We start from the raw sequence: 56,712 nt of genomic DNA, 5'->3' as shown, positions 1-56,712 counted from the left end.
AGAGCTGTTGGCTGGATTGAAAGCTGAAAATATTCAGTTGGATGCTGTCAAACGCAAAGAGGGTGCAAGCGGGATCGCAAATATTTTACTATCGGAAGGCGATAACCGGATTATAGTTGTACCGGGGGCCAACCATAAAGTAATGCCGGAAGAAATAGATGCTTCTAAAGATCAATTATCCACTAGCTCTATCGTCATCATGCAGCTGGAAATGCCGATTCCAGTCATCCAAAGAACATTAGAGCTTTGCCATGAGAACGGAGTTCCGACCATTTTAAATCCCGCTCCTGCAAGCGGTTTCAATAGAGAACTTTTAAAATATTGCACATATCTAACACCTAATGAAACAGAAGCAGAAGAAATTTTCGGAGAAGATTGGCTGCAGGCGCTCGAACAATATCCAAACCGGTTGGTCGTGACTTTAGGTGGAAAAGGAGCTCAATTTTACGACGGTGAAAAACTAGTCACCGTGAAGGGCTTTCCGACAAAAGCTGTAGACACGACTGGTGCAGGAGATACTTTCAATGGAGCGCTCGGAGTTGCGTTATCTGAAAAAATGCCATTTGCAGAAGCGGTGCGTTTTGCGAATGCAGCAGCTTCTTTATCGGTAGAAAAGTTTGGGGCACAAGGTGGAATGCCAACCCGAGAAGCAGTAATGAACAGGATGGAAGGTGAACTTCAATGAAAAAGCATGGCATGATCAATCGCGATATTGCAGCTTCCCTCGCTTCTTTTGGCCATACGGATTTGCTGGTCATTGCAGACTGCGGTTTGCCAATTCCTTCAAATGTGCCATGCATTGATTTATCTTATCAACTGGGAGAACCGGCATTTTTAACCATATTAAGAGCAGTGCTGGATGACTTTCAAGCAGAAAAGGCTTTCATTGCTTCAGAGATAAAAACACAGAATCCCGAAATCGAAGCTGATGTTCTGACTCTTACTAACACTGATTACATATCACATAATGAACTAAAAGAACTTAGCAAAAAAGCGAAGTTGATTATACGTACAGGAGAAGCGACCCCCTATGCGAACATTGTCCTTCAGTCTGGCGTAATTTTTTAATAGGCAGGTGAATCGAAGTGATCAAAATGACCGGCATATCTAAATCATTCAGCAGCAATCAGGTATTGAAAAACGTTCAGTTTTCACTGGGAAAAGGTGAGATTCATGCATTAATGGGTGAAAATGGCGCTGGCAAATCGACTTTAATGAAAATAATGGCCGGTATTTACTCCCGTGATTCCGGGACAGTTGAAGTAAAGGGAGAACCGGTGGAATTTACTTCTCCGAAACAAGCAGAGGAAGCGGGTATTTCAGTTATCCACCAAGAGCTGAATATCCTGCCTTACCTCTCTATTGCGGAAAACTTGTTTCTGGGAAGAGAGGAAACGTTTGGTCGGACTGGAATATTAAAAACAAAAGAGATGGAAAAGAAAACACAAAAGATATTAGCGGATCTTGGATTGGATATCGATCCGGCATCTCCTGCGAGCACTCTTTCAGTTGGCAAGCAGCAAATTGTAGAAATTGCGAAAGCGCTATCAGTAGATGCTGAAGTAATTATCATGGACGAACCGACCGCAGCATTAACGGATCGCGAAATTGATACTTTGTTTGCGACAATTCGGCAATTGCAAAAACAGGGCGTATCATTTATATACATCTCTCATCGTATGGAAGAAATTTTTTCGTTATGCGATCGTATTACAATTTTAAGAGATGGCGAATATGTTGGCGAACGAAAAATCAGTGAAACATCTTTTGAGGAAATTGTACAGATGATGGTTGGCCGGGAATTAGGCGAGCGCTTCCCTGAACGTAAGTCTGCTATTGGAGAAGTAAAGCTGGCAGTAAAAGGCCTTAGCCGGAAAGATTGCTTTGAAAATGTATCGTTTGAGCTTCGCAAGGGAGAAATTTTGTCTATCGCAGGCTTGATGGGCGCTGGGCGTACGGAAGTTGTTCAATCGTTGTTTGGCTATAAAAAATTGGATGGGGGAACCATCGAATTCGATGGCCTTCCGATTAAAATTGATAGTCCTAAAAAAGCGAAAGAAATTGGCATCGGCTACGTGACTGAAGATCGGAAATCCGAAGGGTTAATTGTCGATTTTACAGTCGAAGAAAATGTCAGTATGACCAATTTTTCCGCCATTTCCAAAAATGGCCTGATTTCTAAAAAGAAAGAACGCACTCTCTACGATGATATGGTTAAGCGGCTTGGTATTCGGACTTCTGGACCCGAGCAAAGCGCCAAATCATTAAGTGGAGGAAACCAGCAAAAAGTGGTTATTGCGAAATGGCTTGGCATTGAACCCGAATTGTTGATTCTAGATGAGCCGACACGTGGGGTTGACGTCGGGGCGAAAAAAGAGATTTATTCGATTATCAATGAATTGGCAGAACGTGGCGTGGCGATATTGATGATTTCGTCTGAATTGCCTGAAGTGATTGGCATGGCGGACCGTGTATTGGTTATGCACGAGGGGAAAGTGACAGCTGATTTACCAAAAAACGAAATGACACAAGAACGTATTATGCATTTTGCCACAGGAGGCGGAAATATTGCAGTTAAAGAAAAGTAATCAATCGGTGTTCCAAAAAATCGCACCATTTATTGGCTTGATTGTTATTATCGCGATCATTACCATTTTGAATCCAGGGTTTTTAGCAATAAGCAACTTGATGAACGTTTTGCGCCAAGTGTCAATCAATGCATTGATCGCATTCGGTATGACCTTCGTTATTTTAACAGGGGGCATTGATTTATCGGTAGGTTCTATCCTTGCGCTGACAGGGGCATTGACAGCCGGCATGATGGCGAGCGGTGTTGATCCTATTTTAGCGATGCTTGTCGGATTATTGCTCGGTGCGGTTCTCGGCGCTATCAACGGGATCATCATTGCCAAAGGGAAAGTGGCGCCATTTATCGCGACCCTTGCAACTATGACAATTTATCGGGGCTTGACGTTGGTGTACACGGAAGGCCGCCCGGTTTCTGGGTTAGGCGATAGCGTGCCATTCCAAATGCTTGGAAAAGGTTATTTGTTTGGAATTCCAGTGCCAGTTGTAACAATGCTGATCAGTTTCGGCATTTTGTATTTCATTTTAAAGAAAACTACATTTGGCCGTAGAGTCTATGCAGTAGGCGGAAATGAAGAAGCATCTATTCTTTCAGGCATCAACACAACCCGGATTAAAATTTACGTTTATTCACTTGTAGGATTATTATCGGCGTTGGCTGCGATTATTTTAACTTCACGTTTGAACTCTGCACAACCTACTGCTGGTCAAATGTTCGAGCTTGATGCTATTGCAGCTGTTGTCTTAGGTGGTACAAGCTTAACCGGCGGACGCGGATGGATTGTCGGAACATTAATCGGTGCATTGATCATTGGCGTATTAAATAATGGATTGAATTTAATTGGGGTTTCTTCCTTCTTCCAGCAAGTGGTGAAGGGTGCAGTCATATTGTTAGCAGTTCTTTTAGACCGAAAAAAAACAGCATAAGGGGTGTAGTAAAATGAAGAAAATGAAATTAGTATCAATGTTAATGGCAATGATGACGTTGGCAGCTTGCTCTATGGAAGCTCCTGGCTCAAGTTCCGAAGAGAAAAGTGGAAGCGGCGGGGAAGGATCTGAGGATTACACAATTGGTTTTTCAATTTCAACATTGAATAATCCCTTCTTCGTTACTTTAAATGAAGGAGCAGAAGCGAAGGCGGAAGAACTAGGTGCTACACTTTCAGTAGTAGATGCACAGGACAACGCTTCAAAACAAGCAAGTGACGTAGAAGATTTGATCCAGCAAGGCGTTGATTTGATCATGATCAACCCAGTTGATTCTGAGGCGGTTGCAGCAGCAGTCGAATCAGCAAATTCGGCAAATATTCCTGTAATCACAGTTGACCGCAGTTCTGCAGGCGGCGAGGTTGTTTCTCACATTGCTTCAGATAACGTAGCCGGCGGTGAAATGGCTGGTGAACATTTAGTATCGTTGGTTGGCGAAGGGGCTCTAGTAGCGGAGTTAGAAGGGGTGCCAGGGTCTTCGGCAGCACGCGAACGCGGTGAAGGATTCAACAATGTCGCAGAAGGAAAAGTAGAAGTGGCTGCAAAACAAACAGCTAACTTTAACCGTTCAGAAGGCTTATCGGTTATGGAAAACATCTTGCAAGCAAACCCGGACATCAAAGGTGTATTTGCCCATAATGACGAAATGGCATTGGGCGCTCTTGAAGCAATTGAAGCTTCTGGAAAAGACATCATAGTTGTTGGATTTGATGCGACTGATGATGCGGTAAAAGCGGTAGAAGCTGGTCGTTTAGCAGGGACAGTTGCTCAAAAACCGGCAATGATCGGTGAAACTTCGCTTGAAACAGCTGTCAAAGCTCTTAAAGGTGAAAAAGTGGAAACATCAATTCCAGTAGAATTGGAACTGGTGAAACAATAAGTAGAAAACGCGAAGCACTGTGGAAAACACAGTGCTTTTTTTGCAGGAGGCATTAGAAAGCAGCTAAATCGTGCCGGTATATTAAGTCGGTTCTGCTATACTGTCAGTAAAGAACAGTGCGGGAGGCGACAATATGAAGGACGTTTGGAAGTTGAAGTATGGGTCGCATAGTATACAGATTGAGAATCGTTTAACGGGCAGCCGGCTCTATGTGGATGGTGTGCTGCAAGACGAGTTAGTGGGGATTCATCTTAGTTCCCGGATGTTTGGAAAAGTGAAAAATGATGAAGGCGAAGATGAAGACATCAAAGTGTCAATCGGTTGCAATTTGCTGAAAACAGATTGCCGTGTTTTCATCGGTGAACGGCTGGCTTATTCGACTGATCTGCAATGGGAAATGTAATAGAAGGAGAATGCCGGATGCGGAGTGCATCCGGTATTTTTTATAGTGTGATATTTAAAGGGATAAAATGGCTCTGGTAATTAGTCGGTAAATTCTGTATGTTTAATATATTCGACCTTTGTAAAATCTTAAAGGCGCTATCACAGGATTCTGAAAGAGGAGGGGTCTATTGAAAATCATTGACACGCATTGCGATGCACTGCTGAAACTGCAGCTCACAAATAGAAAGTTCATGTTTCAGGAAAGCCCATTAAAATACATAGATTCTGACAAACTTGATGCCAACTTTCAACGTCTGCAACAAGGCAAGGTGAAAGTACAGTTTTTCGCCATTTTTGTTTATCCGGATATACCGGCTGATGAAAAGTGGCAGCATGCGCTTGAGCAGGTCGATTTGTTCTATACACAAGTGATCGGCAAAAACCCTGTCATGAAACATATCCGGAAATGGGAAGATATCGACGCCTTGAAAGAAGAGGAAATTGGAGCCGTTCTGACGCTTGAGGGAGCGGATGCTTTCGGCAATGATTTGGCAAAGCTTCGACATCTGTACCGCATGGGGGTTCTATCAATCGGATTGACCTGGAATAACGCTAATTTATGCGCTGATGGGGCGGGGGAACCGCGTGGGGGCGGCTTGACGCTGCTAGGCAAAGAAGTGGTCGGTTTGAATAACGAACACCGGATCTTCACTGACGTTTCCCATTTGTCCGAAAAGGGTTTCTGGGATGTGATGGAGCTTGCCGATTACCCGATTGCCAGCCATTCCAATGCACGGGCATTGTGCGACCATCCCCGTAATCTATATGATGGGCAGATCGAGGCGATGATTGCGAAAAACGGCTTGATTGATGTGGTCTTTTGTTTGGATTTTATCAAAAAAGACACATCAAACGTGACGATACCGGATTTGGTCAAACACGTCGACCATATTTGCTCGCTTGGGGGAGTTAAGCATATCGGCATCGGATCGGACTTTGACGGCATCTCCGCTCATATCAAGGAGCTGGAAAACGCCTCAAAATTCCAAAATTTAATCACTGAATTGCAAAAGCATTATACAGAAACGGAAGTAGAAGGCTTTGCTTACCGTAACTTTTTAGAACACCGACCGGGCATCGTGGTTGCCAAATAATCAAAAAGGATGGGAGCGGATAGATTGATGGAAGAGTCAATAAAGGAAAAAGTAAAAGAGGTTTTCGGTAAAAACGCCGATAAATACATAACAAGCGATCTTCATGCAAAGGGGGATGATCTTCCTTTGCTCGCGGAATGGCTGGAGCCCCAAAACACATGGACCGTATTGGACATTGCAACAGGCGGCGGGCATGTGTCAAAAGCGCTTGCTCCTCATGTGAAAAGCGTCTTTTCAACGGATTTGACAGAGAAAATGCTGGAAAACACAGCGAACTTCTTGGATACGCTGTTCGAGAATATATCATACGTAATTGCCGATGCCGAAGCTTTGCCTTTTTTAAAAAATCGATTTGACGCAGTTATTTGCCGAATAGCTCCGCATCATTTTCCAAACCCCGAGAAATTCGTTCAAGAGGCGGCAAGAGTGTTAAAACCCGGCGGCAAATTCATCCTAATCGACAATGTTGCGCCGGAAGATCCCAAACTTGCCGAATTCATGAACAAAACAGAAAAATTGCGTGATAACAGCCATGTCCGCTGTCTGAGCAAACTGGAATGGAGCAGCCTTTTTCGCCAATATGGCCTGGTGGAAACCCAAGTGCTAGACCGGAAGAAAACATTCCAATATCCTGTCTGGGTTGCCCGCACTACCGAAAGCGAAGAGCAGATTGAACAAGTGACCGAGCATTTACTGGCAGCTGACCAGGAAACAGCAAACTATTTTTCATTGAACGTTGAAGGGCATAGCGTTCAAAGTTTCGTTATTGATGAATGGATGGTTATGTGTACAAAAGAAGATGCATAAAAAGAGCCCCTTCTGCGAGCAAGACTCGTTGAAGGGGCTCTGCTATTTATTATTGAACTTTTGCAGGAGAGTTTTTAACGTTTTTCCGTCTGTGACGCAAGGCGTTTATTTCACCGCCGATAACGAGAATCAGCCCAGTAAGGAAGAACCAAAGCATCAATACGATGAGTCCTCCAAGACTGCCATACGTGTTGGAGTAGCTGCTGAAGTTTGATACATAGAATGAAAAACCAAGCGAAACGACTTGCCATAAAACAGTGGCAATAACGGCACCGATGATAACTTCTTTAAATGGAAATTGCTTGTTTGGGGCAAATTTGTACAAGAAAGCAAGCACAACACTCATTACTGCAATGGAAATCACCCAGCGAAGCACTTGGAATAGAATTTCTGTTGATGGCGGCAATCTTAAAAATTGAGTGACCATATCGATGATTGCTCCACCAAAAATTGGCAAGATAAGTGCTACGATAACCGCGACTAACATAAAAAGAGTCAAGACAATCGCTACAAGCTTCAATTTGATGAACGAGCGTGTTTCTTCTACATCATATGCCTGGTTGATAGCTTCAATAAATGCAGTCATGGCATTTGAAGCTGACCAGAGTGTACCGAGAATACCAAAAGTCAACAAACCGCCACGTGGTGTCGTCACCACACTGACAATGGTGTCCTGGAAAGTGGTGGCCATTTCCCCGGGAAGGATTGTGCCGATGAAATCAACTGCCCGCTGTGGATCGATTTGCAAGTAAGGCAGAATGGAAAGCAACAAGATCAATAAAGGCACGATAGCTAATAAATAATAATAGGCCTGTGCTGCAGCAAGCGTTGTGGCGTGATCGTTTTTGATTTCGGCCATAAGGTCTTTCGTCATAGATTGTTGTTTTGCCATATTGTAACCTCCAATGTTTCGTATAGTTATTCTATATATGCCCAAATGGAAGGGAAATTAATCCTTAAAACGCAAAAGCCAGCATGAAGTCTATTTCATGCTGGCTTTTGCTGGTCCTTATTCCAATGTTTTTGCGCCGATAATGTCGGCGAAAGGAATGATTTTTCCCTGGTCCGCTTGTAATAAGCAAAGTGTTTTTTTGTTTGGATTGATGGCGCTAATCCGTCCAGTCATCTTGCGGTTTTCATTTTGCCAGAGGCAAAGTTCGATTTCACATTGCCGCATATAAGCCAAATGGATTTCTTCATGAATAGTTTCTAAATCGAAATCGTCTAAAATTGGCTTATCGTTATAGCGGTCCTCTTTTTTTAGTTCTCTTAACAATTGGACGTGCTCGGTGAGCATCATTGCGGTCCATTTGATTTGGCCTCGGTCTTTGATTTGGCCTTTTACAATCATGTGCTTGTTTCTCTTCATTAGGCGCACCTCCCTTTCAAGAATAAGAACACTTGTTCTTATTCTAAAGAAGGAAAGAGAATGGGTCAACAAAAAAAAGAAGGGCCCAAGTTTTTGGCCCCTTCTTTTATTGTTCAAGCGCTTCTGGCAAGACTTCCATAGCAACTTTCAGAATGTGATGGTTTTCCATTTCAATAATGGACCATCGGTATTTTCCTTTTTCAAACGTACTGCCAAACTCAGCTTCAATGAGCTGATGCTGAATCCAACCGGCAATCGTGTCGATATCATCGCTGTCTTCGAACTCGATGTTAAACCGTTCTTCTAAATCTTTCAAGAGGACACGACCGTTTAAGAGATAACGAGTATCACTTTCTTTTATAATTTCAGCTTCTTCTTCTTCGTCAAATTCATCACGGATTTCACCGACGATTTCTTCCAAAATGTCTTCCATGGTGATAATGCCCGATGTCCCGCCATATTCATCGATGACCAAAGCAATGTGCGTACGGTCTTTTTGCATTTTCACAAGTGCCGTTTGAAGTGGCGTTGTTTCGTGAAAATACGGCAGATCGTGAATGAACTCGGACAAATTGATTTGTCCAGTCAACGCATAATGCGTCAAAATCTCTTTTGCGTTGATAAATCCAATCAAATCGTCCTTATTGCCTTCTTTGGCAATCGGATAGCGCGTAAACTGATGTTCGCGAATTTCAGCAAGCAATTCTTCAGTATTTAAACCGTCCGCAATTGCTATCATCTGAGTACGGGGAACCATAACGTCTTTTGCGCTCCGCTCATCGAAAGCGAAAATGTTTTGCATATAAGACAATTCGGTTTGATTGATTTCACCGCTTTGGAAACTTTGCGCCATGATGATTTTCAATTCGTCTTCGGAATGGGCCTGTTCTTCTTGTGTATTCTGTACACCGAACAGGCGCAAGAAAACACGGGCAGATCCGTTCAACAGGAAGATGAACGGAGACATTATCTTGCCGAACCAATAAAGGGGCGGCGACAAGAACAAAGTCATACGTTCGGCAAACTGAAGAGCCAGTGATTTTGGCGCAAGTTCGCCAAGGACTACGTGCAAGAAAGTCACAAGAGAAAAGGCGAAAATGAACGAGACGATAATTGAAATAGAATCGGGAACTCCGATTGCATGAAACAACGGATGCAGCAACCGTTCAACAGTCGGTTCTCCAAGCCACCCGAGCCCGAGGGCGGTGACGGTAATGCCGAGCTGACAAGCAGACAAGTAATAATCCAAGTCACTGACGACTTTTTTTACCAGTACAGCTTTTTTGTTGCCTTCTTCAATCAGTTGCTCGATGCGCGATATACGGACTTTGACGACGGCAAATTCGGCGCCGACGAAAAACGCAGTTAACGCGATCAATAAAACGAGTAAAGCTAAATTCACTAAAAGTATGGGGTCCAATAAATTCCCTTAAATAAGGGATTCACCTCCGAGAAATTTTATAACACTAAGATTACCATAATTTTAAGGTAAAGTGAAACTGCGGTCAGCGGGAATGTCTTAACCCGCTGGCAGCTAGTTGAACCAATCGGGCTTTTAGGGCCAGTGGCCTCCCGGCGAAAGCGGGAGCCATACTGGGCGTTGAAGCGGGACAAAGTGAAACTGGTGTCAGCAGAAGCCAACCTATATATGCTGGTTACCTAACCGAAATTTCAGGAAAGCAGTCTGTGGTGAAAGAGATGGCTTTATTTGTCCCCTAATACTTGACGTGTGATTTCCTGTACATCGATTGCAGTTTCTTCACTCATCACATCATGTAACATCACATTTTTGAAGTAGTCAACACTTGCTTTCAGTGGAATATTAAGCAATTTCGTCAAGGCGATGCGGTACATTTTGGCGAATTCCGGATCGGAATTTCCGCGTTTCAACTCAGCGAACGACTCGTAAAACTGGTCAAGCTTGTCAGCCAGCTCCAAAAGCCGTCCTTCAACCGTATCGTCTTTTCCTTCTTTCATGCGGTCAAAGAAAACTTCTTGGAACTCCTCAGGGATTTCTGTCAAAATGAACTTTTCCATCATTCCTTCTTCCACTTTTGCAATCATTTCCTTCAATTCAGGAGAAGAATGTTTGACTGGTGTTTTAATATCGCCGATAAAAACTTCAGCAAAATCGTGATTGATGGTTTTTTCATAAAGCGATTTCCAATTGATCGTTTGTCCTGCGCGTTCCTCAATTGTCGCAAACAACATCGCGTACTGGCTCACTTTCCAAGAATGCGCTGCGACATTATGTTCTTCAAACTTAAATCTTCCGGGGGCGCGGATAATCCGCTCCAAATCGTTCAACGATGTAAAAAATGTATGAATTCCCATGAAAACGACTCCTTTTACTAAATATCTCTATCTTCACCATACCCGAAATTAGTATAATTAAATAGAGACTTGAAAGAAAAGTGAAGGCGCCTCACGCCTTTACAAGAAAGCAGAAGGAGAAAAGCATGACAGGAAAAACACATATTGTAGGCGGTATTACAGCAAGCTTGGCCTTCGCACAAATTACAAATTACGATCCATTCATTTTAGTAGGGGCAGGCGTTATTGGGGCCATTTTGCCTGATATTTGCCACGGCGGCAGTAAAATAGGCCGTACACTGCCCATGCTCTCGAAAGTGATCAATACTCTTTTTGGACACCGCACATTCACGCACAGTCTGCTGTTTTTGGTGCTTATGGCTATTTTGATGAATAACTTTGTACAGAATGAAGCATTTACAGCAGGCATATTAGTAGGGATGGCCAGCCATTTACTATTGGATATGGCAACGAAAAATGGCATCAAATTGCTGTTTCCAATTAAAGTTACCGTACGTTTTCCAATTACAGCTACAACTGGGGGATCGGCAGAATATGCTGTATTTGCCGTACTGTCCTTGTTCACGGTGTATTTTGGATATGGTGTTTTTATTTCTTAGACCAAAAGATAAAGACAGCCTAAAGTTTACTTTAGGCTGTCTTTTTTGTGCAGATAAAAATAAAAAGCCATTTGCTTAGCTGCAAATAGCTTCCTTTTTCTTCAGTCCGTTACATTTTTCTTGAAAAAAGAAATGATTTGTTTTTTTGTCGGTTCTTGCAAACGATAGCGAAGTTCTTTGTTTTGCGTATTGACGATATGATATGCCGGATTTTCAGCAACCGTGAACTTCCAGTGCGGCTTTATGTTTTTCTTTGTAATCAAGAGCTCCGGAGGCATCATTTTTTCTTTGAAACTTTCCAGTTTTGCCATTAAAAAGGTATCCATATACCGTACGATCAAGAATCCTTGCTGGCGTTCAGAATCAAATTTAGCCAAATTAAATTCGCTGATATCAAAGCCTTTTTCATACTGCTGAACCGAAGGGGATAACACAAAACAATCTTCATTCGTAAAGACGGTCGAGTTTCCTTGTTGTTTCAGCCCAAGTTCTTCTACCAGAAAATCCTTATTTACCAGACTCATTTCTCGTGCAGTAGCCATGTCATTCCTCCTAATAGAAATCGTTATATCTCTATTATACCACTCTTTTGCAGTTAAAGGGCTGATAAAGGTACCTCCTGAAATCGAGCAGTTTGATCGAATAGATAGGCAGGAGAGAAGAGGGGAAGGGAGAACTACTATTAAGAGCAGAAAAAAGAAAGGCGGTGCTCCACAATATGAAAACAATTGGCCTATTGGGCGGAATGAGCTGGGAGTCTTCAGCTGAGTATTACCGGGTTGTAAACGAAGAAGTCCGTCAGAAATTAGGTGGGCTGCATTCTGCAAAGTGTGTTCTTTTTAGCGTGGATTTTGAAGAAATTGAATATTTGCAGCGGCAAGATAAATGGACAGAAGCCGGACATCTGCTGGCTGAAGCAGGCAGAGCACTTGAAAAAGCGGGTGCAGAACTGATTGTCTTGTGCACTAACACGATGCATAAGGTAATTGAGGAACTTGAGAAGGGCGTTACCGTTCCTGTCATTCATATTGCGAACGCAACAGCGCAAAAGGTTCAGAGTGAAAATTTAGCCACAGTAGGCTTATTGGGAACTAAATATACGATGGAGATGGAATTTTACAAATCACGCCTAATAAAGAATGGGTTAGCTGTTTTAATACCTGAGGAGGCGGACAGGAACCAGATCAATCAAATTATTTTTGAGGAGCTGTGTTTAGGAAGAATCCGTCAGCCTTCAAAAGAATATTATCAAGCGGTCATCAACAAACTGGTCGAAGACGGTGCCGAAGGAATAATTTTGGGCTGTACAGAAATAGGATTGTTGATCAAACCGGAAGATTCGCCAGTTCCTATTTTTGATACGGCAGAGATCCACGCAAAAGCAGCTGTTGAAATTGCGTTGGAAGAAAAGTAAGGGAATTCGGGTATATTAAAGAAAAAACAATCGGAGGGGTGGACAGTATGTGTGGAAGATATTCTTTATTTGCGGACTATTCGGCCATCTTGGAACGCTTTGGCATTGAAGAAATCAGTATAGATGAAAGTGATTATTCTCCAAGTTATAACATTGCTCCGTCACAACAAGTAGTGGCCGTGGTGAATGATGGCACAAAAAACAGGTTGGGGCTTTTAAGGTGGGGGCTTATCCCGCCTTGGACGAAAGACTCGAAAATCGGTTATAAAATGATCAATGCACGTGCTGAAACAGCAGCGGAAAAACCGAGTTTTCGAAATGCATTCAAGAAAAAGCGCTGCTTGATTGTAGCGGACTCTTTCTATGAATGGCGGCGCACGGATGACCAGAAAACCCCTATGCGCATTAAGATGAAGTCGGGGGAACCTTTCGCTTTTGCCGGGCTATGGGAGTCATGGAAATCACCGGAAGGAAAAACCATCAATACCTGTTCTATTTTAACCACAATTCCCAACGATTTAATGGCAACGATTCATGACCGGATGCCGGTAGTGCTGTCAAAAGAGGCGGAAAAAGTTTGGTTGGACCCACGCGTCGAGGATCCAGAAGTTCTCGGCGAACTATTAAAACCCTTTGATGCAAAGGAAATGGAAGCGTACGAAGTGTCGCCAGCAGTCAATTCACCGAAAAACAACGGTCCGGAGTTGATTGAGAAAGTAGGATGATAAAAGCTGGCGATTTTCTGCCAGCTTTTTTGAACGCGACTCGGTCCAATTGATCAATTCACACAATCAAGGCGATCATGACGCTGAAGCAGCATTGAAGAAAGCGAAAAGGTTAATTAAAAAGAACAAAAAACCGCTGAATAGCGGTTTTTAGCTGTTTATACACGTTTCACAGTCAAACTCCCATTGTCGGTTCTCAGTCGAACGTTGTTGCGTCCATCACCAAAAATGAAGCGTTTACCTTTTTCGTTGAAGATATTGGCTTTGCCGTGATCACGGTCTGCTTCAATAGTGACATTGGCAGGATCACTCATTGTTTCGACAACAATACTGCCGTTGTCAGTTTTTAGATCAATATTGCGTTCAATATCGATTGATAGTAAAGTAATGCGTCCGTTATCGGTCTCAGCTTGAATATTTCCGGTAACATTAGTCATCGTAATACTTCCATTATCGGTTTCAAGTTCTACGTCTTTTGTTTGAATATCTTGCAAGTCAATTTTTCCGTTATCCGATTTCGCGGCAATCACATCTGCTTGCACAGTTCGAAGTTCCAACGCGCCGTTATCAGATTCGGCAATCAATCGATTTGCTGTAATCCGGCTAAACTGAATATCGCCATTTTCAGATTTGGCCTTAACTTCTGTGCTTTGGAGTTCGCGTCCCACAATGCGCCCATTATCTGTGTAAAGCTTAATTTGCTCATAAGTTTTGGAGGGCAACTGGATAGTGACAACCGGTGATTTCATATTGGCATTAAAATTGAAGAAACCCCATTTTTTTTCGTTTTTTAAGGCTACGACAAGGGTGCGGTCTAAAATATCAACAGATAATTTTTGCTTGTAATGTTTATCTTCCACATCCACATGTATTTCGTTGTCAGCGGATGGCAGGATAACGAGAGAACCCGAATCGATTTCCGCATCCACTTGATCAAAGTTGCTTTTTGATAGATTCACCGCTTTTGAAGAATTTTCAGGTTGGGAAAAATCGTACGATTCCATCAATTCATCGGCAATGGTTTGGGGAGAACCGAGTTCTGAGGCGATATCCATTTCCGATTTCTCGTCCTGCAGACCATTAATAAAATATTCACTAATATCTTGAAGGATGTCGTTGCGTTCTTCTTCTGGAAGTCTCGCCAAAGCTTGTTCAAGTTCATTCAAAAAATGGTTTTTAGTCATTTTGCACACCCTCTTCAATTAGTTGATTGACTCCTGTAGTAAAGCTTTTCCACTCGGCCAGTTGTTCACGGAGATAAGTTCGGCCAGCTTCTGTTAATTTATAGTACTTGCGCGGCGGTCCTTCGGTTGATTCTTGCAAATATGTTGTAAAATACCCTTCTTTCGTCAATCGGCGCAATAATGGATATACCGATCCTTCTGATATGGCAATCTGATCAGAAATTTTTTGGACTAATTCATAACCATAGCGGTCCTTTTTTTCCAATAAAACGAGGACGCATAAATTAAGAACGCCTTTTTTGAATTGAATATTCATAACAAATCCAATCTCCTTTCTTAGCTAGTATTTAATGAATAGTACTGTTTTATGATTACTATATCATTTAGAACTATAGACCACAATAGAATGGCGAAAAATTTTGACTTTTAATTTAAAATGTAATACTTTGGAAATTGGAGGGTGAAAGAAGCACCAAGATAAAAGAAGTAGGAGGAAGTCCAGTGATTCAGCAACTCAACAATAGACAAGAACAAACAGCACAAGCTATGTGGGCCATTCAAATTCCTGCTTACAAAATAGAGGCTGAGCTGATTGATTTTAAAGAGATTCCGCCATTGAAGGAAACAGTTGAAGATATCCAAAATAGCGATGAAACGTTTATTGGTTTTTTTGATGAGGAACTGAAAGGATTTATTTCGTACAAAAAAGAGGGGGAGCTTGTTGATATTCATCGGCTTGTCATAAATCCTCAGTCTTTTCGCCAAGGGATTGCTACCCAACTGATCGCTTTTCTAATATCAGAATTTCCTAATCATAAATTTATCGTAAATACTGGTAAAGCCAATATTCCTGCAAAAAAACTTTACATTTCTTTAGGTTTTAATGAGCATAAAGATTTTGAAGTTGCACCTGGAATTTGGTGTACAGAACTTCTATTGAATAATTAAAAAGTTCTAAAAATTCTACTGGAATTTCCGAAACGGAAAAAAATATAATATTTTTCTTTCAAAACGGAAGAAGAAGTCATATAATCGATACAAGACTATGGTTTAGAGGTGCTTTTATGAAACTAGATGATATTGATAAAAAAATTCTCGAACTATTAACGGTCAATGGACGCTGCTCATATGTAGATATTGGAAAAGAATTGAATCTGTCTCGGGTAGCTGTTCGGGAAAGGGTTCATAACTTATCGGAAGAAGGAGTTATTGAAAAGTTTACTGTCGTGATCAACAGTGAAAAAGTTGGAAAGAAAGTTTCTGGATTTTTTGAAGTGGATTGTGAGCCTTCTTCGCTTGTAGAAGTGGCACAAGCACTGGCTGATAATCCAAGCGTGGCTAGCTGTTATCAAATGACGGGACCATCTACTTTGCACATGCATGTTCTAGTGGATGACTTTATTGATTTAGAGAAATTTATCAACGAAGAACTGTATGCACTAGAAGGAATCACGCGTGTCGAAAGTCATATTCTGCTTCGGCGATTTAAAAGCAGAAATGGCCTTAAACTTTAAAAGCTTGCAGCAAATTTATGCTGCAAGCTTTTTTATTTTAAGAAAAGTAGAGCTCATATGAAATACAAGTATCTATAGGTTAGAATAAACAGCTGGCTGAAAGTCGTTTCTTCTGGTTCAGCCTAACGCTTAAGGACGTTTTATTTGTAATATGTTCTAATGCTTTATCCTAGTGAACCTTGGCAGTGTTTATATACTTAATAGGAAAGCAAACAATAGCTAAAAGAAAAGAATAAGATAAAGCCTGCAGCATTTACATATGTTGCAGGCTCTTCTTGTTTCTTTACAGAATGTTATAAGGCTGATTGCTGTGTAAATTGACGAAAAATGAAATAAGAATAGTTAAATTAGACAAAAAGTAAGAAATCGGATTAGTTCCTTATCGAATTGTAAATTAAAATACGGAATTTGATACTTTTTTGAAAATTCATATAGATTTTTATATAACGTTACTCTATAATCAGATTTATCAAACAAATTACTTTTGTTAAGTGAATTTAAATAATTGGTTAACAAATGATACGGAGGTGTAAATTTGGTTTCTTTAATTATTCGCCGAGCGTTGCAACTAGTTTTTTTGCTTCTAGGCATCTCTTTCTTAGTGTTTTCTTCCATGTATATAGCTCCAGGCGATCCAGCGGCTATTATCGGTGGACCGACGGCAACAGAGTCTGACATTGCCGCTATTCGAGCGAACTTGGGATTGGATGATCCATTTCTTGCACAGTATGCACGCTATATCGGCAACGCTATCCAAGGGGACTTCGGCTATTCTTACCAAACGACCCAACCGGTAGCCGATGCTATCACCGTCCGTTTTCCGAATACATTAAAGCTTGCAATCGCCAGTATGATTGTAGCGGTGATTATTGGAATTCTGACAGGGCTTGTCTCGGCATTGAAGCAGAATTCCTGGTTGGACGTTTCGGCTACTACTTTCGCGCTTGCAGGAATTTCTATACCGAATTTTTGGCTGGGCGCTTTGCTTATCCTTGTCTTTGCCGTCAACCTTCAATGGCTGCCGGTCGGGGGAATGTCAAATCCATTTTATACGGTTGCCGGCATTAAAGAATTGATTTTGCCAGCAATTACGCTAGGAACAGGATCTGCAGCGATGATTGCCCGCATGGCCAGAAGTTCGATGCTTGAGGTGATCCGTGCTGATTACGTACGGACCGCGCGGGCTAAAGGGGTTAAAGAAAGCAGCGTTATTTGGATTCATACATTGAAAAATGCCATGATTCCAATCATTACGGTTATCGGTTTGAACTTTGGATTCCTGCTTGGCGGCACCATCATTACAGAAAAGGTTTTTGCTATTAATGGAGTCGGCCGTTTGATGATCGATGCAATTGCAGCACGCGACTTCCCAATGGTCCAAGGATCCGTCTTGCTTGTCGCTTCGTTGTTCGTTCTCGTCAATTTGGTCGTTGATATTGTATATACCTACATCGATCCTCGGATCAAATATGACTAAAAGGGGGGGAATGCTATGACAACGGTAGAGACAGTAGGACTGAAAGAAAAAAAGAGGGAAAAATACATTGTCACCACATTGAGGCGCCTGTTCAAAAATAAATTGGCCATTGTCGGACTGGTGATTGTCTTGCTGCAAATCCTAATGGCAGTTTTTGCACCGATGATTACAACGCATGACCCCATCAAGCAAACGTTAGCCGATAGTGAGCTGCCGATGTTCAGTCCGGGGCATTGGCTGGGCACCGATAATTACGGCCGGGATGTTTGGAGCCGGATTGTATACGGAGCACGCATTTCTCTAGTGGTCGGCAGCATTGCCGTTGCACTTGGACTCATCGGAGGAGTTATCCTCGGCATGCTGGCCGGGTACTACCGGAAACTCGATGCCATCATCATGCGTTTCGTTGACTTGCTCTTTTCTTTTCCGGGAATCTTGCTTGCGATGTTGATCATTGCAATTCTTGGCACAAGCCTAGTAAACGTTGCAATTGCCATCAGCATTTGGTCAATCCCGACATGTGCGCGGATTGTCCGCGGTTCAGTTCTTTCTATTAAAGAGAAGGAATATATCATGGCGATGCGCTCAATGGGCGCTTCGGACCTTCGGATTATGGTTCGGCATATCTTGCCGAATGCTTCCGCTCCCATAATTGTTTTTGCAACCATGCGGATGGCAACTGCCATTCTTTCTACTGCTTCACTTAGTTACTTGGGCCTTGGAGCACAGCCGCCGACGCCTGAATGGGGCGCGATGATTTCTCAAGGGCAAGCGTTCATGTGGTCGTCGCCGCATTTGACGATTGTTCCGGGCATAGCCATCATGCTGACGGTATTCGCTTTCAACGTTCTGGGGGACGGCTTGCGCGATGCACTTGATCCAAACATGGATTTACAAGACTAAAACATATGGAGGAATATAAATGAAAAAATATTGGTTGGTTTTCTTAGCGGTAATCGGCATCATTCTTTTAAGCGCTTGTTCACAAAGCACAATCCCTGAGGGAGCGGAGACTTCGGATTCCGGTTCATCAGGTTCAGCTCCAAGCGGAGAAGGACAGGAAGTTATCTACGCATCGACAACAGATGCAGTCGGCCTTTCGCCAATCTTAACGAATGACTCAGTATCTTCAAGCGTTATTGGCCAAGTATATGAAACCTTATTTGAGCGTGATCCTAAAACTTTGGAACTTGTACCTAAACTTGCGGAATCTTTCGAGAACCCGGATGAATTGACTTGGACGATCAAATTAAAAGAGGACATTACTTTCCAGGACGGCACGCCTTTTAATGCAGAAGCCGTAAAATACACATTCGACAAATTGCGCGACCCGGCAACTGCGGCACCACGTGCTTCATTATTAGAGCCGGTGGAAGAAATTACAGCTGTTGACGATCAAACTGTAGAAATCAAAACGAAATATCCTTACGGTTCAATGATCGCCGCTTTGTCACATTCAAATGCATCTATCGTTTCTCCAACTGCTGATGAAAAACAAGATCTGATGAAAGAACCGGTAGGAACTGGACCTTTCAAATTTGTCAGCTGGTCAACAGGTGACCAAATCGTTCTTGAAAAGAATGAAGATTATTGGGGCGGTGCACCTGCTTTAAGCAAAGTGACATTCAAAGTAGTTCCTGAAACTTCAACTGCTATCTCAATGCTGCAAACAGGTGAAGTCAATTTCCTGGATATGCTTCCAGCAGATCAATTATCGCGTATTGAAGCAATTGAAAACGTCGAAGTAACAAAACAAGAAGGAACACCGGTTTACTGGTTATCGCCTAACCATGCAACAGAGCGCGGTCAAAACCCTGAATTCCGTAAAGCGGTAGCTGCGGCTGTAGACCGTGATGCCATCGTTAACCAATTGAACGGTTTAGGTGTAAGAAACGACAGCATTATTGGACCAAAAGTGTTCGGTTATAATGAAGCTGCTGCAAATGGTGCAACTGCATATGATCTTGAAGCGGCAAAACAATTGGTGGAAGAAAACGGTTTTGGAGATGAGCCGATCAAATTGCTGGCTGCTAACCGTGGAACTTTCGTTCAAATGGCTGAAATAGTTCAGTCCCAGTTAACAGAAGCTGGATTCGATGTGCAAATCGAAACAATGGAATGGGCTACATTCTTGGATACAGCACGCGCTGGGGATTACGACCTTACTTTCTTGAGCTGGTCAAACGTAACGGGTGATGGTTCTGAAATGCTTTACCCGAACTTCCACTCAAACAATGTTGGGGTTTCCAACATGTCTCAGTACAACAATCCGGAATTCGACAAACTGGTTGAACAATCCCGTACTACTGTCGATCAGGAGGAACGTGAAAAATTCCTTAACGAAGCGAACGAATTATTGCTTAACGAAGATGTTGGAGTTGTTATGTACCACGGTGTCGTAACTTCTGCCACTAATAAATCGATCAAAGGTTTGCAAATGGACCCGAATGGCCAGTGGAGCCTTTACAACGTAACAAGAGAGTAGGAGAAAATATGGGAGAGGCATTACTTGAAGTGAAAAATTTAGTGACGTCGTTTCGTACAGCTGAGGGTTCATTGCAAGCGGTCAAAGATGTCTCGTTTCATGTTGATAAAGGAGAAACGCTTTGCATTGTTGGGGAATCCGGTTGCGGGAAAAGCATCACTTCTTTGTCCATCATGCGGTTATTAGCATCCAATGGAGTAATTGAAAGTGGAGAGATCTTGTTGAATAACGAACCTCTCCAAAAACTTACAAACGAACAAATGCGAAAGCTGCGCGGCAATAAAATGTCGATGATTTTCCAGGAGCCGATGACGGCATTGAATCCGGTATTGACAATTGGATATCAGTTGAGAGAGCCGCTGCTTCTGCATCACCAAGTTTCAAAGACCGAAGCGTCACAACAAAGCATTGAACTTCTTAGACAAGTCGGGATTCCGAATCCGGAAAAACGATTGAACCAATACCCGCATGAATTGAGCGGTGGGATGCGCCAGCGGGTCATGATTGCCATGGCCTTGGCGTGCCACCCAAGCTTGTTGATTGCAGATGAGCCGACCACCGCACTGGATGTAACCATCCAAGCACAAATTTTGGATCTGATCAATGATTTGAAGGAAAAGCTGAATATGGGCGTTCTGATGATTACCCATGATATGGGAGTGGTCGCGGAAGTCGCTAACCGGGTTATGGTGATGTATGCCGGGAAGAAAATTGAAGAAGGACCGGTAGAAGAGATTTTTAATAATCCGCAGCATCCTTATACAATTGGATTGTTGAATTCCGTGCCCAATGTGGACGATCCGGATTTTGAACTTGAACCGATTCCCGGAAATATGCCAGGATTGAATGAACATATTCCAGGATGCCGTTTTCATCCGCGATGCAAGTTTGCAATGGAGAAATGCAAAATTCAAGAGCCGCCACAGTTTACTGTATCCAGAGGACATTCCGCGAGTTGCTGGCTTGCTGAAGAGGAGGCCAAGAAAAATGGAAACAACGGTAAAGTCGCCATCCAAGCCTGAAGTTCTGTTAGAATTAAATGGAGTTAAAAAATATTTTCCGATCAAAGGCGGCATTTTAAAACGTGTTCAAGGCAATGTAAAAGCTGTTGAATCGGTGTCCTTGAAGCTATATAAAGGCGAGAGCCTGGGGGTTGTCGGTGAATCCGGCTGCGGAAAGTCCACTCTCGGACGGACCATCCTTGGTCTTGAAGAATTGACGGATGGGAAAATCAAGTTCAACAATGAAGAAATTCAAGACCTCAAGCGCAAAGAGAAAAAGAAGTTCGTAAAAGAAATGCAAATGATTTTTCAAGATCCATACGCCTCGCTTAACCCTAGACAGCGGGTTGGCCATGCGCTGGATGAAGTATTTAAAATGCATACAAATTTATCGGCGCAAGAGCGGAAAAATGCAGTTGTGGATTTACTGAAAGAAGTAGGATTAAAGGCGGAACATTACGACCGCTATCCACATGAATTCAGCGGGGGGCAACGGCAGCGGATCGGCATTGCAAGGGCAATTGCCTTAAATCCGCAATTTATCATTTGCGATGAAGCGGTATCGGCACTCGATGTATCGGTCCAAGCGCAAGTTTTAAAATTGCTGAAAGCTTTGCAGAAAAAATACAATTTGTCCTATTTGTTCATTTCCCACGATTTAGGGGTTATCCGTTATTTTTGTGATCGGGTACTGGTGATGTATTTAGGGCATACGGTTGAAATGAGCGATGTCTCAAGAATTTTCAATAATCCGCTTCATCCCTACACCAGAGCCTTATTATCAGCTATTCCAAGACCGAATATGAACGCAAAAAGAGAACGGATCCGTTTGGTCGGCGACATGCCGAACCCTTCAAATCCCCCGAGTGGCTGCGTGTTCCATACACGTTGCCCAATGGCACAGGAAGTTTGCAAAGTCGACAGACCTGAATTCATCGAACATGAAGAAGGACATTTTGCGGCATGCCATTTTGCTGGCGTTAAACTATGAGCCGGGTGCAGGGGATCTCCCTGCAGCTGGCTCTTACTATGATACTGGAGGAATTCTAATGGACTATTTACAACATCCTTTTGATTCAAAACGGCACACGGTATTTTCAAAAAAAGGTATGGTGGCAACATCACAGCCATTAGCGGCTCAAGCGGGAATCGAAGTGATGCAAAACGGCGGCAATGCGATTGATGCAGCAATTGCCGCTGCAGCAGCGCTGACAGTAGTTGAACCGACTTCTAATGGCATCGGCGGAGACGCATTTGCTCTCGTTTGGGTGAAAGATAAGTTGCATGGCCTGAACAGTTCCGGCCCTTCTCCTCAAAACATTTCTCCTGAAGCAGTAAAAGCGTTGGGCCATGAAAAAATGCCGGTACATGGCGTCGTACCGATTACGGTTCCTGGAGCTCCTGCTGCATGGGCGGAACTATCACGCAAATTCGGAAAGCTGCCGCTTGCAGAAGCATTAAAGCCGGCCATTCGGTATGCGGAAGAAGGGTATCCGTTAACGCCGATTCTCGGGAAGTACTGGAAACTGGCCTATGACAAGTTCAAAACGTCTTTTACTACTGAGGAATATCAGGCATGGTTCGATACCTTTGCTCCAGACGGCAGAGCGCCTGAAATCGGAGAGGTATGGTCATCTCCGGGGCATGCTTCCACCTTGAGAGAAATTGGAGAAACCGATGCACGTTCGTTCTATGAAGGACCTCTTGCTGAAAAAATTGCAAATTACGTCCAAAAGCATAATGGATTCTTGTCGAAAGAGGACCTTGCAGCTTATCAGCCGGAGTGGGTAGAGCCGGTCTCAGCCAATTATCGCGGATATGACGTATGGGAAATTCCTCCAAATGGCCAAGGTATAGTAGCGTTAATGGCACTTAACATTTTCAAAAACTTGAGCGAACCGAAATGGCAATCTGCTCAAACCTATCATGAACAAATCGAAGCGATGAAGCTTGCTTTTACAGACGGCAAGGAATTTATCACAGAACCCTCAGAAATGCCGGTAAGTACTGAGCATTTGCTTTCGGATGAATATGCGCAAAAGCGCGCGGGAACTGTTGGAGAAACGGCGTCTCTTCCAGAACCTTACGAATTGCCAAAAGGCGGGACAGTTTATCTGTCTGCAGCAGATGAAGAGGGCAATATGATTTCTTATATACAAAGCAATTACATGGGCTTCGGTTCTGGAATTGTTGTTCCGGAAACCGGAATCGGGTTGCAAAATCGAGGCGCAGACTTCTCGCTTGAGGCCGAACATCCAAACGTCCTTAGAGGCGGCAAGCGCACTTATCACACCATTATTCCAGGTTTTCTAACGAAAGACGGAAAAGCCGTCGGCCCATTCGGGGTCATGGGCGGATATATGCAGCCGCAAGGCCACTTCCAAGTAGTGACTAATACAATCGATTACCTGTTGAATCCGCAAGCTGCTCTTGATGCACCGAGATGGCAATGGATTGAAGGGAAGACCGTCTTAGTTGAGCCTCACTTTCCGAATTATTTAGCGCAGGAACTGGTCCGAAAAGGGCATCAAATCCAAATAGAAACCGATGGCGGAGCATTCGGCCGAGGGCAAATCATTTGGAGAAATCCCGAAACGGGCGTATTATCAGGCGGCACTGAATCACGTACGGACGGAGTCGTGGCTGTTTGGTGACTGAAGGCAAAACGCGAGGAAAAGGGAGCGGAGTTTCAGGCCTGAAAAAAAATGCCGACATTTTTGCCGCCTTTTTCCGTGTCGGTATTTTAGGGTTTGGAGGAGGACCTTCTGCTATCCCACTTTTTCATCGCGAAGCCGTAACAAAATACAAATGGATGACGGACGATGAGTTTGGTGATACGTTGGCGCTGGGAAATACCATGCCAGGCCCGATTGCGACAAAGATGGCCGGTTATATCGGCTATCGGGTTAACGGGATAATCGGAAGCTTGGTCGCTTTGTTCGCTTCAGTTGTCCCAACTGTCTTTTTGATGATTTTATTGCTTGGCGTGTTGCAACAATTCAAAGATTTGGCGTGGGTCAATAATATGTCCGCTGCGGTCGTTCCTGTCGTAGGGGTCATGCTTGCAGTCATGACATGGGATTTCCTAAAAAAATCCGGCGAATCGCTTGGCTGGATGCGGGCAGTCCTAATGACCATTGTGTTCGCTATCTTGTTGGAAGTGCTTCATATTCATCCAGCGATCCTAATTATGGGGATCTTGATTATCGTTTTGCTGCCTTTTAAGAAAAGGGGGGGAACTATGTGATTTACTGGTCCATTTTTCTCGCGTTTTTCATTCCTGGAATTTTAGGGTATGGCGGAGGCCCAGCTTCAATCCCGCTTGTCGAAAAAGAAGTAGTCGATCGCTATGGTTGGATGAATACGCAAGAATTCGGGGAAGTGTTAGCGCTTGGCAATGCTTTGCCGGGCCCGATTGCGACAAAGATGGCTGGCTATATCGGCTATATGGAGGGCGGCGTGCTCGGTGCGGCTGTGGCTTTATTCGCTTCTATTGCACCCTCGCTATTTCTAATGCTCATTTTGATGGCGACGCTTATGAAGTATAAGGATTCCATGCAAGTCAAAAATATCACCAAACTGATTCGGCCGGTAATCGCAGTTTTACTTGGCGCGATGACTTTGCAATTTTTCATGACTTCAAAAGAATCAACCGGCAGTATTCAAACAATTGTGCTCATCGTTGCGAGCTACTGGCTGCTTGAAATACGGAAAATTCATCCGGCGTTTGTCATTGGACTAGCGCTCGCTTATGGGGCCATCAGTAGTTTTATATGAAACCATCCAAACTTTTGGATGGTTTTTTTATGGAGTTTTATCTTAAAAGATTTAAAGTTTAAGAAACAGTTGACTTAAATTTGTATAAAATTTATTTCTCTATGTTCTCTCTCATTTCTAACTCGCCCCTTGAGTTTAATTCTTTTACTTTTTCGCATTCATGCCGTATTATTTGCTAATGCGGACAATTATTATCCGCTTTAGAAATTGTCGGGGGTAATAAATGATGCATATGAAAACTGGAGTTGAACAAGCTGTTTATGCCATATTGCTGTTGAATATGCTGCCGGATAAAGCTGTTTTGCCTGGTGAAGCCATTAGCCAGCAAGTAAGCGCATCTCCAACCTATTTTCAGAAGTTGTTAAGAAAATTGGTAAGTGCTGATTTGATCACATCAGTCCCCGGGGTAAAAGGCGGATTCAAATTAACCAAGAGACCGGAAGATCTTTGTGTTTACGATGTCTATCTTGCAATAGAAGGGCAAAATTCGCTTTATTCTTCGAGCGGAATTTTGGGCGACATGCTGGAACTTGAAAAAGATGAGAACTGCTGCTTATTGACGAATTTGATGGACGAGGCAGAAGATGCTTGGAAATCGGTTATGAAACAAGAAACGATTGCGGTATTAGCTCGCAAAATGCAGGAGCGACGTTTTCACGCGAAAACGGAAAATTTGAAGCGATGGGTTCAAGAAAAAATGGTTGCATAAGAGTGCGGCAATAAAAAATCGATCAAACTGAAGTTATTTTATATAGAAGGAACGTGAAAATATGAAGAATGATTATTTGGTGAAAGCTTTGGCGTACGATGGACAAGTGCGTGCCTATGCTGCCCGCACGACCGAAACGGTTGGAGAAGCGCAGCGTCGCCATTATACATGGCCGACTGCTTCAGCAGCACTTGGCCGTTCAATGACAGCAAGTGTCATGCTCGGTGCCATGATGAAAGGTAAAGAAAAGTTGACCATTAAAATTAATGGAGGCGGTCCGCTTGGTACGATTTTAGTGGACGCTAACGCGCACGGAGAAGTGCGCGGATACGTTTCAAATCCTCAAACGCATTTTGATTTGAATAGCAAAGGCAAATTAGATGTCAGAAGAGCGGTCGGGACCGAAGGAACTTTATCGGTGTCAAAGGATATCGGATTGCTGCAGCCTTATGTTGGGCAAGTGCCGATAATTTCCGGCGAAATTGGCGAAGATTTTACAAATTACATTGCCAATTCTGAACAGACACCGTCATCTGTCGGAGTTGGAGTGATCGTGAATCCGGATAACTCTATTCAGGCATCAGGCGGTTTCATCATTCAATTGCTGCCGGGTACGGAAGAAAAAGTCATTGTTGGCATCGAGGAACGTCTGAGAGAAATCCCGACAATTTCAAAAATGGTGCGCGACGGAATGACTCCGGAAGAAATTTTGGTGGCAGTGCTTGGCGAAGGGAACGTCAAATTCCTTGATACTATGCCAGTCAATTTCCAGTGCCAATGCTCTAGGGAACGCATTTCCAATGCAATTCAAAGCTTAGGTTCTGAAGAAATACAAGATATGATTGAGACAGATGGCCAAGCTGAAGCACAATGCCATTTCTGCAATGAAAATTATCGTTTCTCTAAAGAAAATTTGGAAGAATTGCTGAAAGCTGCTATATGAATATGTTTTGAAACCGCTTTGTTTTCTAAGCGGTTTTTTGTTTTATATCTTTTTATTTGAACCTTCAACTAAAAGTATGATAAAATTATCTTGAATTCGAGATAAGTTTCATTTTCTTAAATAAAGGGAAAAAATAAAGATGGTTATTAAAAATGGAGGTTTTATATCAATGGAACATATTTTTCAACAAGGTTCAAAACCGGTAAGCCCTACTTTTCTGATGCTTCATGGCACAGGAGGCAATGAACGCGATTTATTGCCTTTAGCAGCACATATTGACCCAAGTGCATCTGTTCTCAGTGTACGGGGAAATATTTTGGAAAATGGTATGCCACGCTTTTTCAAACGCTTGGCTGAGGGTGTTTTTGACATGGAGGATTTGGAGTTTCGTACAAAAGAACTTTATGACTTTATAGACCACGCCTCTCTGAAATACGGCTTTGACCGCAGCAACGTTATTGCAATCGGCTATTCGAATGGCGCCAACATTGCAGGAAATTTATTGTTTACTTATGCTGACGCATTGAAAGGAGCTATTTTGCATCACCCAATGGTGCCAAACCGCGAGACGGAACTTCCGGATTTAAGCGGTACACCAGTGTTTATCGCTGCGGGCACAAACGATCCGATTTGCCCGGCTGAAGAGTCGACAGATTTGCAACAGTTTCTTCAAAACGCTGGTGCTAAAGTAGACTTGCACTGGGAAAGTCATGGTCACCAATTGACAATGTCTGAAGTAGAAGCAGCAAAAGCTTGGTATAGTAAACTTTAAAATTTAACCCCTTTGTTTAGGCAAAGGGGTTTTTTGAAAGTGAGGAAGCTGCATGCAAAACAATCCGAAAATCCTTGAGCAGCTGGAAGCCTGGGTCGAAGAGAACAAAGGGCATGCAATATTGGGAACTACTGCGCAATATATACCGGCTCTGGGAAAAGTCGATCCAAGCCAGCTCGGCATCTGTATGGTCGATGAAGACGGCAACTATTATTGCGCCGGAGATACGGACAAGGAATTCACCTTGCAAAGTATTTCGAAAGTCATGACGTTTATCGCCTTATGCTGCCACTATGGCTTGGAATTTGTATTGGAGAGAGTGGATGTGGAACCGACCGGGGAAGCATTCAATTCCATCATTCCTTTTGAAATCCACCGTCCGAATAAGCCGTTCAATCCTTTTATCAATGCTGGGGCAATTACGGTTTCGGCGCTTCTTCCAGGGAGAACAAGCCAGAAAAAGTACGAGTATTTGGCTTCATTTCTCGAAGAGCTGGTCGGCCATCCAATGGAATTGGACCGTGAAGTATATGATTCGGAGTGGAAATCGTCCCATCGTAACCGAGCATTGGCTTATTATTTAAAAGAAGCAAACTTCTTAGAAATTGAAGTGGAAGAAGCGTTGGATATTTACATTAGACAATGTTCTGTCAAAGTCAGCGTTAAAGATTTGGCATTGATTGGCTTGATCATTGCGTATGATGGGTTTAATCCAATTACGAAAGTAAAGCATTTTTCGGAAGAAATAGCCCAGGTGGCGAAAGTATTGATGGTAACGTGCGGCATGTACAATTCTTCAGGCAACTTTGCAGCGCATGTCGGCATCCCGGCTAAAAGCGGGGTATCAGGAGGAATCTTGGCAGCCGTTCCCCCGAAACTGCATTCACAAACTTATGAGTTTCGGGCTGGTGCCGGTATTGGGGTATATGGACCGGCAATCGACGTACAAGGCAATAGCGCAGCAGGGACAATGATGCTGCGGCAAATTTCAAAAGAATGGGATTTAAGCATATTTTGAGAGGAAGAGCCTTTAGACTATAACAGTCTAAAGGCTCTTTTGATGAGTGCGGATTGTTTGAAAGGTAACGAAAGAAACCGCTGGAATTATTGGGCGCATGTGTTTTTAGGTGCCTCTACAGGGTAGTAGAAGAGTAGAGATATATTCAAAAAAGAAGTAGGTGAAAGGAAAGGAGGCACCCAAAAACGCCAATGATTTTTCGCCGGATTCGAGTGTTTCGCCTGCTCCCAGGACAAAAGGTCAATTACTTGGAATGTTTGAGAAAATAGTAGTTGGGTATTTTTAAATCAAGCAAGATTTTCATCGACACATAATGAATTGGAGGAAAAGAAAATGGCCGACAATAAGTTTATGGGAACGTTTGACACTGAACAAGAAGTGTTGAGAAAAATTGAAGAACTAAAAGCACAAGGTGCTACTGAAGACCATATGTATGTTATGGCGCGGGACGAAGATCAGCTTTCCATGGTACGTGGACGGACAGATGTTGATTACAAAGCAGCCGAAGTTGGCTGGAAAGACAAATTCATGGGTTTCCTATCCGGCAATGAGCCTGTACGCCAGGCATTTGCAGGCATGGGCGTCGATGAGCATGAGGCGGACCGGTACTATCATGAAGTGCAGAATGGAAAGATCCTGCTATTCGTTGACCGTGATTATGATAGCACCACACAAAGCACGGAAACACCGCAAAATGCTGCATACGGCACTCCGTCACCAGACCGTACCAATTATGTGGACACGGGCACGGTAGCACGCGATGGATTGACGGTTGATACAAACGACCAAAACGATGTGTACTTCAATGAAGATCGCAGAGACTTGTATGCTGATGGTTCAAAGAGCCCGAGTTCTAGTGCGGATACAAGTTATGAAGAAACAGCTGGAGTTGGAGACAAAACGGGAACCGGTTTTGGACTCGGGACAGGTGATACGGTGAACGATACGCCAAATCCGAACCGGAATACGAACGATTTTTCAGCTACTAATAGTGACCGGGACAGCAGCGCGACGCCAGATAGCTCATCTGGTATGTTTGGTTCAGGTGGTCAAGGTGCGGAAGAACGCACAACCACAAATCAGAGTTCAAACTTGTTTGGATCAGATGACTCGAACCAAAACAATGAGTCGAAAAGCGGAGGCGTATTAGGCGGGCTTTTCGGCGGCAATTCCGATCGAAATGATGATTCAACAAGCGGAGTCCGCACTGACAGCGGCACGTATGATACCAGCAGAGGACGTGCTGATGACAATCAAGGCTTAGGAACTGGCGCTGACACTAACCGCAACGCCGGAGCCTTTACTTCCGGAAGCCCTGGTACACGAGGTGGATCAGACATAGATCGTGTTGCCGGTACAGAAGAGGAAACGCTTCGACTTCATGAGGAACGCTTGCAAGTCGATAAAGATCGTGTCCAAACTGGAGAAGTGAATATAGGAAAACATGTGGTAGAAGAAAGACGAACCATTGATGTGCCGGTTGAGCGGGAAGAAATCGTGATTGAACGGCGTCCTGTAAACAAAGAAGTTTCAGATACAAACCAAACTGGCGGTTCCGGAGTATCGGCACAAGCTTATCAAGAAGGCGACAGCATTCATATCCCTCTGACAGAGGAGCGAGTGGAAGTCAACAAAACGAATGTTGTCAGTGAAGAGATTGTGGTAGGGAAACGCAAAGTTCAAGACACAGAAACCATCAATGAGACGGTTCGCCGTGAGGAAGCCGACATTGATGACGATACAAATACTGGATTGAATCGTGATAACAAAGACCGGTTCTAACTGAATTGTACGGACTAAGCGGGGGGAGTTCCCCGCTTTTTTCTGTTTTGCGATATGATAGAAGAAAAGTGGGAGGCAATGAGATGGACGGCAAAAAAAGAAGCGACGTAAAACCTGGCTTGGAAGTGAACGTCATACTAAAACAAGATCAACGTACAGGCAAGAAAACTCGGGGAATAGTAAAAGATTTATTAACAAACTCAGCGACGCATCCCCATGGCATAAAAGTGCGCCTAGAAGATGGCCAAGTTGGCCGGGTATGTGAAATACTAACTTCAAAATAAAAAAGTTTAGAAACACGAAATTTAAAGCAAAAGGGCTCATCTATCTGGGCTCTTTTTTGTGTCCAGACTCCACCGCCCAGACTCTCAAGGTCTCTTCGTTCTCAATATCATAGTAAAGCGCCTTGACACATAAGGCCTCCAGCGTTTATCGAAGCTAACCGGGCACTTGCGCTTTTCTTATGTTAAAATAAAAGGACTTAAAACCGGAGGAAGATCAAATGAGCCAATTTTTTGAACGCAAACAGCAGGAGCTCGGGGTCCAATTGAACAAAATCCAACGAAAAGCAGTAGAACGCACAGAAGGGCCATTGCTGCTTCTGGCATGCCCTGGTTCTGGAAAAACAACAACGATGATTATGCGCATCGGCTATTTAATTGAAGAAAAGGGAGTCGCTCCGCAGCGAATCAAAGCAATTACGTTCAGCAAAGCATCTGCCGTCGACATGCTTGAGCGTTACAAGCGCTTTTTTCCAAGGCAAGCACCTGTCGATTTTTCGACAATTCATAGTTTGGCTTTTGAAATTACACGCGAGTACTTTGCAGGCTCACGCTACGTGATGATAGAAGGCAGTGAAACAAACGGCCTTCACAAAAAACGATTGTTGCGCGAAATGTACCAGACGGAGAACGATGAACCAATTACGGAAGACCAGTTGGATGAATTAACGTCTTTTATCAGCTTTGTAAAAAATAAAATGATGCCGAGAACCAAATGGAGCAAACTTGAAGGCCCTTTTCCAGGTGCTGTGGAAATTTTTAGAACATACGAAGCATTTAAGGAGAACTATGACGTAAGGTTAGTTGATTTTGATGATATGCTGACGCTTGCCAATGAAGCATTGGAAAGGGATGCGTTGCTTCTGGCAAAATATCAAGCGCGCTGGGACTACGTGATGACCGACGAAAGCCAGGATACATCATTGATTCAGCATGCCATCGTAGAAAAACTGGTAGCACAGCATAACAATTTATGTGTAGTGGCAGATGACGACCAGTCGATATACACATGGCGTGCAGCAGAGCCGACTTATTTACTGAAGTTCAAAGATGTGTATCCCACTGCATACATCATGAAAATGGAGCGGAACTACCGTTCATCTAAAAATATAGTTGATGCGGCAAATGTCTTTATCAAGTCCAATAAAAAGCGGCACGATAAAAATATGCACACAAAGCAGGAAGAGGGCACTCCAATTGTCTTAAAAAAACTTGCTTCTGAAGAAGACCAATTGAAATACCTGAGAAAGGAATTGCAGAAGTTGCAGAGTTTCGGCGATGTCGCTATCCTTTACCGTAATAATTCTTCGTCGACGTTGCTGATGAGCGAACTGGATCGCCTCGGCATCCCGTTCTATATGAAAGATGCGGACAACCGTTTTTTCTCCCATTGGATCGTGGAAGATATGCTGAATTTTATGCGCTTTAGCTTAAAGCCGGAGCGCCTGGACATTTACGCGAAAATTGCTTCAAAAACCAATGCTTACTGGTCGGGTTCGCAATTAAAATTGCTGAGCCGCATGAAGCCGACCGATAAAAACGCATTTGATGAAATCAACCTTAATATCACTTTAAAGGAATATCAGATTAAGATCTTAGGGGAACAGAAAAAGTGGTTTGAATCTTTAAAAACAATGAAGCCGCTAAAAGTTATACGGACTATTCGAGGAGATCTTGGCTATGACCAAATGCTTTCAAGCCGCGCTGAAAAGTTCGGGATGCGGATGGATTACTTGGCTCAGATTTTAGTTACACTCGAACAAATTGCGGAGCCGCTAGCTTCCATGACAGAATTTGCTAAGCGTTTAAAAGAACTTGAACAAGTGACACAACAAGCTAAGACCGAAAAAACAGACGATATGCTGACACTGTCGACGTTCCATAGCTCAAAAGGTTTGGAATTCGATCGGGTTTATATGATCGATCTGGTAGAAGGTGTCATCCCGACAGAAGAGGATGCGGAACAACCGGATTTGTTGGAAGAAGCACGCCGATTGTTTTATGTCGGCATGACGCGCGCCAAAAACCATTTGGAGTTGATCAGCTATGGCAATGAATCCCGTTTTATGAACGAAGTACGGGATATTGTGGTGCCGGTTAAACAGGCAGTCCAAAAACAACCGGCTGTTCCGTCAAAACCGGTCAATGTGAAAGTTCCGGACAATCCGAATGCGGTGCAAAAAGCCGATGTGCTAGTGGAAGGCGTTAAAGTCCGCCATCGAGTTTTTGGGGCAGGAAAGATTATTGGCCGTGATCACGAGCGAATAGTAGTTCAATTTGCGAAAGAACGCAAAGAGCTGATGATCGATATATGTTTGAGCTACAAACTGCTGGAATTGATTTATTAAGCAAACAGGCTGAGGGGCTTGGAGAAGTTTAGAGAACGCGAGGAAAACTTATGAAGATCAAGGATTGGGATCGAAGTTTGAAAGTTCGCCTTATAGGCGAATTTTTTATGAATACTAGTTATTGGATGGTATTTCCGTTTTTGGCGATTTACTTTGCCCAAGAATTCGGAAAAGGAATGGCAGGCTTTTTGCTTATTGTCTCACAAGTTTTTTCGGTGGCAGCCAATTTAGTCGGCGGTTATTGCGCAGACCGCTATGGACGCAGGCAAATGCTGATGGTGGCGTCGATTGGACAAGGAATAGCATTTCTCTTGTTCGCTTTTGCCAATTCGCCGTGGCTTGAATCACCGATGCTCGGATTTACTGCTTTTACAATTGTCGGGATGTGCAGTTCTCTTTATTGGCCGGCTAGTCAGGCCATGATAGCTGATGTAATACCAGAAAAATACCGAAGCGATGTATTTGCTATTTTTTATACGACCTTAAATATAGCTGTGGTTATCGGGCCGCTTGCCGGAGCAGTGCTATTTTTCTCTTTCCGATTTGAGTTGCTGCTTGGGGTGGCTCTTATTTCCATGGTGCTTGGGTTGGTAATGAGGTTTTATACAAATGAAACGTTGGCACAGGAGACTATGGAGAAGTGGGGAAACGAAACTTCACCAAATTGGATTTCTGCAGTAAAAAAACAATTTCATGAATATGGCTTAATATTTAAGGACCGTTTATTTTTATTATTCATCATTGCGGGAATTCTTGGGGCACAGACATTTATGCAATTGGACTTGCTCATTCCAATATATTTAGAAGAATTCATTGATGTTCAAACGGTGGCTTCGCTATTTGATTGGCAGTGGAGAGTCACAGGAGAGACGTCATTCGGGTTCTTGCTTGCTGAAAACGGTTTGTTAGTGGCACTTTTTACAGTAATTGTTACAAGGTGGATGACAAAGTTCAAGGAAAAATCAGTGTTTTTCATGGCAGCGGTTCTTTACGGTGTCGCAATGTGGATCTTCCCGTTAACTACGCTTTTTTGGATTATGGTTGTGGCCATGGGGATTTTTACGTTTGCTGAGTTGATGATAGTGGGATTGCAGCAAAGCTTCATATCAAAGCTTGCGCCTGAAGACATGCGGGGGCAGTACTATGCGGCTGCCAGTATGCGCTATACGATTGGGCGCATGATTGCACCGATATCAATACCGATGACTGCCTGGTTTGGCTTTGGGTGGACGTTTGCCATTTTAGGAATACTGGCAATTGCCAGCGGATTTGTCTACCTGTTAATGTTTAACCTATTTGAAAAACGGCCTTCCTTTTAAGGAAGGCCGTTTTGTTTATTCTTGTTTAACTAATTTTAAAAGCATGTGTGCCATCATGTGCTGTTCTTCTTTGTCCCCGACTTTCCACAATTCCTGTAATAGATATTCCTCGCGGTTTTTCGGTTCTTCGTGTTTTGCTAAGTAATCAGCTACTTTTTGAGTGATCTGCGCTAATCGTTCTTCGCTTAAACCCATTTTTTCACCGATTTCAACTTTCCCGCTCAAGTACTGTTTGAAGTGATTGAAATTGGCCAGAATTTCTTCTTTCTTTTCGTCGTCAAATGTGCGTAATTTTTCTTCTACTTTTTTATCAACGTTTTCCATTTCTTTACTCACTCCTTTTAGTTTCTTGCATTTCTTGTTTACCACCTAGAAATTCTTTTAAACGTCAGATTGTTCAAAAAGAAAGTGCTTTCTCGTTTACGGGAATAGTCTTGGGGTATTCAGTATAACAAGGATGGAATTTAAGGAGGATGATGATTGCATGATCTTGTATAACGAAATCCAAGAATTAAAGAATTTTACCTGTGAAGACCGGTGTGTTTTGAGCGTTTACTTAAATACCAACCCAGCAGACTTAGAAGCCCAAAACGGTGCTTGGAGAATCCATCTTAAAAACGGCCTTAAGCGTTTAGATGAATACTTAACGGCGTCTCAAGACGAGAAAGAAATAAATACCTATAAAAAGCTGAAGAAAAAAGTAGAACGTGAAATTCTGGATCACCAGAACGACTTGCATAAAGGCGTTATTATTTTTGCATCGCCGCATCAAGACCTGTGGTTTGTCCATTATGTCCAGGTACCGGTGAAAACAAGCTTCCATTGGGAGACAAAACCGGTGCTTGATGAATTGCGCTATATGTATAAGGCCTATCCTTATGCAGGGATAGTCTTGCCTAGCTCTAAAGGAATCCGTGTAATTGATACATCTATGGGGATTATCAATGAAGAGTTTTTCTACGAATTCGATGCTGGACTGGAAGTATGGACGGAACAGAAAGGTGTCCGTGGTTCCAGCCGAGTTCAGGGAAGAGCCGGTGCGTCAGGAGCGGGATCAGTTGGTGGCGGTGCAGCTGGAGGCAATAGCCCGGTCATTGGCGGAAGCGGCGGAGGAAGCCCTGTCGATGAATTGGATCATAGACTCAAAGAGAACCTTGAGCGCTTTTATAAAGAAGTGGGAAGTAAAATAGAAAAGCTGAAAAACGAGCGAAAATGGGATGAAATTCATGTGGTCGGAGAAGCTGAACATGCTAAAACATTTGCCAAAGTGTTGCCGAAAAAACCCGCGAGCTGCTTGACTAAAAACTTAATTAACAGTTCTCCAAGCCAGATTCTCCATGAAGTGTTTGAGAATTTGACCTAAATAAAACCGCCTCAGCATAAAGCTGAGGCGGTTTTATTTAGGTTGAGGGCAAAATGTACATGTCGCAAACCGAGGCAATTCTTTGTACAAGCAGCATGTTTTTCGGAGCGGACTTGATATGGCACGTTCGAGCGGTTGGGAGCCGACCAACTTTTGCATATAAGATGTTCGGATCGGTTGCCAGTTAGCAGACTCGAGCAACCACTCCATGTCTTCGGCGGCTCTTCGAGGATTGCGCTTTTCGAGGCTCGCATAAAACCAAAGGACTGAACCAAGAATGTTTTCCCATAACGTAATCGGTGAAATCTTGACAAGCTTACGGAATTCAGTGATAAACTCAGCAGTTTGCTGATGCAATACAAAATGGATAGCGTCAAAGCGCTTTTCAGGAAGGATGGTCGAGAAGTAGCGCGAGTCTACATGTGTCTGCAGCAAGTTATAGCCATAATTGAGAACACGGTCAAACTGGAGATTTTGCCAGGAACAAGCGATATAGCTATTGTGATTCGTGATGAGATCAAATTGCGCAGAAACAAATAGCGCATATTGCCGAAAAAAGTAAGAGACAGCTACTCCGTCGTTTTGGGCACCGCTCCATCGCTTGATTTCGTCAATCATGGGTCTTAAATCCTGCGACAACGGTTGACGCGGTATCCGGTCCACTACAACAGAATGAGCAGCAAGCGTATAGGTAAGCTGATTAGGAAAGGCCATTGAAAATCCCCTTTTTTACTTCATGCTACGGGAAAGAATAAAGATTTGCAAAGTGATAAGGAAATCTTATCGATATTAATAAAAACGATCGACTTTTCTTAATGGCGAAAGGCAAGTAAGCTATAAAGAAAAGGGGTGTGGAAATGAGCTTTTTTATTGAAAAAATTGATCATATTCAAGTAGCAGCGCCAAAAAATAGTGAACAAGCCGCTATAAATTTTTACGGCAACATCTTAGGAATGGTAAAGGTAGATAAACCGGTTTCCTTACAGGGAAGAGGCGGCGTGTGGTTTGAATTTGGGGGTTATCAACTGCATGTCGGCATAGAAGAACCTTTTATACCTGCAAAAAAAGCGCATCCTGCTTTTGGAGTAAGTGGTTTCGAGCTGATGCAAGAGCACTTAGCAGCTAATGGAGTGGAAGTGAAAAATGACGGCAGTATTCCTGGAGTCGAGCGCTTTTTCATTTCTGATCCGTTCGGCAACCGGCTGGAGTTTTTGAAAAACAGCCTTTGAGCAGGTTATTCATGTAGATGAGCGTAAGCCATATATGGATGCTCAATCGGATTCCATCGCCACAAAAAAACGCTCCGCAGCTGCGGAGCGTCTATTTGTTCATCGGGCAATAAGGGCATTTATCGGTATCAGGCATTTCTTTCAGTAAGCAGCACGTGATACGTTTATAATTGCTCTTTGCTTCGGAAAATGTACGGCCACCTAAAAATTGACGGAAAAACGATTTTCGCATTTCGGGTTGCCAAAAGGCCGTGTCCATCAATAATTCTACATCACGCTCTGCTTGTGCGGAATCCTGCAATCCATACATCCAGATAACATAACCCCAAATGTTTTCCCAGAGAATGAGTTTAGAGACATGGCCGATCTTTTGAAAAGCTTCAACGGCCGGCAATGCGTATTCTTTTATTACAGTCTCCAAATCGCCATCCCGGCGCTCGCGTAGAAACCGTTTGTCAATAGCGAAGGAAATTCCGGAAGCGTTCTTTGCCATATGAACGTTGCTTAACCCTCCGTCCCACATTTTTCCGTGGGCCAGTAAATAAAGCTGAGCGGTAACGAAAAAGCCGAAGCGCCGCATGAATATGGACGAGGCTACGGCTTTATTAGGCGTTTCAACTGTTTGGCTGATTTCGGCGAACAAGTCGGCGGCTCGACTGGCCATGCTTTCCTGGACAGTCATAAACCCAGTCGCGCCATCTTGCACAGCCACTTGAAAAAGTTCTAATTCCTTCATATTAAGATCCAAGTTTGGCTTTCCGGAGTTCTGGGACGATGCAACGGCCTCTTCCAAAAGGTACACAGTGGGGTGTGCCAAACAGCGGATCTTTAGAAACTTGGCATTCCATGCCGAATACGGCGCGGACCAGATCACAGTTAATGACATCTTCCGGCGTGCCTTGGCCGAATACAGCACCGTCTTTGATGGCGATGATGTTATGGGCATATCGTGAGGCCAAGTTCAAATCATGGAGCACCATAATGATGGTACGGCCATGAACTTCATTCAATTCGAATAAAAGATCAAGGATTTCAATTTGATGCGTCATATCCAAATAAGTGGTCGGTTCATCCAGAAGAATGATGTCAGTATCTTGAGCAAGTGTCATGGCAATCCAGGCACGTTGGCGCTGGCCGCCGGATAATTCGTCAACCGGTTTGTCACGAAATTCATCGACACGTGTCGCTTTCATCGCTGCTTCTACTTTTTCCGTGTCTTCTTCTGTCCAGCGCTTAAGCCATGACTGATGCGGATATCGACCCTGCTTTACAAGATCGTGGACTGTCAAGCCTTCAGGCGATACTGGCGATTGCGGCAAGATGCCCATTGTCTTCGCGACTTCACGCGAAGACATTTGATGCACTTCTTTGCCTTCTAAAAGAATCGAACCTTCTTGTGGTTTAAGTAAACGCGCGATTGAGCGAAGAAGTGTGGATTTGCCGCAGCCATTGCTGCCAACAAATACTGAAATTTCACCGCGCGGTATGGATAAGTTCAATTTCTCAAATAGTAGGTCTTCGTTATACCCAATAGACAGGTCATTCGTTTGGACGGCCATCGTCATTGTGTAATTCCTCCACATCTTTCGCTGTTTGTGTAACTGAAACGCTTTCTCAATACGCTAACTATATCATAAATTTGCAATAAGTGAGAACGATTTTCACTATAGATAGACAAAAACCTTTACAAATGTGACAAATAACAATAAAATGAAGACGTATTGAGAATCGTTATCAAATAACCTTGGGGGTTAAAGATTATGAAACAACGCATTCTATTTTTAGTAGCTATGTTAATGCTTGTTCTTGCTGGATGTTCCTCAGCAGGCGAAGAATCAGCAACGACAGAAACAACAGCAGAACCGGTTACGATTACTGGAACAAATGGAGAAGTGACTTTGGATGCGCCGGCTAAAAAAGTCGTTGCGCTTGAATGGACTTATGCCGAAGACTTGTTAGCGGTAGGGGTTCAGCCAGCTGGTATGGCTGATATCGAAGAGTATGGAAACTATGTCAATATCGAACCGCAATTAGATGATACTGTCGCTGACGTGGGCGGGCGTCAAGAACCCAACTTGGAAGCGATTGCTGCTCTTGAGCCGGATTTAATCATCGGCGTTAGTTTCCGCCATGACGCCATGTTAGCGGACCTTGAAAAAATAGCGCCAACCGTTATTTTTAATCCATACCCAGAAGATGAAAGCATCGATCTTTATCAAGAAATGGAAACGACATTTAAAGAAATTGCAAAAGCGGTTGATAAAACAGCGGAAGCCGATAAAGTGCTGGCTGATTTGGAAAGTGATTATGAAGAAAAAGCAGCAGAAATTGAAGCGGCTAATCTAAAGACCAAAGACGTTATCTTGACATTGGCTTATACAGGGCCTCAAGCTCCGGAAATTCGCGTCTTTACGCCAAATTCCATGGCTTCGATCATCCTGGAGCGCATCGGTTTGAACAATGTCCATCAACCGGACCAGTTTGAGGTTTTCGGCTCCAGTACATTCAACGTAGAAGGCTTAGTGAAATATGAAGATGCCAACTACCTGTACACGGTGCCGGATGAAGACAACATTTACGAAAACCAATTAAAAGGCAATAAAGTCTGGGAAAACTTGGCGTTTGTGGAAGAAGGGCGCACGTATGATTTAGGTCCCGCTACTTGGTTATATGGCGGCCCATTATCAGCGAAAACGCTTATGAACCAAATTACAGAAGTAATGGTGAATAACTAATGCAAGGAAAACTTAAACGCAAGTCCTTTGCCTCTTTGGCAGGGGGCTTTTTCCTGCTTTTTGCGTTATCCCTTATCCATTTGACGCAAGGGCAGGCTGATTACACAGTAACTGAGCTTTTAAATGGGGTATGGTCAGAAGGCAGGATTCAGGACATTGTCTTGAGTCTCCGGATGCCGCGGCTCGCTATCGGATTATTGGTTGGTGGGGCACTGGCGGTTTCCGGCTCAGTTCTGCAGACATTGACAAACAATCCGCTTGCTTCTCCGGGAACTTTGGGAATAAACGCCGGCGCATTTTTCTTCGTTGTTGTATCGGTTATATTCTTTCCATCATTCTTGGGACAATTTCCATTTCTTACAGCACTTCTTGGGGCAGTGCTTTCTTCTCTTTTAGTCGTTGGACTTTCCGGAAAGCAAATGGATCCGGTTCGGGTGGCGCTTACTGGAATGATTATTTCACTCTTGTTTTCTTCCATAACAGGAGCAATGCAATTGCTATTTGAGAACCAGACGAATGGCCTCTTTCTATGGGGATCGGGAACGCTTGTTCAATTGAATTGGCAAGGCGTGCAATTTGCGGCGCCGGTTGTTGCCATTTTTTTGATTGCGTCTTTATTGCTGGCAAAATCTATGGATGTGCTATCTCTGGGTGAGGATATTGCTTCGTCGCTTGGGCAAAATGTTCGACTCGTCAAGCTTTTCGCGTGGGGAGTTGCCATTGTGCTTGCTGCAACAACAGTAAGTGTTGTCGGCCCAATAGGCTTTATCGGACTAATGGCACCGCATATTGTCCGGATGATGGGAATCCGCGGACATTTGCCGATTTTCATTCATTCCTTTTTGTGGGGAAGTGTCATGCTGATAGGAGCGGATGTGCTCGGCCGGCTTATTCAACCGGGACAAGAAGTACCTGTTGGCGCCATGACTGCCCTTATTGGCGGACCTTGGCTGTTATTCCTCGCCTGGAAAACGGCGAAATCACTGAAACGCGGCGATCGCCAAATGGGAGGCACTACAAAGCCGATTCGTTTAAAGCTGCTGCTGCCTCTTTTGGTAGGGATAATTGCTGTAGTTATTACGCTGGCACTAAGCTTCAATGGTTTGGAATGGTCGTTTGAATGGATGAAACCGGTTGTCTGGAATTTCCGGGTGCCGCGGGTATTGACTGCATTTCTCGTCGGCATCATGCTGGCAATCACTGGAGTGATTTTACAAGGGGTGCTCCGCAATCCTCTGGCCGATTCAAGCGTACTAGGAGTCACTTCTATGGCTGGAGCAGGCGCAATGCTTCTGCTCGTCGTATTTCCTGGAATTCCTTCTGCCTTTTTGCCGCTCGGCGCAACATTTGGTGCGGTCCTGGCCCTGGGCATCATATTAGTGACAGCTTGGAAAAATAATTTCCAGCCGATGCTTGTTGCTTTGATGGGCATTGCCATTTCGGCCTTTGGTTCCGCAGCTACCCAAGTCTTTGTGGTAAAAGCGAAATTGGCGGTGGCAAGCGCACTTGTCTGGTTATCAGGGAGTACCTACGGAAAAGGCTGGGAAGATGTCCAGTTTGCGCTTATATTATTCGTCTTATTTATCGGGCCTGCTATTTACATCACGCGAAGTTTGGATACCCTGACATTTGGTGACGATATAGCGGCAGGGCTTGGCCTGAACATCCGGTCGACGCGTGTATGGGCATTGATCATTGGTGTTGCCATTTCAACGGTTGCTGTATCGGTTGTCGGAACTATCGGCTTTATCGGGCTGGTGGCTCCGCATATCGCGCGCCGATTGGTCGGCTTTCGCCATTTGCCGCTCATGCTGGCTTCGGGTTTGCTTGGCGGCTTGCTATTGGTTACCGCTGACTTTATCGGCCGCATTCTCATTGCGCCGAAAGATATTCCAAGCGGCCTGATTGTTGCATTGATTGGAACGCCTTACTTACTTTATTTATTGCGAAAGATGAAATAGAAAAAGGGTCTGCCAAAGTGGCAGACCCTTTTTTTGCTTTCCAATGTTAGCGCTTATATTATTGCAATTCGATCGTTTGCGGCTCTTCGCCTTTTTTGTTAATGAGACGGACACGGTTCGGTTTGATAGCCAAAATGACCAAGTTCGGATCATCCGGTCCCGAGAACCAGCCTCTTAATGCATCGTTCCATACTTTATCAATCATGCTTTGTTCATCATGAACACTCATTTCACCTTCAATTTCCAGGAAAGCATCTCCGACACCTTGGCCTTCATAACCCAAAAGAATGTGAACATGAGGATTGTCTTCAATCTCATCGACTTTTTGAGTTTGTTTGCTGGTAGCCGTATACAAGGTGAATTCATCATTAAAGAATGTCATGTAACGGGAATGAGGCTTATTGTCTTTTACTGTCGCCAACGTTCCTACGTGGCTTTCTTCTAAAATTTTTAATGCATTGTTTTTTAATTCTGTTTGATTCATTCCTATCTCTCCTTTGAAATGATTGATTGTATTCAAATTAAAAAGAACCGTATGGAACTATTCATGCGGTTCTTTTGATGAAAGCTCTTGTCCATCCAATATCAATCCGGATATTTTTCCTCGCTGGCTGAATTTTCTTTTGTTGAACGTGGGTTCGCTTCATCTCGCATGTCTTGTTTTAAATCTTCTAATGGAATGCTATCCACATTTTGTTCTTCTTCAAACATATCGAGTATGCTTTGGTTATCAGTAGTAAATTGTTCGGGATTATCCGTGGAAGGAACTGCTTTTTTTTCACGCTTGTCATCACCGGGATGATTGTTCGTCATTGATCAAGCACCTCTTTCTTTTGATGTTACTGGTATATTCCTTTTTTGACGTGATTTAAAACATGAGTGAATGTCATCGAAAGTTTCAAGAGCAATCTAGGGTCTTCCGTTTCTCAGTAAATCGTGACAATAGCTACTAGCAGAAAGACTATGATAAGATAAAACTATTGAATGAGAGGAGTTGCGTCATGGGGAAAAAACCTTCGATTACTGTAGGGGGCTTGCAATTCAACTGGGATTTAGATAAAGGGAAATTCCAATTTGAAGGCCAGGATTCTGTCCTTTTTTGGACTTCAACTGCCATGAAAATGTTCTTTGATTCAGTAGAAGAAATTTCTGGGGAAGAAGCGGCAGGCGTTGTGCTGGAAACAACCGGGTTTCGCCAAGGATTGGTAGTTGGCGAATATTTTGCGGATAAAAAAGATGTTGATGTAGCAACAGCTGCTGGATTGATAACGAATACATATGCTTCTGCTGGTTGGGGATTAGCTGAAATTTGTGATTTGAACACGGAAGTAGGCACGCTTGAAGTTCATTTGAGCAATAGCTGGGAACATAAGATCAATGTAGCACAAGGGAAAAAAGTCGGTGGTAATTTCTTGCCAGCGCATTATGCGGGAATTTTCACGAAGCTTTTAGGGCGCAATATTTGGTATAAAGTGGTTCATCATCAGATTGAAGGATATAACGAAACACGGATTCAATATTTCCCGTCTGAGGAAAATGTCGAAAGAAATATTCATCGGCTCGCCCGCTCAAAAGAAGCGGAACAAATTCGTCAATTGGAAAACTTAGTAGAAGAAAAAACAGCTGAGCTAAGCGAGCTGATCAAAGAGATTTCTTCGCCGATTATTCCGGTGCTGGAGGATATTGTTGTTGTGCCGCTATTAGGTACTTATGACGAAAACCGTGCGGAAGAATTACTTGTAAAAACTTTGCAGAACTTACCGACTCATAAAGCGAAATATTTGGTCCTGGATTTAACGGGGCTCAACAACCGGTTTACTGAGCATGCAGCCAGTCTGATAGATAAGCTGGGAGCCACTGCTTCGTTGATTGGAACGTCCACAATTTTGGTCGGTATTTCGCCGCAAATGAGCATGGTCATTGCTGAATCCGGCATCAATTTATCGAAATTCAATTGTTTCCAGACTTTGCAGCATGGCATTCATTATGCTTTAGCTCAAAATGGGCGGAGCATCATTTAAAAAAGGTTCGTTTAACTTCAGAAGTTAAACGAACCTTTTTTGCGTTATACTGCTTTCGAGCAGAGGAATTTCTATTTTTGTTCCATCGATCTAACGATTTCCACAATGACCTGAGTGGCTTTTTCCATATTTTCTGCGGAAATGAACTCGTATTTTCCGTGGTAGTTTTCACCGCCGGTAAAAATATTAGGTGTCGGCATGCCCATATAAGACAGTTGAGATCCATCTGTACCGCCCCGAACAGGAACAATATTTGGCTCGATACCGAGTGTTTTTAGTGCAGTTTCTGCTGAGTCGACAATTTCCATGACCGGCTCGATTTTTTCACGCATATTATAATATTGGTCTTCTATTTCCAAGTTAATGGCACCAGCGCCATATTCGCTCTGCAGTTTTTCAGCCACTTGTTGCATATAAGCTTTTTTCGCTTCAAATTCGTCTTTATCGAAATAGCGGATAATATAGGATAATTCGGCTTTTTCGACATCGCCATGGAAGCTGTTCAGGTGAATGAACCCTTCATAGTCTTCAGTTAGTTCAGGCACTTCGCTTTTTGGCATTTCCTGTTGAAAGCGGATAGCCACTGTAGAAGCATTGACCATTTTATTTTTGGAAGAACCAGGGTGCACGCTTTTGCCTTGGACCGTCAGTTTTGCTGCTGCGGCGTTAAAGCTTTCGTATTGCAATTCGCCAAGTGGACCGCCGTCCATTGTATAGGCAAAGTCGGCGCCGAATTTTGCGACATCAAATTTGTGCGGTCCTTTTCCAATTTCTTCATCAGGAGTGAAAGCTACGCGTATTTTTCCGTGCGTGATTTCTGGGTGCTGAACCAAGTATTCCATCGCTGTCATGATTTCGGCAATGCCGGCTTTATTGTCAGCACCTAGCAGTGTTGTACCGTCTGTCGTGATCAGCGTATGGCCGACGTAATTTTTTAGCGCCGGAAAATCATCAGGGGACATAATGACCGTATCACTCAAAGCAATATCGTTGCCATCATAATTTTCGACTCGTTGAGGATTGACGTTTTTGCCGGTAAAATCCGTTGCCGTGTCAACATGAGCTAAAAATCCGATTACTGGCAGTTCCTTATCGGTATTGGAAGGCAGCGTACCAAACAAGTAGCCGTGTTCGTCCATTCCGACTTCTTCAAGGCCGATAGCTTTCATTTCGCGTTCCAATTCATGCAGCAAATCCCACTGCCCGGGAGTTGATGGTGTAGAAGTACTTGTGAAATCAGATTGTGTATCGATTTTAGCATAGCGCACAAGACGTTCAATTAACGTTTCAAGCATGAATGAATCCTCCTAGTATATGTATTACTCATATTTTAGCATGAAAAGAATGAATTTTGGAAATATGCATTGTAAAGGTCAGGATATGTGTCATAAAAGTTAAACTATGCTTTATTGAGACTAAAATATGCACAAAAAATACGCAGAGACGATTTTATACATAAAAAAGCAGTGTTCCGAACAACGGAACACTGCTTCTGATTGGCTTTATTGTGCTTTTTCTTTTAATGCTTGCGCGTGTGATCTTTTCACTTCTGCTAACAACGCAGAATCCGTCAATAAGCGGTAACCGGTATTGGCTAGCGCCTTCGCGCCTTTGATCAATGCTTCATTGCCGGCCTCCGAATTTGCAGCTTCACGGAATTCTACAGTATGGGCAACCAGATTATCCGGGCCAATTTTAATATACGGGTGGGCTGTTGGCACTTCATAACTGATGTTGCCGGCATCTGTCGAACCGAGGCCAGTTGATCGGGAAAGAGCGACTTCTTCGCCGGCACTTTGCAGTTCTTCACGGATAATGGCGTCAAGGGCATCCGTCAATACAAGGTCTTTCACTTCATTTTGAAAACGTTCGATTTTTACGGTTGCTCCTGTAGCTAGTGCTGCACCTTCAGCAATAGCCCGGATTTTTCGGGCGGTGTCAGCGGTTTTCTTCCAGGAATCGCCACGGATGAAGAAGCGGGCAGATGCATATTCCGGAATGATATTTGGTGCATCTCCGCCGTGCGTAATAATGCCATGGACGCGTGCATCAGACGGCAATTGCTGGCGCAGGGCATTGACGCCATTGAACAGTTGAATGACTGCATCAAGTGCGTTAATGCCTTCTTCCGGTGATGCAGCGGCATGGGCCGGTTTGCCATAAAAATGAAAATCAAGAGGGTCGACAGCAAGAGAAGGGCCGGTGATCGCCGATTTTCCGGATGGATGGATCATCAACGCTGCATCAATGCCTTCAAGAAGGCCGTGTTTTACGAAACTGCCTTTTGCACTGCCATTCGGGCCGCCTTCTTCGGCGGGAGTGCCAAGAACAACGACGCGTCCACCAGTGGCAGAGAATGTTTCAGCAAGCGCAATGGCAGCTGCGACACTCGTCGTACCGATAATGTTATGGCCGCATGCGTGGCCGATTTTCGGTAGGGCGTCGTACTCAGCCAGATAAGCAATGGTCGGACCTGGCAAAGGGCTTTCTTTGCTGGCAAAAAAGGACGTTTCGTGTCCAGCTACTGCCGTTTCTACTGAAAAACCTGCATCTTCAAGCAATTCGACCAGCGTAGCGCTGGCAAAAACTTCTTCGTTGCCGATTTCCGGTTTTGCATGGATAGCTTGGCTAGTCGCGATATATTCTGCGCGTCTTGATTCGATTGACTGGGAAATAGTTTGGGCCGCTTCTTTAATTGCTGTCACTGGGTTTCCTCCTCGAATATTATTGGTAGTCGACTAATTCTTCTACAGAAACAAATGTTGGGATTTGAGCGCCTTTTGTATGCTCAATGATAAAGTCCTTTGTATCGTCTTGTTGGTATAGTTCTACAATTTTCAAGAAATCAGGGTCATCTGCGTTTTCTTTGCTGGCAGCGATCAAGTTAATATATGGTTTTGCTGTTGCGCTTTCACGGGCAATCGGATCTTCCGTAGGATTCAAGCCTGCATCAACTGCGATACCGTTATTGATGATAGAAGCTGCAACATCAGCCATTGCGCGAGGTGTCTGGCCTGAAATCATTGGAACAAGTTCGATGTTTTTCGGGTTTTTCGTAATGTCTTTTGCTGTTCCAGTAAGACCAGCGTCCTCCGATAATTCGATCAATCCGGCTTCTTGAAGAAGCAATAAGCCACGGCCCATGTTTGTCGCTTCGTTCGGTAAAGCAATTTGAGCGCCTTCTGGAAGTTCTTCAAGTGACTCGTATTTGTCGGAGTACAGACCCATTGGAGCAATGACAGTCGAGCCGATCGGTACGATATCAAGTTTGTGTTCAGCAACAAATTCATCAAAATAAGAAATGGTCTGGAAGGCATTCAAGTCCAGTTCGCCTTCACCAAGTGCGATATTTGGAGCTACATAATCAGAGAAAGTGACAATTTCAAGGTCGATTCCTTCTTTTTCCGCTTTTTCGGCGACGTAATCCCAAATTGTTGTATCGGAACCGCTGATGCCCAGTGTGACCTTCCGGTTGCCTTCAGCGCCGCTTTCATCGCTGTTCCCGCATGCTGCCAGGATTAAAACTGTTAAAGCCAAAAGTAAAAGTGCTGTAATTTTTTTCATGTAGTAATTCCTCCAATAATTTAGTTTGTTTTAATAAAAAAATTAACTGCGCCGTACACGTTTAGACAAAATATTTCCGAGTGACTGCACACCTTGAACCAATACAACAAGTATCGCGACGGTCAATACCATGACAAGAGTATCAAAGCGTTGATAGCCATAGGTGATGGCCAAGTCGCCGAGGCCGCCTCCGCCGATTGCACCGGCCATTGCTGATGCTCCGATCAAGCCGACAATGGCAATCGTCAATGCCAAAACGAGGGAGCTGAGCGCTTCCGGGATAAGGAAACGGAAAATGATCTGCCCTGGGGAAGCACCCATCGCTTGGGCGGCTTCAATGACCCCTTTGTCAACTTCAAGCAAGGAATTCTCGATCAGCCGGGCAATGTATGGCCCGGCGTAAAAGACGAGGGGAACAATTGCTGCTGAAGTTCCTATAGAGGTTCCAACTATCAAACGGGTTAAAGGAATAATAGCGACCATTAAAATGATAAAAGGCACAGAACGGAAAATATTGATTATGACGTTCAATACTTTAAAAACCGCTTCATTTTGAAGCAAGTGGCCTCTTCGCGTAACTACCAGCAGGATGCCGAGCGGAAAACCGATTAATAAGGAAAAGGCGAAAGAGACGCCGGTCATGTAGACCGTTTCCCACAGGGCTTCTAAAATCTGTTCATTATCAACTAGCATAGTTTTCTGCCTCCTCTACCGTTGCATCGCTCTGGCGGATGGCGGCCAAAGCACGGTTAATTTCCGAGCGGTCACCTATAAATTCAACAATCAAATTGCCGTAAGGCTTGCCCTGAAGCTCGGTGATATTGCCGAATAGAACATTGAGATCAAGATTGAATTCCCGGGATACCTGAGATATGAGCGGCCGTCCAACCGAATTTCCATGGAACTGGATGCGATAGATGGAATGATTGCCTCCTGCATCTTGTATTTGCTGCATCAATGCCGGTGGCAGCTCGTCGTTCATGACAGAACGTACAAAGCGTTGAGTGGTCGGCTGCTGCGGGTTGGTGAAGACATCAAAGACGCTTCCTTGTTCAATCACTTTCCCTGCTTCAAGCACGGCAACTTTGTCGCATATCTCCCGGATAACGCCCATCTCATGGGTGATCAACAAAATGGTGATGTTGTATTCACGATTGATTTTTCGGAGTAAATCCAAAATCGATTGTGTCGTTTGGGGATCCAGTGCAGAAGTTGCTTCATCGCACAGGAGAACCGAAGGGTTTGTAGCAAGAGCACGGGCAATGCCGATGCGCTGTTTTTGTCCGCCTGATAATTGATCCGGGTATTTCTGAGCCTGATCGGCAAGACCGACAAATTCGAGCAAACTTTTTACCTGTTCTTTAATTTTGTCTTTTGGTGTATTCGCTAAAATGAGCGGCATTGCAACATTATGGAAAACCGTTTTCGAATTCAGCAAATTGAAATGCTGAAATATCATGCCGATATCTTTGCGGGTTGTCCGGATTTCTTTGCTGGATAAAGTGGAAATGTCTTTGCCATGTATTTTAACGGACCCTTTAGTAGGGCGTTCCAATAAGTTGACTGTCCGTATGAGTGAGCTTTTCCCAGCTCCACTAAAACCGATAACGCCGAAAATTTCTCCGGTTTCCACTGTCAGGTCGATACCGTTTAACGCATGAATTTCTTGTTTACCTGACTGGTAGGTCTTGGTAACTCCCTCGAATTGAATCATTAATCTTCCTCCTCAAGCAGTGTGAATCTTATACATCGGCCATTTCCAAGAGAACGAAAAAAAGCCTTCTTTTTTCTTATCCACAAGAAAAAAGAAGGCTTCGGCATGAAACCATCTCAATTCTCATCTTCCAAATGCATAAAAACGCATTTGCAGGAGTTAGCACAGTGTTCGCTAAAAGCGAACCCGCTGCCGAAACGTCGTAGGGCCTGTCCCTCGGTTTCTCTGGATAAGAAAGTGATGTACGTATTTGATTTGTGAGTTTTACTTTAGAGGTGATTTACTAAAAAGTCAAGGCACTATTTTAAAAAAGTTTTAAAGGTCTCTATTTCTTGCTTTCTTGAAAGCGCTTTTCTAAAGCGAAACCGGCAGCTCTTAGCTAGAGCCAGCCGGTTTTTTCTTAAAGACAGAAGAGACTTTTGGTTCGGTGCCGTTTTTAATGCGTCCAATATTCTCAAGATGTTTCCAGAACGCCATGGCACATAGCAACAGGGCCATCAAAACTGGCCATATGCTTTCAGCTGGCCAAAAGGCTATGGCCATAAACATGCCATAGAGAAGAAGCACCCCGACAACCATATAGCCAGTTGTCAAAGCCGCAGCAACCATCAGCAATCCGCCAGCCAGTCCTAGCTTCCAGTCAAGCGCAAGCATTACACCAATCACTGCAGCTGTTCCTTTTCCGCCCTCAAAATTCATGTGGAAAGGAAAGTTATGGCCGAAGACAACGCCGGCTCCGATAACGAACAGCAGGGTCCAAACTACTTCATCCGATAAACTGAAGCCCACAAGCAGAAACCTCAATCCGGCTACTGCAGCAAAACCTTTGAAAATATCAAGAAAAGCGACGAGTACACCGTATTTCCAGCCAAGCACAATAGCGGCGTTCGAAGCACCGGAATTTTTAACGCCTTCTTTTTTAATATTGATTCCAGTAAGGAGCTGGGCAATCGAAGATCCATGCAGAGAGCCGATAAAATAACCTGTTATAAGTGCAACTGCGGTCCATATGATCATGTTAATCCCCCTTTATTAGTAATAAACGTTTTAAAAGACCTGAGGTTTCAAAATATTTTAACTACTTCACTTGACAAAAAAGAAAAGAATTTTTATACTTCTTCACATGATGGAAAACTAAATCTGAATACTCTTATCAAGAGTGGCGGAGGGAATAGGCCCTGCGATGCCCGGCAACCTGCAAGCAATTTTACTTGCAAAGGTGCTAAATCCTACAGACCTGCAAATGGGTCTGGCAGATAAGAGGAGGTATCTCCGTAAATGACGGTCCTCTTCTTAACGAAGAGGGCTTTTTCTATTCCCTCCTCGTCTTTGTAATCCATCAACAAAAACTTTAGGAGGAATCAATGATGACGAATTTCAAACCAGAGACGCTTTTATTGCACGGGGGACAACAACCCGATTCAGTGACCGGAGCGCGAGCGGTGCCAATCCACAAGACAACTTCCTACGTATTCAAAAACACAGAGCACGCCCAAAACCTTTTTAGCTTAAAAGAGCCTGGCAACATCTATTCGCGCATCATGAATCCAACCGTCGATGTCTTTGAACAGCGGGTCGCGCTGCTTGAAGGCGGAACGGCTGCAGTGGCACTCGCTTCGGGCATGGCAGCGATTGCCTTTTCCGTTTTGAATATCGCCGAAGCAGGAGATGAAATTGTTGCGGACAGCAATCTGTACGGCGGCACGTATAATCTGTTCGCCAATACGCTGCCTCGCTACGGCATCACAGTGAAATTTGTGGATGCCACCGATCCGGAAAACTTTCGCGCAGCCATCACTGATAAGACAAAAGCATTGTTTGGTGAGATCATCGGCAATCCTAGCCTAAATGTGTTCGATGTTGAAAAAGTGGCAGACATTGCGCACGAGAACGGACTTCCGCTCCTGATTGACAACACCTTCGCTTCGCCATACGGCAGCAATCCGATTGAGTTCGGAGCGGATGTGGTCATCCATTCGGCCACAAAATGGATTGGCGGACACGGAACGACAATCGGTGGAATCGCAGTTGATGCCGGCAAGTTTGATTGGAACAATTCGCGGTTCCCGAACTATACCGAGCCAGATGTAAGTTATCATGGCATCCGTTACGGAATTGATGTGCCGGAAGCGGCATTTGCGACCAAACTCCGCGTTCAGTTACTGCGTGATTTCGGTCCGGCATTAAGTCCGGAGAGTGCCCACGCATTTTTGCAAGGCCTTGAAACATTGCATTTACGTTTGCCGAAACACAGCAGCAATGCAAGGAAAGTCGCGGAGTTTTTAAAGGAACATCCGCAAGTGGAATGGGTCAATTATATCGGCTTTGAAGAACATCCATCTCACGCCCTTGCACAAAAGTACTTGAAAGAAACGTTTGGCTCCATCGTCAATTTTGGCGTGAAAGGCGGTCGTGAAGCGGGAAGAAAAGTTATTGACAGTGTGAACCTGTGGTCGCACGTAGCCAATGTTGGTGACGCAAAATCGCTTATCATCCATCCGGCTTCGACAACTCATCAGCAATTGCAAAAAGAAGAACTGGAGCTCTCCGGCGTAACGGAAGAACTGATCCGTTTGTCGGTCGGATTGGAAAACGCCGACGACTTGATTGCGGATCTTGAACAAGCCATCAAAGCAGCGGTTTTGGAAAATGTCTAGGAGGAGATCGATATGGCTGTAGTATCTATCGGCTCTTTCACACTCGAGTCAAATCAGACTTTGCATGATGTAAAGCTTGCTTATGAACGATGCGGCAATTTGGAGGCACCGGCAATATTGGTGTGCCATGCATTGACCGGAGACCAACATAGTATCGGGACAGAGGAAAATCCAGGATGGTGGGCCGGATTGATTGGTCCGGGAAAAGCCGTGGACACAAACAGCTTTCAAGTGATCACGTTTAACGTGCTTGGCGGCTGCAACGGCTCGACCGGTCCGCAGTCGATCAACCCGGAAACAGGAGAACCTTATCAGGCTCTTTTTCCTCTTTTGACGATCCGGGACATGGTACGGGCAGAGCGCGCAGCGCTGCAAAAATTAGGGATTCCTCATCTGGCTGGCGTAATCGGCGGTTCGCTTGGCGGCATGAAAACCTTGGAGTGGGGCTGCCTATACCCGGATTTCGTGGATACTATTTTTCCGCTTGCCGTAACACCGGCATACAGTGATTACGGCATTGCTTTCAACCACATCGGCGTTCAAGCAATTGAAGGGGATGCTGAATTCAAAGGGGGAAACTACGAGGATTCTTCCAAGCTAAAAGGGTTTCAAATCGCGCGTATGGCCGGCATGGTTACATACCGGAGCAGCCAGTTGTTTAACGGCCGTTTTGCCCGTGAACATAACGGCAAACAATTTAACGTCGAATCTTACTTATCCTATCAAGGCGAAAAACTGGCAAAGCGTTTCGACGCCAATAGTTACGTAACGCTCTTAAAAGCGATGAATACACATGATGTAGGAAGAGCGAAAGTGGAAACGGGAATATTTTCTTTATCCTATACCCATGACCTGCTTTATCCGCAGGAATTGATGTTGCCATGGCTAAAAGAACAGCCGAATGCAGAATGGCAGCTTATTGAAACAAATTTTGGACATGATGGTTTCTTAGTCGAGTTTGAAAAATGGGGAAGTTATATCCAAGGAAAACTAAATCAACTGTTCGTCTCCCAGCCCATGCGTTAACCCAAATGAAAAAGCCCATTAGCTGAAGTAAATTCAGCTAATGGGCTTTTTCGTTTAGATGCAGCTTTTCAGTCTTCGTCTTTAATGTCAATATCATCTGGAATCGGTGTATTGCGCCATTCTTCAAGCTCTTGTTTGATTTGTTCCAACTGCAAAAAATGCGACTCAAACTGTGAGGTGTTGACCAAGTATTGTTCACCGTCATGGACTGCGCGAATACGGCCTTCGAGCACATAGCGGGTCACTTGTTCCTCGGGCATTGATAGAAAAGCGGCAGTTTCCGGGACTGTCATATACATATGATCGCCTCCTCTTTTTACCTTTATTATAATTCATAGAAAGTTGGGTCTCAAACAATTAATTTCGTGGTAAGGTATTTAATGAATTAGGAAAGGGCAGGTGTAACTCGTGAATTTTTTACCTTACATACTGGTTCTGTTGGCGGCAATGCTTTGGGGCACAACAGGAACCTCCCAGACATTCATCGAAGGCGCTGCGCATCCCTTGACAATTGGTGCACTTCGGTTAAGCATCGGCGGATTTTCGCTGCTGGCTTTTGTCTTATGGGCAAAAATGCTAAACGTTAAGACGATTCCATGGAAAGCCGCCTGGTTGTCAGCGGCTGCAATGGCCTTGTTTCAGCCTTTGTTTTTTTCTTCCGTTCAGCTTACAGGCATCGCGGTAGGAACAGTAGTGGCAATAGGAAGCGCACCTGTTTTTACAGGGATTCTAGAGTGGGCTTTTATGAAGAAAAATCCGGATAGGGTATGGATGATTGCTACGTCCTGTGCGATTGCCGGCTGCATTTTACTATTCTCGAATACACAATCAGCCACTATCAATTCCTTTGGTGTCCTATTGGCATTGGGTGCTGGTTTGTCCTTCGCTGGATATGCCATCGTCAGCAAATCCGTGCTTCATGCGATGGAAGCAGTGCCGGCAGTGGCGGTGATTTTTTCCTTGAGCGCACTGTTCCTCTTGCCATTTCTGCTGTTTTTGGATGTCTCATACATACAAGTTCCAAAAAACGTAGGCGTTATTATGTATTTGGGCATCGCGGCAACTGGCCTTTCGTATATTCTGTTTTCAAAAGGATTAAAGCAAATTCCGTCCTCTTCCGCCGTCACGTTGTCTTTGGCTGAACCGTTGACTGCCTCTTTGCTTGGAGTGCTGGTTGTAGGAGAAACCTTGAATGGAACTGCTTGGACAGGCGTCTTTCTATTGCTTTGCGGGATTGTCGTTCTGACACTTGCAAAGAAAAAGCCTATTGAAAAAAAGGCAGCGAGCAGTTGATTCGCTGTCTTTTTTTCTTAAGAATTTCTTCAGATTTATCATAAGCTCTGCTTAAGATTTAACCCATACAATAAGAACATAGACGAAAGAGGTGTAGACAATGAGTCAATTTACGGTACTGGTGACTGATGATGACCAGGACATCCGGGACGGAATAGAAATCTACTTGAAAAATGAAGGCTACCGGGTATTGAAAGCTTCGAACGGCCTTGAAGCAATTGAGCAGTTGGAGTCCCATGAAGTGCACGTCATTATTCTCGATATCATGATGCCGAAATTGGACGGCATTTCTGCAACATTCAAAATCCGGGAGCAGCGGAATATCCCAATCATTATGCTTAGTGCAAAAGCGGAGGATTCCGATAAAATTCATGGGTTATCCGTTGGGGCGGATGACTACGTTACAAAGCCGTTTCATCCAATGGAACTGGTGGCGCGGGTTAAATCTCAACTTAGACGATACGTGACTCTTGGGACCTACCAAGAGAAAAGCCAACGTTTGGAAATCGACGGGCTCGTATTGGATGCGGATTCCAAAGAAGTTATTTTGCACGGAGAGTCGGTCAAGTTGACGCCGATCGAATTTAAAATCACTGAATTGCTGATGGAAAATGCCGGACGGGTTTTCTCCATACGTGATATTTACGAACGAGTGTGGAACGAACCAGCGTACAATGCCGAAAATATCGTAGCGGTGCATATCCGGAAAATACGGGAAAAAATCGAAACAGATCCGAAAAATCCAAGATACTTAAAGGTGGTATGGGGAATTGGCTACAAAATTGAAAAATGATCTATGGTCGATTGTTGCGGTCATTATTGCGTTGTTCAGTTTGCTTTACTGCTTTTCATTTATCTGGGATATCATGTTTTATTCGCCGGCTGCTGATGTGCTGGCTGCGCTTCGGACGCTGACGCAAGGGGATGCTTAAAATGAAAAAATGGATTTGGTTAGGGGTTGTATCACTGGTTTTAATTTGTTTTTTTAGCGTCATGGAACTAGGATCGAAATACCTCGGGAAATCTTATGTTGATACAGTGGAATTTAAAGAGAACCATAATCGGTTTAAAGTTTATTTAATTGCAATTAAACTAGATCCATTGACTGCAAATAAGGAATGGCCGGTGACCACTGGTGAAATTGAAGAATACCGCAATCGTTTTGGAACGCTGGCTGAACAACATAGAAGCATCCAAGACCAATACGCTGTTGACATCGAAGAGGCGCAAAGTGCCAACAATAAAAGTCTCGAAGAGATTCTTATTGCAGAGCGGGATAGAAAGCTTGAAGCTATCACAAATAACTTTGCGGACGATGAGGTGGTGCGTGAAAAGATAAAGGAAGAGCGTGCAGAGGGACTGGCTCAAGCCATCAATCACACTAGAAGCTTGGAATCTTCATTTTTAAAAGAATCAGCATACTATGTATATAGGTTGACCAATATTGAAACTGGTGAAACCTTCACAAAGGGAACACTCAAAGAAAATCCTTATTTCGAAGAAACTTATACTGAAGCAAAGCCTTTAAGCACTTCCTATACCAGCTACTATGAGTTAGATGTTTCTGTACCGGAAGAATTGAAATTTTCCGATGCTAGATTTAAGGGGACCATTCAAATAGATAAGGCACTTCTTGAAACATCTATCTATACAGCGGATATAGAACGATTCGATTTTGCTAAGACAATTTTCTATATATTCATGGCATTGGCGATAGCGGGAAGCATCTTGCTTTATACTACATTAAAGTACAATAGAAAGTGGTTTATTAGCCTTCCTTTATATAAAAAGTGGGGAGATGTATTGATAGAAGTTCGTTTCTTAATAATTATTATCTCCTTGATGATTGGACTAGGAGAATCCATCTCCTTATTTACAGATATCCAATATGTCTGGTCGGATGATATGGCGCAAAACTGGATCAGACTGATCAAGCATCTTAGCCTTGCTTTGGTATTTATCGGTTTTACAATTTTACAGCTTATCTGGTTTATAGCATATTACAAAAATATGCAATCACTTAAAGCGGAAATTCAGCAAAGCCTTGCGTTTCGAAGCCTTGTTAACGTACAGCAAGCATTTTTGAACAAATCTATCGGCTTCCAGATGCTTGTTTTGCTTATTGTCATCTTTTTCTGGGGCTTCGGTACAGCTCTAATGTTCATCGTTGGCGGTCTAATAATTGTCTGGATTCCAGCGACGCTTTTTATTGGCCTTCCAGTTCTGTTTTTCATGCTGAACCGCTTCGGATATTTAAATGTATTAATGCAAGGAACAGAAAATATTGCAAATGGGCGATTGAATGAAGAGCTTCCGGTCCGAGGCAGATCAGCATTGGCCCACCACGCACGCCAATTGAATTTGTTGAAAGAAGGCGTCCGGCAATCGATGTCTGAACAGGCAAAAAGTGAGCGGCTGAAGACCGAATTGATTACCAATGTCAGTCACGATCTTCGCACACCGCTAACTTCGATCATCACCTACACGGACTTGATGAAAGCGCCGGATTTATCTACAGAAGAACGCTTGTCATATGTGGCGATTCTCGACCGGAAATCGCAGCGCTTGAAAACACTTATTGAAGATTTGTTCGAAGTATCGAAAATGGCAAGCGGCAACATGGAACTTCAGCGGGCACGCCTTGATCTTACCCAATTAATGACGCAGGCTTTTGCGGAACATGCGGAAGACATTGCGGCATCCGGACTTGATTTTCGTATCAGTGCACCCCAACAAGCGGTCTATATCCATGCAGATGGCCAAAAGTGGTGGCGCGTGCTGGACAACTTGATCATCAATGCTATCAAGTATGCTTTGCCGGGAACTCGGGTTTACGTTTCGTTGAATGAAGTGGATAGCCAAGCTGAATTTGTCATTAAGAACGTCACCCGCTACGAACTGGGGGACAACACGGATGAATTATTTGAGCGTTTTAAGCGTGGCGATGTTTCACGCCAGACAGAAGGATCGGGCTTAGGGCTTGCCATTGCGCAATCGATTGTTGAACTGCACGGCGGCTCCATGAGAATAGAAGTTGATGGGGATCTGTTCAAAGTAACGGTGACAATAAATAGTATCTAGATAGTATGCCAAAGTAAAAAAGGACTCTAACGAGTCCTTTTTTTCAGGCTGTCGAGAAACTCTCGGCAGCTTTTTTCATTTCGCTCCAGGCGGACGCTTTCCGCGGGCACGGCCTCAGCCGCTTCCTTCGCTTCGCTCTGTCCAGGGTCTTCGGCTCGCGCTGGTCCCGCTGGAGTCGCCGCCTTCCGCTCCATTTGCGACTTTTACAGGTTTTCATTG

The 56,712-nt window shown here is 43.8% G+C and carries 60 protein-coding genes and 2 riboswitches (1 of these 62 only partly in view); of the genes, 40 read left to right on the top strand and 20 right to left on the bottom strand.

Annotated elements, in window-relative coordinates:
• From rbsK to B0H99_RS12280, 8 genes are all read left to right on the top strand, one after another.
• Positions 1 to 685, top strand: the 3' portion of a protein-coding gene (rbsK, locus tag B0H99_RS12315) for a ribokinase (protein ID WP_106533981.1). The gene continues 197 nt to the left of window position 1, outside the view; 685 of the gene's 882 nt are visible here — the last part of the coding sequence; its start codon lies off the left edge, out of view; it ends in the stop codon at positions 683 to 685.
• Positions 682 to 1,068: a D-ribose pyranase gene (rbsD, locus tag B0H99_RS12310; protein WP_106533980.1), complete on the top strand. Its 387-nt coding sequence runs from the start codon at positions 682 to 684 to the stop codon at positions 1,066 to 1,068. Before rbsK ends, rbsD begins: the two co-directional genes overlap by 4 nt.
• Positions 1,069 to 1,085: 17 nt before the next feature.
• Positions 1,086 to 2,588 carry a sugar ABC transporter ATP-binding protein gene (locus B0H99_RS12305; RefSeq protein WP_106533979.1) on the top strand — a complete coding sequence of 501 codons (1,503 nt, stop codon included), beginning with the start codon at positions 1,086 to 1,088 and terminating at the stop codon, positions 2,586 to 2,588.
• Positions 2,569 to 3,513: an ABC transporter permease subunit gene (locus tag B0H99_RS12300; RefSeq protein ID WP_106533978.1), complete on the top strand. Its 945-nt coding sequence runs from the start codon at positions 2,569 to 2,571 to the stop codon at positions 3,511 to 3,513. Before B0H99_RS12305 ends, B0H99_RS12300 begins: the two co-directional genes overlap by 20 nt.
• 13 nt (positions 3,514 to 3,526) lie before the next feature.
• Positions 3,527 to 4,453, top strand: a complete 927-nt coding sequence (gene rbsB, locus B0H99_RS12295) for a ribose ABC transporter substrate-binding protein RbsB (protein ID WP_106533977.1) — start codon at positions 3,527 to 3,529, stop codon at positions 4,451 to 4,453.
• Between the two features lie 133 nt (positions 4,454 to 4,586).
• Positions 4,587 to 4,856 (top strand): hypothetical protein, encoded by a 270-nt coding sequence (locus B0H99_RS12290; protein WP_106533976.1) that lies wholly within the window; start codon positions 4,587 to 4,589, stop codon positions 4,854 to 4,856.
• Positions 4,857 to 5,025: 169 nt separating this feature from the next.
• On the top strand, positions 5,026 to 5,991 hold the full coding sequence (locus B0H99_RS12285) for a dipeptidase (protein WP_106533975.1): 966 nt from the start codon (positions 5,026 to 5,028) through the stop codon (positions 5,989 to 5,991).
• A 27-nt stretch (positions 5,992 to 6,018) separates the two neighbouring features.
• The gene (locus B0H99_RS12280) at positions 6,019 to 6,798 is read left to right on the top strand and encodes a class I SAM-dependent methyltransferase (protein ID WP_181313662.1); all 780 of its coding nucleotides are present in this window, start codon (positions 6,019 to 6,021) and stop codon (positions 6,796 to 6,798) included.
• 49 nt (positions 6,799 to 6,847) lie between these two features.
• On the opposite strand, the gene B0H99_RS12275 is transcribed toward B0H99_RS12280, so the two are convergent.
• The 4 genes from B0H99_RS12275 to B0H99_RS12260 form a co-directional block, all read right to left on the bottom strand.
• Positions 6,848 to 7,690 (bottom strand): YihY/virulence factor BrkB family protein, encoded by an 843-nt coding sequence (locus B0H99_RS12275; protein ID WP_106533973.1) that lies wholly within the window; start codon positions 7,688 to 7,690, stop codon positions 6,848 to 6,850.
• 117 nt (positions 7,691 to 7,807) lie between these two features.
• On the bottom strand, positions 7,808 to 8,167 hold the full coding sequence (locus B0H99_RS12270; protein WP_106533972.1) for a YolD-like family protein: 360 nt from the start codon (positions 8,165 to 8,167) through the stop codon (positions 7,808 to 7,810).
• A gap of 106 nt (positions 8,168 to 8,273) precedes the next feature.
• Positions 8,274 to 9,587, bottom strand: coding sequence for a hemolysin family protein (locus B0H99_RS12265; protein ID WP_245894526.1), 1,314 nt, complete (start codon positions 9,585 to 9,587; stop codon positions 8,274 to 8,276).
• A gap of 284 nt (positions 9,588 to 9,871) precedes the next feature.
• Entirely contained in the window at positions 9,872 to 10,501 is a 630-nt protein-coding gene (locus tag B0H99_RS12260) for an HD domain-containing protein (protein ID WP_106533970.1), read from the bottom strand.
• A gap of 125 nt (positions 10,502 to 10,626) precedes the next feature.
• On the opposite strand from B0H99_RS12260, the gene B0H99_RS12255 reads away from it, so the two are divergent.
• Positions 10,627 to 11,100 carry a metal-dependent hydrolase gene (locus B0H99_RS12255; protein WP_106533969.1) on the top strand — a complete coding sequence of 158 codons (474 nt, stop codon included), beginning with the start codon at positions 10,627 to 10,629 and terminating at the stop codon, positions 11,098 to 11,100.
• A gap of 101 nt (positions 11,101 to 11,201) precedes the next feature.
• Here the strand turns inward: B0H99_RS12255 and B0H99_RS12250 are convergent, their stop codons facing one another.
• Positions 11,202 to 11,642, bottom strand: coding sequence for a hypothetical protein (locus tag B0H99_RS12250; RefSeq protein WP_106533968.1), 441 nt, complete (start codon positions 11,640 to 11,642; stop codon positions 11,202 to 11,204).
• A gap of 176 nt (positions 11,643 to 11,818) precedes the next feature.
• On the opposite strand from B0H99_RS12250, the gene B0H99_RS12245 reads away from it, so the two are divergent.
• Both B0H99_RS12245 and B0H99_RS12240 read left to right on the top strand, forming a co-directional pair.
• Positions 11,819 to 12,514 (top strand): aspartate/glutamate racemase family protein, encoded by a 696-nt coding sequence (locus B0H99_RS12245; protein ID WP_106533967.1) that lies wholly within the window; start codon positions 11,819 to 11,821, stop codon positions 12,512 to 12,514.
• Positions 12,515 to 12,561: 47 nt separating this feature from the next.
• Entirely contained in the window at positions 12,562 to 13,239 is a 678-nt protein-coding gene (locus B0H99_RS12240) for an SOS response-associated peptidase (protein ID WP_106533966.1), read from the top strand.
• A 158-nt stretch (positions 13,240 to 13,397) separates the two neighbouring features.
• Here the strand turns inward: B0H99_RS12240 and B0H99_RS12235 are convergent, their stop codons facing one another.
• Both B0H99_RS12235 and B0H99_RS12230 read right to left on the bottom strand, forming a co-directional pair.
• Complete coding sequence (locus tag B0H99_RS12235; protein ID WP_106533965.1) at positions 13,398 to 14,423, bottom strand: DUF4097 family beta strand repeat-containing protein; 1,026 nt, start codon at positions 14,421 to 14,423, stop codon at positions 13,398 to 13,400.
• A complete protein-coding gene (locus B0H99_RS12230; RefSeq protein WP_106533964.1) occupies positions 14,416 to 14,739 on the bottom strand; it encodes a PadR family transcriptional regulator in 324 nt (107 codons plus the stop codon). Before B0H99_RS12230 ends, B0H99_RS12235 begins: the two co-directional genes overlap by 8 nt.
• Positions 14,740 to 14,924: 185 nt before the next feature.
• Here B0H99_RS12230 and B0H99_RS12225 point away from each other — a divergent pair, with 185 nt between their 5' ends.
• From B0H99_RS12225 to B0H99_RS12135, 18 genes are all read left to right on the top strand, one after another.
• Positions 14,925 to 15,371: a GNAT family N-acetyltransferase gene (locus B0H99_RS12225; RefSeq protein ID WP_106533963.1), complete on the top strand. Its 447-nt coding sequence runs from the start codon at positions 14,925 to 14,927 to the stop codon at positions 15,369 to 15,371.
• 116 nt (positions 15,372 to 15,487) lie between these two features.
• Positions 15,488 to 15,937 (top strand): Lrp/AsnC family transcriptional regulator, encoded by a 450-nt coding sequence (locus B0H99_RS12220; RefSeq protein ID WP_106533962.1) that lies wholly within the window; start codon positions 15,488 to 15,490, stop codon positions 15,935 to 15,937.
• Positions 15,938 to 16,472: 535 nt separating this feature from the next.
• Positions 16,473 to 17,414 (top strand): nickel ABC transporter permease, encoded by a 942-nt coding sequence (gene nikB / locus B0H99_RS12215; RefSeq protein ID WP_106533961.1) that lies wholly within the window; start codon positions 16,473 to 16,475, stop codon positions 17,412 to 17,414.
• Positions 17,415 to 17,429: 15 nt separating this feature from the next.
• Entirely contained in the window at positions 17,430 to 18,317 is an 888-nt protein-coding gene (locus B0H99_RS12210) for an ABC transporter permease (RefSeq protein ID WP_106533960.1), read from the top strand.
• A 19-nt stretch (positions 18,318 to 18,336) separates the two neighbouring features.
• Positions 18,337 to 19,899, top strand: coding sequence for an ABC transporter substrate-binding protein (locus B0H99_RS12205; RefSeq protein WP_106533959.1), 1,563 nt, complete (start codon positions 18,337 to 18,339; stop codon positions 19,897 to 19,899).
• 8 nt (positions 19,900 to 19,907) lie between these two features.
• On the top strand, positions 19,908 to 20,921 hold the full coding sequence (locus tag B0H99_RS12200) for an ABC transporter ATP-binding protein (RefSeq protein ID WP_106533958.1): 1,014 nt from the start codon (positions 19,908 to 19,910) through the stop codon (positions 20,919 to 20,921).
• Positions 20,887 to 21,891: an ABC transporter ATP-binding protein gene (locus B0H99_RS12195; RefSeq protein ID WP_106533957.1), complete on the top strand. Its 1,005-nt coding sequence runs from the start codon at positions 20,887 to 20,889 to the stop codon at positions 21,889 to 21,891. The genes B0H99_RS12200 and B0H99_RS12195 overlap by 35 nt, the downstream gene beginning before the upstream one ends.
• Before the next feature lie 58 nt (positions 21,892 to 21,949).
• Positions 21,950 to 23,554, top strand: a complete 1,605-nt coding sequence (locus tag B0H99_RS12190; protein WP_106534074.1) for a gamma-glutamyltransferase family protein — start codon at positions 21,950 to 21,952, stop codon at positions 23,552 to 23,554.
• Positions 23,551 to 24,147, top strand: coding sequence for a chromate transporter (locus tag B0H99_RS12185; RefSeq protein ID WP_245894524.1), 597 nt, complete (start codon positions 23,551 to 23,553; stop codon positions 24,145 to 24,147). Before B0H99_RS12190 ends, B0H99_RS12185 begins: the two co-directional genes overlap by 4 nt.
• The gene (locus B0H99_RS12180; protein ID WP_106533956.1) at positions 24,144 to 24,677 is read left to right on the top strand and encodes a chromate transporter; all 534 of its coding nucleotides are present in this window, start codon (positions 24,144 to 24,146) and stop codon (positions 24,675 to 24,677) included. The genes B0H99_RS12185 and B0H99_RS12180 overlap by 4 nt, the downstream gene beginning before the upstream one ends.
• A gap of 226 nt (positions 24,678 to 24,903) precedes the next feature.
• Positions 24,904 to 25,386, top strand: coding sequence for an RrF2 family transcriptional regulator (locus B0H99_RS12175; RefSeq protein WP_106534072.1), 483 nt, complete (start codon positions 24,904 to 24,906; stop codon positions 25,384 to 25,386).
• A gap of 61 nt (positions 25,387 to 25,447) precedes the next feature.
• Positions 25,448 to 26,329: an Hsp33 family molecular chaperone HslO gene (hslO, locus tag B0H99_RS12170; RefSeq protein ID WP_106533955.1), complete on the top strand. Its 882-nt coding sequence runs from the start codon at positions 25,448 to 25,450 to the stop codon at positions 26,327 to 26,329.
• A 169-nt stretch (positions 26,330 to 26,498) separates the two neighbouring features.
• Positions 26,499 to 27,101 (top strand): alpha/beta hydrolase, encoded by a 603-nt coding sequence (locus tag B0H99_RS12165; RefSeq protein ID WP_106533954.1) that lies wholly within the window; start codon positions 26,499 to 26,501, stop codon positions 27,099 to 27,101.
• Between the two features lie 52 nt (positions 27,102 to 27,153).
• On the top strand, positions 27,154 to 28,119 hold the full coding sequence (locus tag B0H99_RS12160; protein WP_106533953.1) for a glutaminase: 966 nt from the start codon (positions 27,154 to 27,156) through the stop codon (positions 28,117 to 28,119).
• 333 nt (positions 28,120 to 28,452) lie between these two features.
• Positions 28,453 to 29,901, top strand: a complete 1,449-nt coding sequence (locus B0H99_RS18075) for a DUF2382 domain-containing protein (RefSeq protein ID WP_245894522.1) — start codon at positions 28,453 to 28,455, stop codon at positions 29,899 to 29,901.
• Between the two features lie 83 nt (positions 29,902 to 29,984).
• Entirely contained in the window at positions 29,985 to 30,185 is a 201-nt protein-coding gene (locus B0H99_RS12145) for a YwbE family protein (protein ID WP_106533952.1), read from the top strand.
• Positions 30,186 to 30,403: 218 nt separating this feature from the next.
• Positions 30,404 to 32,530, top strand: a complete 2,127-nt coding sequence (locus B0H99_RS12140; RefSeq protein ID WP_106533951.1) for an ATP-dependent helicase — start codon at positions 30,404 to 30,406, stop codon at positions 32,528 to 32,530.
• 50 nt (positions 32,531 to 32,580) lie between these two features.
• Positions 32,581 to 33,849: an MDR family MFS transporter gene (locus B0H99_RS12135; RefSeq protein WP_106533950.1), complete on the top strand. Its 1,269-nt coding sequence runs from the start codon at positions 32,581 to 32,583 to the stop codon at positions 33,847 to 33,849.
• A gap of 15 nt (positions 33,850 to 33,864) precedes the next feature.
• Here the strand turns inward: B0H99_RS12135 and B0H99_RS12130 are convergent, their stop codons facing one another.
• Positions 33,865 to 34,173 (bottom strand): DUF3243 domain-containing protein, encoded by a 309-nt coding sequence (locus B0H99_RS12130; protein WP_106533949.1) that lies wholly within the window; start codon positions 34,171 to 34,173, stop codon positions 33,865 to 33,867.
• Between the two features lie 160 nt (positions 34,174 to 34,333).
• Between B0H99_RS12130 and B0H99_RS12125 the strand changes: the two genes are divergently transcribed.
• Positions 34,334 to 35,212, top strand: a complete 879-nt coding sequence (locus B0H99_RS12125) for a VLRF1 family aeRF1-type release factor (RefSeq protein ID WP_106533948.1) — start codon at positions 34,334 to 34,336, stop codon at positions 35,210 to 35,212.
• Between the two features lie 33 nt (positions 35,213 to 35,245).
• Here the strand turns inward: B0H99_RS12125 and B0H99_RS12120 are convergent, their stop codons facing one another.
• Complete coding sequence (locus B0H99_RS12120; RefSeq protein ID WP_106533947.1) at positions 35,246 to 35,926, bottom strand: hypothetical protein; 681 nt, start codon at positions 35,924 to 35,926, stop codon at positions 35,246 to 35,248.
• A gap of 143 nt (positions 35,927 to 36,069) precedes the next feature.
• Here B0H99_RS12120 and B0H99_RS12115 point away from each other — a divergent pair, with 143 nt between their 5' ends.
• The gene (locus tag B0H99_RS12115; protein ID WP_106533946.1) at positions 36,070 to 36,441 is read left to right on the top strand and encodes a VOC family protein; all 372 of its coding nucleotides are present in this window, start codon (positions 36,070 to 36,072) and stop codon (positions 36,439 to 36,441) included.
• Between the two features lie 91 nt (positions 36,442 to 36,532).
• Here B0H99_RS12115 and B0H99_RS12110 read toward each other — a convergent pair whose 3' ends face one another.
• On the bottom strand, positions 36,533 to 37,177 hold the full coding sequence (locus B0H99_RS12110; RefSeq protein ID WP_146137267.1) for a hypothetical protein: 645 nt from the start codon (positions 37,175 to 37,177) through the stop codon (positions 36,533 to 36,535).
• Between the two features lies 1 nt (position 37,178).
• On the bottom strand, positions 37,179 to 38,006 hold the full coding sequence (locus B0H99_RS12105) for an ABC transporter ATP-binding protein (RefSeq protein ID WP_106533944.1): 828 nt from the start codon (positions 38,004 to 38,006) through the stop codon (positions 37,179 to 37,181).
• Positions 38,007 to 38,201: 195 nt separating this feature from the next.
• Between B0H99_RS12105 and B0H99_RS12100 the strand changes: the two genes are divergently transcribed.
• Together B0H99_RS12100 and B0H99_RS12095 are read left to right on the top strand one after the other, a co-directional pair.
• Entirely contained in the window at positions 38,202 to 39,176 is a 975-nt protein-coding gene (locus B0H99_RS12100; RefSeq protein ID WP_106533943.1) for an ABC transporter substrate-binding protein, read from the top strand.
• Positions 39,176 to 41,137: an iron ABC transporter permease gene (locus B0H99_RS12095; RefSeq protein ID WP_106533942.1), complete on the top strand. Its 1,962-nt coding sequence runs from the start codon at positions 39,176 to 39,178 to the stop codon at positions 41,135 to 41,137. The genes B0H99_RS12100 and B0H99_RS12095 overlap by 1 nt, the downstream gene beginning before the upstream one ends.
• Before the next feature lie 58 nt (positions 41,138 to 41,195).
• Here B0H99_RS12095 and B0H99_RS12090 read toward each other — a convergent pair whose 3' ends face one another.
• Together B0H99_RS12090 and B0H99_RS12085 are read right to left on the bottom strand one after the other, a co-directional pair.
• A complete protein-coding gene (locus B0H99_RS12090) occupies positions 41,196 to 41,621 on the bottom strand; it encodes a pyridoxamine 5'-phosphate oxidase family protein (protein WP_106533941.1) in 426 nt (141 codons plus the stop codon).
• A 101-nt stretch (positions 41,622 to 41,722) separates the two neighbouring features.
• The gene (locus B0H99_RS12085) at positions 41,723 to 41,950 is read right to left on the bottom strand and encodes a hypothetical protein (RefSeq protein ID WP_106533940.1); all 228 of its coding nucleotides are present in this window, start codon (positions 41,948 to 41,950) and stop codon (positions 41,723 to 41,725) included.
• A gap of 188 nt (positions 41,951 to 42,138) precedes the next feature.
• Between B0H99_RS12085 and B0H99_RS12080 the strand changes: the two genes are divergently transcribed.
• Positions 42,139 to 43,158 carry an STAS domain-containing protein gene (locus tag B0H99_RS12080; RefSeq protein ID WP_106533939.1) on the top strand — a complete coding sequence of 340 codons (1,020 nt, stop codon included), beginning with the start codon at positions 42,139 to 42,141 and terminating at the stop codon, positions 43,156 to 43,158.
• A 71-nt stretch (positions 43,159 to 43,229) separates the two neighbouring features.
• On the opposite strand, the gene pepT is transcribed toward B0H99_RS12080, so the two are convergent.
• The 6 genes from pepT to B0H99_RS12050 form a co-directional block, all read right to left on the bottom strand.
• Positions 43,230 to 44,453: a peptidase T gene (gene pepT, locus B0H99_RS12075; RefSeq protein WP_106533938.1), complete on the bottom strand. Its 1,224-nt coding sequence runs from the start codon at positions 44,451 to 44,453 to the stop codon at positions 43,230 to 43,232.
• 207 nt (positions 44,454 to 44,660) lie between these two features.
• The gene (locus tag B0H99_RS12070) at positions 44,661 to 45,863 is read right to left on the bottom strand and encodes a M20 family metallopeptidase (protein WP_106533937.1); all 1,203 of its coding nucleotides are present in this window, start codon (positions 45,861 to 45,863) and stop codon (positions 44,661 to 44,663) included.
• Between the two features lie 19 nt (positions 45,864 to 45,882).
• Complete coding sequence (locus B0H99_RS12065; RefSeq protein ID WP_106533936.1) at positions 45,883 to 46,722, bottom strand: MetQ/NlpA family ABC transporter substrate-binding protein; 840 nt, start codon at positions 46,720 to 46,722, stop codon at positions 45,883 to 45,885.
• A 42-nt stretch (positions 46,723 to 46,764) separates the two neighbouring features.
• On the bottom strand, positions 46,765 to 47,415 hold the full coding sequence (locus tag B0H99_RS12060; protein WP_106533935.1) for a methionine ABC transporter permease: 651 nt from the start codon (positions 47,413 to 47,415) through the stop codon (positions 46,765 to 46,767).
• Positions 47,405 to 48,436 carry a methionine ABC transporter ATP-binding protein gene (locus tag B0H99_RS12055; protein WP_106533934.1) on the bottom strand — a complete coding sequence of 344 codons (1,032 nt, stop codon included), beginning with the start codon at positions 48,434 to 48,436 and terminating at the stop codon, positions 47,405 to 47,407. Before B0H99_RS12055 ends, B0H99_RS12060 begins: the two co-directional genes overlap by 11 nt.
• A 120-nt stretch (positions 48,437 to 48,556) precedes the next feature.
• Positions 48,557 to 48,672, bottom strand: a riboswitch (SAM riboswitch).
• A 139-nt stretch (positions 48,673 to 48,811) separates the two neighbouring features.
• Complete coding sequence (locus tag B0H99_RS12050; RefSeq protein ID WP_106533933.1) at positions 48,812 to 49,453, bottom strand: glycerol-3-phosphate acyltransferase; 642 nt, start codon at positions 49,451 to 49,453, stop codon at positions 48,812 to 48,814.
• A 130-nt stretch (positions 49,454 to 49,583) separates the two neighbouring features.
• A riboswitch (SAM riboswitch) is annotated at positions 49,584 to 49,699 on the top strand.
• 104 nt (positions 49,700 to 49,803) lie between these two features.
• On the opposite strand from B0H99_RS12050, the gene B0H99_RS12045 reads away from it, so the two are divergent.
• Both B0H99_RS12045 and metX read left to right on the top strand, forming a co-directional pair.
• The gene (locus tag B0H99_RS12045) at positions 49,804 to 51,093 is read left to right on the top strand and encodes an O-acetylhomoserine aminocarboxypropyltransferase/cysteine synthase family protein (protein WP_106533932.1); all 1,290 of its coding nucleotides are present in this window, start codon (positions 49,804 to 49,806) and stop codon (positions 51,091 to 51,093) included.
• A 12-nt stretch (positions 51,094 to 51,105) separates the two neighbouring features.
• Positions 51,106 to 52,119: a homoserine O-acetyltransferase MetX gene (gene metX, locus B0H99_RS12040; RefSeq protein WP_106533931.1), complete on the top strand. Its 1,014-nt coding sequence runs from the start codon at positions 51,106 to 51,108 to the stop codon at positions 52,117 to 52,119.
• Positions 52,120 to 52,187: 68 nt separating this feature from the next.
• On the opposite strand, the gene B0H99_RS12035 is transcribed toward metX, so the two are convergent.
• Positions 52,188 to 52,418: a helix-turn-helix domain-containing protein gene (locus B0H99_RS12035; protein WP_106533930.1), complete on the bottom strand. Its 231-nt coding sequence runs from the start codon at positions 52,416 to 52,418 to the stop codon at positions 52,188 to 52,190.
• A 109-nt stretch (positions 52,419 to 52,527) separates the two neighbouring features.
• Here B0H99_RS12035 and B0H99_RS12030 point away from each other — a divergent pair, with 109 nt between their 5' ends.
• From B0H99_RS12030 to B0H99_RS12020, 4 genes are all read left to right on the top strand, one after another.
• Positions 52,528 to 53,412, top strand: coding sequence for a DMT family transporter (locus B0H99_RS12030; protein ID WP_106533929.1), 885 nt, complete (start codon positions 52,528 to 52,530; stop codon positions 53,410 to 53,412).
• Between the two features lie 100 nt (positions 53,413 to 53,512).
• Positions 53,513 to 54,205, top strand: coding sequence for a response regulator transcription factor (locus B0H99_RS12025; protein ID WP_106533928.1), 693 nt, complete (start codon positions 53,513 to 53,515; stop codon positions 54,203 to 54,205).
• Positions 54,183 to 54,344 (top strand): hypothetical protein, encoded by a 162-nt coding sequence (locus tag B0H99_RS17860; RefSeq protein ID WP_181313661.1) that lies wholly within the window; start codon positions 54,183 to 54,185, stop codon positions 54,342 to 54,344. The genes B0H99_RS12025 and B0H99_RS17860 overlap by 23 nt, the downstream gene beginning before the upstream one ends.
• Before the next feature lies 1 nt (position 54,345).
• Complete coding sequence (locus tag B0H99_RS12020) at positions 54,346 to 56,493, top strand: sensor histidine kinase (RefSeq protein ID WP_181313660.1); 2,148 nt, start codon at positions 54,346 to 54,348, stop codon at positions 56,491 to 56,493.
• Positions 56,494 to 56,712 lie beyond the last annotated feature (219 nt).

Source organism: Planomicrobium soli (assembly GCF_003014655.1).
GTDB classification, from domain to species: Bacteria; Bacillota; Bacilli; order Bacillales_A; family Planococcaceae; genus Planococcus; species Planococcus soli_B.
Note: the sequence above shows the minus strand (reverse complement) of the source record. Positions and strands in the feature narration are given on the sequence as shown.

Excerpts from the sequence above, each read along its gene's own strand:
- rbsD (WP_106533980.1), top strand. The coding sequence starts at position 682 with ATGAAAAAGCATGGCATGATCAATCGCGATATTGCAGCTTCCCTCGCT.
- rbsB (WP_106533977.1), top strand. The coding sequence starts at position 3,527 with ATGAAGAAAATGAAATTAGTATCAATGTTAATGGCAATGATGACGTTG.
- B0H99_RS12290 (WP_106533976.1), top strand. The coding sequence starts at position 4,587 with ATGAAGGACGTTTGGAAGTTGAAGTATGGGTCGCATAGTATACAGATT.
- B0H99_RS12280 (WP_181313662.1), top strand. The coding sequence starts at position 6,019 with ATGGAAGAGTCAATAAAGGAAAAAGTAAAAGAGGTTTTCGGTAAAAAC.
- B0H99_RS12275 (WP_106533973.1), bottom strand. The coding sequence starts at position 7,690 with ATGGCAAAACAACAATCTATGACGAAAGACCTTATGGCCGAAATCAAA.
- B0H99_RS12270 (WP_106533972.1), bottom strand. The coding sequence starts at position 8,167 with ATGAAGAGAAACAAGCACATGATTGTAAAAGGCCAAATCAAAGACCGA.
- B0H99_RS12260 (WP_106533970.1), bottom strand. The coding sequence starts at position 10,501 with ATGGGAATTCATACATTTTTTACATCGTTGAACGATTTGGAGCGGATT.
- B0H99_RS12255 (WP_106533969.1), top strand. The coding sequence starts at position 10,627 with ATGACAGGAAAAACACATATTGTAGGCGGTATTACAGCAAGCTTGGCC.
- B0H99_RS12250 (WP_106533968.1), bottom strand. The coding sequence starts at position 11,642 with ATGGCTACTGCACGAGAAATGAGTCTGGTAAATAAGGATTTTCTGGTA.
- B0H99_RS12245 (WP_106533967.1), top strand. The coding sequence starts at position 11,819 with ATGAAAACAATTGGCCTATTGGGCGGAATGAGCTGGGAGTCTTCAGCT.
- B0H99_RS12240 (WP_106533966.1), top strand. The coding sequence starts at position 12,562 with ATGTGTGGAAGATATTCTTTATTTGCGGACTATTCGGCCATCTTGGAA.
- B0H99_RS12235 (WP_106533965.1), bottom strand. The coding sequence starts at position 14,423 with ATGACTAAAAACCATTTTTTGAATGAACTTGAACAAGCTTTGGCGAGA.
- B0H99_RS12230 (WP_106533964.1), bottom strand. The coding sequence starts at position 14,739 with ATGAATATTCAATTCAAAAAAGGCGTTCTTAATTTATGCGTCCTCGTT.
- B0H99_RS12220 (WP_106533962.1), top strand. The coding sequence starts at position 15,488 with ATGAAACTAGATGATATTGATAAAAAAATTCTCGAACTATTAACGGTC.
- B0H99_RS12210 (WP_106533960.1), top strand. The coding sequence starts at position 17,430 with ATGACAACGGTAGAGACAGTAGGACTGAAAGAAAAAAAGAGGGAAAAA.
- B0H99_RS12205 (WP_106533959.1), top strand. The coding sequence starts at position 18,337 with ATGAAAAAATATTGGTTGGTTTTCTTAGCGGTAATCGGCATCATTCTT.
- B0H99_RS12200 (WP_106533958.1), top strand. The coding sequence starts at position 19,908 with ATGGGAGAGGCATTACTTGAAGTGAAAAATTTAGTGACGTCGTTTCGT.
- B0H99_RS12195 (WP_106533957.1), top strand. The coding sequence starts at position 20,887 with ATGGAAACAACGGTAAAGTCGCCATCCAAGCCTGAAGTTCTGTTAGAA.
- B0H99_RS12190 (WP_106534074.1), top strand. The coding sequence starts at position 21,950 with ATGGACTATTTACAACATCCTTTTGATTCAAAACGGCACACGGTATTT.
- B0H99_RS12175 (WP_106534072.1), top strand. The coding sequence starts at position 24,904 with ATGCATATGAAAACTGGAGTTGAACAAGCTGTTTATGCCATATTGCTG.
- hslO (WP_106533955.1), top strand. The coding sequence starts at position 25,448 with ATGAAGAATGATTATTTGGTGAAAGCTTTGGCGTACGATGGACAAGTG.
- B0H99_RS12165 (WP_106533954.1), top strand. The coding sequence starts at position 26,499 with ATGGAACATATTTTTCAACAAGGTTCAAAACCGGTAAGCCCTACTTTT.
- B0H99_RS12160 (WP_106533953.1), top strand. The coding sequence starts at position 27,154 with ATGCAAAACAATCCGAAAATCCTTGAGCAGCTGGAAGCCTGGGTCGAA.
- B0H99_RS18075 (WP_245894522.1), top strand. The coding sequence starts at position 28,453 with ATGGCCGACAATAAGTTTATGGGAACGTTTGACACTGAACAAGAAGTG.
- B0H99_RS12145 (WP_106533952.1), top strand. The coding sequence starts at position 29,985 with ATGGACGGCAAAAAAAGAAGCGACGTAAAACCTGGCTTGGAAGTGAAC.
- B0H99_RS12140 (WP_106533951.1), top strand. The coding sequence starts at position 30,404 with ATGAGCCAATTTTTTGAACGCAAACAGCAGGAGCTCGGGGTCCAATTG.
- B0H99_RS12135 (WP_106533950.1), top strand. The coding sequence starts at position 32,581 with ATGAAGATCAAGGATTGGGATCGAAGTTTGAAAGTTCGCCTTATAGGC.
- B0H99_RS12130 (WP_106533949.1), bottom strand. The coding sequence starts at position 34,173 with ATGGAAAACGTTGATAAAAAAGTAGAAGAAAAATTACGCACATTTGAC.
- B0H99_RS12125 (WP_106533948.1), top strand. The coding sequence starts at position 34,334 with ATGATCTTGTATAACGAAATCCAAGAATTAAAGAATTTTACCTGTGAA.
- B0H99_RS12120 (WP_106533947.1), bottom strand. The coding sequence starts at position 35,926 with ATGGCCTTTCCTAATCAGCTTACCTATACGCTTGCTGCTCATTCTGTT.
- B0H99_RS12115 (WP_106533946.1), top strand. The coding sequence starts at position 36,070 with ATGAGCTTTTTTATTGAAAAAATTGATCATATTCAAGTAGCAGCGCCA.
- B0H99_RS12110 (WP_146137267.1), bottom strand. The coding sequence starts at position 37,177 with ATGAAGGAATTAGAACTTTTTCAAGTGGCTGTGCAAGATGGCGCGACT.
- B0H99_RS12105 (WP_106533944.1), bottom strand. The coding sequence starts at position 38,006 with ATGACGATGGCCGTCCAAACGAATGACCTGTCTATTGGGTATAACGAA.
- B0H99_RS12100 (WP_106533943.1), top strand. The coding sequence starts at position 38,202 with ATGAAACAACGCATTCTATTTTTAGTAGCTATGTTAATGCTTGTTCTT.
- B0H99_RS12095 (WP_106533942.1), top strand. The coding sequence starts at position 39,176 with ATGCAAGGAAAACTTAAACGCAAGTCCTTTGCCTCTTTGGCAGGGGGC.
- B0H99_RS12090 (WP_106533941.1), bottom strand. The coding sequence starts at position 41,621 with ATGAATCAAACAGAATTAAAAAACAATGCATTAAAAATTTTAGAAGAA.
- B0H99_RS12085 (WP_106533940.1), bottom strand. The coding sequence starts at position 41,950 with ATGACGAACAATCATCCCGGTGATGACAAGCGTGAAAAAAAAGCAGTT.
- B0H99_RS12080 (WP_106533939.1), top strand. The coding sequence starts at position 42,139 with ATGGGGAAAAAACCTTCGATTACTGTAGGGGGCTTGCAATTCAACTGG.
- pepT (WP_106533938.1), bottom strand. The coding sequence starts at position 44,453 with ATGCTTGAAACGTTAATTGAACGTCTTGTGCGCTATGCTAAAATCGAT.
- B0H99_RS12065 (WP_106533936.1), bottom strand. The coding sequence starts at position 46,722 with ATGAAAAAAATTACAGCACTTTTACTTTTGGCTTTAACAGTTTTAATC.
- B0H99_RS12060 (WP_106533935.1), bottom strand. The coding sequence starts at position 47,415 with ATGCTAGTTGATAATGAACAGATTTTAGAAGCCCTGTGGGAAACGGTC.
- B0H99_RS12055 (WP_106533934.1), bottom strand. The coding sequence starts at position 48,436 with ATGATTCAATTCGAGGGAGTTACCAAGACCTACCAGTCAGGTAAACAA.
- B0H99_RS12050 (WP_106533933.1), bottom strand. The coding sequence starts at position 49,453 with ATGATCATATGGACCGCAGTTGCACTTATAACAGGTTATTTTATCGGC.
- B0H99_RS12045 (WP_106533932.1), top strand. The coding sequence starts at position 49,804 with ATGACGAATTTCAAACCAGAGACGCTTTTATTGCACGGGGGACAACAA.
- metX (WP_106533931.1), top strand. The coding sequence starts at position 51,106 with ATGGCTGTAGTATCTATCGGCTCTTTCACACTCGAGTCAAATCAGACT.
- B0H99_RS12035 (WP_106533930.1), bottom strand. The coding sequence starts at position 52,418 with ATGTATATGACAGTCCCGGAAACTGCCGCTTTTCTATCAATGCCCGAG.
- B0H99_RS12025 (WP_106533928.1), top strand. The coding sequence starts at position 53,513 with ATGAGTCAATTTACGGTACTGGTGACTGATGATGACCAGGACATCCGG.
- B0H99_RS12020 (WP_181313660.1), top strand. The coding sequence starts at position 54,346 with ATGAAAAAATGGATTTGGTTAGGGGTTGTATCACTGGTTTTAATTTGT.